General features: G+C 70.0%; 47 protein-coding genes (2 of these 47 cut by a window edge). 27 read left to right on the forward strand and 20 right to left on the reverse strand.

The window, feature by feature from the left end; translation table 11 throughout:
• Positions 1–701, reverse strand: the 5' portion of a protein-coding gene (locus ACFY5A_RS07160; RefSeq protein WP_387232697.1) for a phosphoribosylaminoimidazolesuccinocarboxamide synthase. It extends 163 nt beyond the left edge of the window; the window shows 701 of its 864 coding nt (coding positions 1–701); the start codon lies at positions 699–701; its stop codon lies beyond the left edge, outside the window.
• Between the two features lie 44 nt (positions 702–745).
• On the opposite strand from ACFY5A_RS07160, the gene ACFY5A_RS07165 reads away from it, so the two are divergent.
• From ACFY5A_RS07165 to ACFY5A_RS07190, 6 genes are all read left to right on the forward strand, one after another.
• Entirely contained in the window at positions 746–1,306 is a 561-nt protein-coding gene (locus ACFY5A_RS07165) for a GNAT family N-acetyltransferase (protein WP_387232700.1), read from the forward strand.
• Positions 1,307–1,372: 66 nt separating this feature from the next.
• Positions 1,373–1,996: a PadR family transcriptional regulator gene (locus ACFY5A_RS07170; protein WP_341940520.1), complete on the forward strand. Its 624-nt coding sequence runs from the start codon at positions 1,373–1,375 to the stop codon at positions 1,994–1,996.
• A complete protein-coding gene (locus ACFY5A_RS07175) occupies positions 1,993–3,552 on the forward strand; it encodes a DHA2 family efflux MFS transporter permease subunit (RefSeq protein ID WP_387232704.1) in 1,560 nt (519 codons plus the stop codon). The genes ACFY5A_RS07170 and ACFY5A_RS07175 overlap by 4 nt, the downstream gene beginning before the upstream one ends.
• Positions 3,553–3,726: 174 nt before the next feature.
• On the forward strand, positions 3,727–4,257 hold the full coding sequence (locus tag ACFY5A_RS07180) for a GNAT family N-acetyltransferase (RefSeq protein ID WP_105673223.1): 531 nt from the start codon (positions 3,727–3,729) through the stop codon (positions 4,255–4,257).
• A 109-nt stretch (positions 4,258–4,366) separates the two neighbouring features.
• Positions 4,367–5,839 carry an amino acid ABC transporter substrate-binding protein/permease gene (locus tag ACFY5A_RS07185; RefSeq protein WP_341940518.1) on the forward strand — a complete coding sequence of 491 codons (1,473 nt, stop codon included), beginning with the start codon at positions 4,367–4,369 and terminating at the stop codon, positions 5,837–5,839.
• On the forward strand, positions 5,836–6,564 hold the full coding sequence (locus ACFY5A_RS07190; protein ID WP_105673225.1) for an amino acid ABC transporter ATP-binding protein: 729 nt from the start codon (positions 5,836–5,838) through the stop codon (positions 6,562–6,564). Before ACFY5A_RS07185 ends, ACFY5A_RS07190 begins: the two co-directional genes overlap by 4 nt.
• A gap of 243 nt (positions 6,565–6,807) precedes the next feature.
• Here the strand turns inward: ACFY5A_RS07190 and ACFY5A_RS07195 are convergent, their stop codons facing one another.
• The 4 genes from ACFY5A_RS07195 to ACFY5A_RS07210 all read right to left on the reverse strand — a co-directional run bounded on the left by ACFY5A_RS07195 (position 6,808) and on the right by ACFY5A_RS07210 (position 10,831).
• The gene (locus ACFY5A_RS07195) at positions 6,808–8,127 is read right to left on the reverse strand and encodes an MFS transporter (protein ID WP_387232708.1); all 1,320 of its coding nucleotides are present in this window, start codon (positions 8,125–8,127) and stop codon (positions 6,808–6,810) included.
• Positions 8,124–8,657, reverse strand: coding sequence for a winged helix-turn-helix transcriptional regulator (locus ACFY5A_RS07200; RefSeq protein WP_387232711.1), 534 nt, complete (start codon positions 8,655–8,657; stop codon positions 8,124–8,126). The genes ACFY5A_RS07195 and ACFY5A_RS07200 overlap by 4 nt, the downstream gene beginning before the upstream one ends.
• Before the next feature lie 149 nt (positions 8,658–8,806).
• Positions 8,807–10,084 (reverse strand): phosphoribosylamine--glycine ligase, encoded by a 1,278-nt coding sequence (purD, locus tag ACFY5A_RS07205; protein ID WP_387232714.1) that lies wholly within the window; start codon positions 10,082–10,084, stop codon positions 8,807–8,809.
• A gap of 69 nt (positions 10,085–10,153) precedes the next feature.
• On the reverse strand, positions 10,154–10,831 hold the full coding sequence (locus ACFY5A_RS07210) for an NUDIX hydrolase (protein ID WP_387232717.1): 678 nt from the start codon (positions 10,829–10,831) through the stop codon (positions 10,154–10,156).
• 104 nt (positions 10,832–10,935) lie between these two features.
• Between ACFY5A_RS07210 and ACFY5A_RS07215 the strand changes: the two genes are divergently transcribed.
• Positions 10,936–11,307: a sterol carrier family protein gene (locus tag ACFY5A_RS07215; protein ID WP_387232720.1), complete on the forward strand. Its 372-nt coding sequence runs from the start codon at positions 10,936–10,938 to the stop codon at positions 11,305–11,307.
• 20 nt (positions 11,308–11,327) lie between these two features.
• Here ACFY5A_RS07215 and ACFY5A_RS07220 read toward each other — a convergent pair whose 3' ends face one another.
• The 3 genes from ACFY5A_RS07220 to ACFY5A_RS07230 are packed head-to-tail and all read right to left on the reverse strand — an operon-like array spanning position 11,328 to position 14,268.
• The gene (locus ACFY5A_RS07220) at positions 11,328–12,098 is read right to left on the reverse strand and encodes a heme ABC transporter ATP-binding protein (protein WP_387232723.1); all 771 of its coding nucleotides are present in this window, start codon (positions 12,096–12,098) and stop codon (positions 11,328–11,330) included.
• On the reverse strand, positions 12,095–13,168 hold the full coding sequence (locus tag ACFY5A_RS07225) for an iron ABC transporter permease (protein WP_341940512.1): 1,074 nt from the start codon (positions 13,166–13,168) through the stop codon (positions 12,095–12,097). Before ACFY5A_RS07225 ends, ACFY5A_RS07220 begins: the two co-directional genes overlap by 4 nt.
• Entirely contained in the window at positions 13,165–14,268 is a 1,104-nt protein-coding gene (locus ACFY5A_RS07230) for a hemin ABC transporter substrate-binding protein (RefSeq protein WP_387232729.1), read from the reverse strand. The genes ACFY5A_RS07225 and ACFY5A_RS07230 overlap by 4 nt, the downstream gene beginning before the upstream one ends.
• A 162-nt stretch (positions 14,269–14,430) precedes the next feature.
• On the opposite strand from ACFY5A_RS07230, the gene ACFY5A_RS07235 reads away from it, so the two are divergent.
• On the forward strand, positions 14,431–17,415 hold the full coding sequence (locus tag ACFY5A_RS07235) for an HtaA domain-containing protein (RefSeq protein WP_387232732.1): 2,985 nt from the start codon (positions 14,431–14,433) through the stop codon (positions 17,413–17,415).
• A 146-nt stretch (positions 17,416–17,561) separates the two neighbouring features.
• Positions 17,562–17,876 carry a potassium transporter Trk gene (locus ACFY5A_RS07240; RefSeq protein ID WP_105676693.1) on the forward strand — a complete coding sequence of 105 codons (315 nt, stop codon included), beginning with the start codon at positions 17,562–17,564 and terminating at the stop codon, positions 17,874–17,876.
• A gap of 15 nt (positions 17,877–17,891) precedes the next feature.
• On the opposite strand, the gene ACFY5A_RS07245 is transcribed toward ACFY5A_RS07240, so the two are convergent.
• Entirely contained in the window at positions 17,892–18,515 is a 624-nt protein-coding gene (locus ACFY5A_RS07245) for a zinc-binding alcohol dehydrogenase (protein ID WP_341940509.1), read from the reverse strand.
• Between the two features lie 82 nt (positions 18,516–18,597).
• Here ACFY5A_RS07245 and purM point away from each other — a divergent pair, with 82 nt between their 5' ends.
• Genes purM through ACFY5A_RS07260 form a run of 3 tightly spaced genes read left to right on the forward strand, consistent with a single transcriptional unit; the run spans position 18,598 to position 22,526 of the window.
• Complete coding sequence (gene purM / locus ACFY5A_RS07250) at positions 18,598–19,707, forward strand: phosphoribosylformylglycinamidine cyclo-ligase (protein WP_105676696.1); 1,110 nt, start codon at positions 18,598–18,600, stop codon at positions 19,705–19,707.
• Between the two features lie 24 nt (positions 19,708–19,731).
• Positions 19,732–21,204 (forward strand): amidophosphoribosyltransferase, encoded by a 1,473-nt coding sequence (gene purF / locus ACFY5A_RS07255; RefSeq protein ID WP_105676697.1) that lies wholly within the window; start codon positions 19,732–19,734, stop codon positions 21,202–21,204.
• Positions 21,204–22,526, forward strand: a complete 1,323-nt coding sequence (locus ACFY5A_RS07260) for an MFS transporter (RefSeq protein ID WP_341940508.1) — start codon at positions 21,204–21,206, stop codon at positions 22,524–22,526. The genes purF and ACFY5A_RS07260 overlap by 1 nt, the downstream gene beginning before the upstream one ends.
• Positions 22,527–22,538: 12 nt before the next feature.
• Here ACFY5A_RS07260 and ACFY5A_RS07265 read toward each other — a convergent pair whose 3' ends face one another.
• On the reverse strand, positions 22,539–23,567 hold the full coding sequence (locus tag ACFY5A_RS07265) for a LacI family DNA-binding transcriptional regulator (RefSeq protein ID WP_341940507.1): 1,029 nt from the start codon (positions 23,565–23,567) through the stop codon (positions 22,539–22,541).
• Between the two features lie 93 nt (positions 23,568–23,660).
• Between ACFY5A_RS07265 and ACFY5A_RS07270 the strand changes: the two genes are divergently transcribed.
• On the forward strand, positions 23,661–25,475 hold the full coding sequence (locus tag ACFY5A_RS07270; protein ID WP_387232735.1) for a beta-galactosidase family protein: 1,815 nt from the start codon (positions 23,661–23,663) through the stop codon (positions 25,473–25,475).
• Here the strand turns inward: ACFY5A_RS07270 and ACFY5A_RS07275 are convergent.
• Positions 25,462–27,519 (reverse strand): MMPL family transporter, encoded by a 2,058-nt coding sequence (locus ACFY5A_RS07275; protein WP_387232737.1) that lies wholly within the window; start codon positions 27,517–27,519, stop codon positions 25,462–25,464. The genes ACFY5A_RS07270 and ACFY5A_RS07275 overlap by 14 nt on opposite strands.
• 269 nt (positions 27,520–27,788) lie before the next feature.
• On the opposite strand from ACFY5A_RS07275, the gene ACFY5A_RS07280 reads away from it, so the two are divergent.
• Positions 27,789–32,990 carry an endo-alpha-N-acetylgalactosaminidase family protein gene (locus tag ACFY5A_RS07280; protein ID WP_387232740.1) on the forward strand — a complete coding sequence of 1,734 codons (5,202 nt, stop codon included), beginning with the start codon at positions 27,789–27,791 and terminating at the stop codon, positions 32,988–32,990.
• 231 nt (positions 32,991–33,221) lie between these two features.
• On the opposite strand, the gene erm is transcribed toward ACFY5A_RS07280, so the two are convergent.
• The 5 genes from erm to ACFY5A_RS07305 form a co-directional block, all read right to left on the reverse strand.
• Positions 33,222–33,989 carry a 23S ribosomal RNA methyltransferase Erm gene (gene erm / locus ACFY5A_RS07285; RefSeq protein ID WP_387232743.1) on the reverse strand — a complete coding sequence of 256 codons (768 nt, stop codon included), beginning with the start codon at positions 33,987–33,989 and terminating at the stop codon, positions 33,222–33,224.
• A 448-nt stretch (positions 33,990–34,437) separates the two neighbouring features.
• Positions 34,438–35,358 (reverse strand): carbohydrate ABC transporter permease, encoded by a 921-nt coding sequence (locus ACFY5A_RS07290; protein ID WP_344013289.1) that lies wholly within the window; start codon positions 35,356–35,358, stop codon positions 34,438–34,440.
• Positions 35,358–36,329, reverse strand: coding sequence for a sugar ABC transporter permease (locus ACFY5A_RS07295; protein ID WP_341940502.1), 972 nt, complete (start codon positions 36,327–36,329; stop codon positions 35,358–35,360). Before ACFY5A_RS07295 ends, ACFY5A_RS07290 begins: the two co-directional genes overlap by 1 nt.
• A gap of 90 nt (positions 36,330–36,419) precedes the next feature.
• Positions 36,420–37,730: an ABC transporter substrate-binding protein gene (locus tag ACFY5A_RS07300; protein WP_387232746.1), complete on the reverse strand. Its 1,311-nt coding sequence runs from the start codon at positions 37,728–37,730 to the stop codon at positions 36,420–36,422.
• 550 nt (positions 37,731–38,280) lie between these two features.
• Positions 38,281–38,472 (reverse strand): DUF3073 domain-containing protein, encoded by a 192-nt coding sequence (locus tag ACFY5A_RS07305; protein ID WP_045256918.1) that lies wholly within the window; start codon positions 38,470–38,472, stop codon positions 38,281–38,283.
• A 149-nt stretch (positions 38,473–38,621) separates the two neighbouring features.
• Here ACFY5A_RS07305 and ACFY5A_RS07310 point away from each other — a divergent pair, with 149 nt between their 5' ends.
• Positions 38,622–39,164, forward strand: coding sequence for a universal stress protein (locus ACFY5A_RS07310; protein WP_341940500.1), 543 nt, complete (start codon positions 38,622–38,624; stop codon positions 39,162–39,164).
• A 113-nt stretch (positions 39,165–39,277) separates the two neighbouring features.
• Here ACFY5A_RS07310 and ACFY5A_RS07315 read toward each other — a convergent pair whose 3' ends face one another.
• The 3 genes from ACFY5A_RS07315 to ACFY5A_RS07325 all read right to left on the reverse strand — a co-directional run bounded on the left by ACFY5A_RS07315 (position 39,278) and on the right by ACFY5A_RS07325 (position 43,370).
• Positions 39,278–39,904, reverse strand: a complete 627-nt coding sequence (locus ACFY5A_RS07315; RefSeq protein WP_341940499.1) for a PadR family transcriptional regulator — start codon at positions 39,902–39,904, stop codon at positions 39,278–39,280.
• The gene (locus tag ACFY5A_RS07320) at positions 39,901–40,740 is read right to left on the reverse strand and encodes a DUF4097 family beta strand repeat-containing protein (protein ID WP_105676711.1); all 840 of its coding nucleotides are present in this window, start codon (positions 40,738–40,740) and stop codon (positions 39,901–39,903) included. The genes ACFY5A_RS07315 and ACFY5A_RS07320 overlap by 4 nt, the downstream gene beginning before the upstream one ends.
• 131 nt (positions 40,741–40,871) lie before the next feature.
• Positions 40,872–43,370, reverse strand: a complete 2,499-nt coding sequence (locus ACFY5A_RS07325) for a glycogen/starch/alpha-glucan phosphorylase (RefSeq protein WP_387232749.1) — start codon at positions 43,368–43,370, stop codon at positions 40,872–40,874.
• A 123-nt stretch (positions 43,371–43,493) separates the two neighbouring features.
• On the opposite strand from ACFY5A_RS07325, the gene ACFY5A_RS07330 reads away from it, so the two are divergent.
• From ACFY5A_RS07330 to ACFY5A_RS07375, 10 genes are all read left to right on the forward strand, one after another.
• Complete coding sequence (locus ACFY5A_RS07330; protein ID WP_105676714.1) at positions 43,494–44,273, forward strand: MerR family transcriptional regulator; 780 nt, start codon at positions 43,494–43,496, stop codon at positions 44,271–44,273.
• Positions 44,274–44,481: 208 nt separating this feature from the next.
• A complete protein-coding gene (locus ACFY5A_RS07335) occupies positions 44,482–44,850 on the forward strand; it encodes a CrcB family protein (RefSeq protein WP_387232753.1) in 369 nt (122 codons plus the stop codon).
• Complete coding sequence (locus ACFY5A_RS07340; protein WP_341940495.1) at positions 44,847–45,206, forward strand: CrcB family protein; 360 nt, start codon at positions 44,847–44,849, stop codon at positions 45,204–45,206. Before ACFY5A_RS07335 ends, ACFY5A_RS07340 begins: the two co-directional genes overlap by 4 nt.
• A 226-nt stretch (positions 45,207–45,432) precedes the next feature.
• Positions 45,433–46,707 carry a sugar ABC transporter substrate-binding protein gene (locus ACFY5A_RS07345; protein ID WP_341940494.1) on the forward strand — a complete coding sequence of 425 codons (1,275 nt, stop codon included), beginning with the start codon at positions 45,433–45,435 and terminating at the stop codon, positions 46,705–46,707.
• A gap of 6 nt (positions 46,708–46,713) precedes the next feature.
• On the forward strand, positions 46,714–47,673 hold the full coding sequence (locus tag ACFY5A_RS07350; RefSeq protein ID WP_341940493.1) for a sugar ABC transporter permease: 960 nt from the start codon (positions 46,714–46,716) through the stop codon (positions 47,671–47,673).
• A complete protein-coding gene (locus tag ACFY5A_RS07355; RefSeq protein WP_219844632.1) occupies positions 47,666–48,559 on the forward strand; it encodes a carbohydrate ABC transporter permease in 894 nt (297 codons plus the stop codon). The genes ACFY5A_RS07350 and ACFY5A_RS07355 overlap by 8 nt, the downstream gene beginning before the upstream one ends.
• A gap of 3 nt (positions 48,560–48,562) precedes the next feature.
• Positions 48,563–49,609 carry a LacI family DNA-binding transcriptional regulator gene (locus ACFY5A_RS07360; protein WP_341940492.1) on the forward strand — a complete coding sequence of 349 codons (1,047 nt, stop codon included), beginning with the start codon at positions 48,563–48,565 and terminating at the stop codon, positions 49,607–49,609.
• Between the two features lie 42 nt (positions 49,610–49,651).
• Positions 49,652–50,821, forward strand: coding sequence for a Gfo/Idh/MocA family protein (locus ACFY5A_RS07365; RefSeq protein WP_387232757.1), 1,170 nt, complete (start codon positions 49,652–49,654; stop codon positions 50,819–50,821).
• A 241-nt stretch (positions 50,822–51,062) separates the two neighbouring features.
• Positions 51,063–51,629, forward strand: a complete 567-nt coding sequence (locus ACFY5A_RS07370; protein WP_386948641.1) for a TetR/AcrR family transcriptional regulator — start codon at positions 51,063–51,065, stop codon at positions 51,627–51,629.
• 14 nt (positions 51,630–51,643) lie between these two features.
• A complete protein-coding gene (locus tag ACFY5A_RS07375) occupies positions 51,644–54,883 on the forward strand; it encodes an efflux RND transporter permease subunit (protein ID WP_387232760.1) in 3,240 nt (1,079 codons plus the stop codon).
• Between the two features lie 126 nt (positions 54,884–55,009).
• Here ACFY5A_RS07375 and ACFY5A_RS07380 read toward each other — a convergent pair whose 3' ends face one another.
• Complete coding sequence (locus tag ACFY5A_RS07380; RefSeq protein WP_341940488.1) at positions 55,010–55,909, reverse strand: aldose 1-epimerase family protein; 900 nt, start codon at positions 55,907–55,909, stop codon at positions 55,010–55,012.
• A gap of 69 nt (positions 55,910–55,978) precedes the next feature.
• On the opposite strand from ACFY5A_RS07380, the gene ACFY5A_RS07385 reads away from it, so the two are divergent.
• The gene (locus ACFY5A_RS07385; RefSeq protein WP_387232763.1) at positions 55,979–56,518 is read left to right on the forward strand and encodes an MOSC domain-containing protein; all 540 of its coding nucleotides are present in this window, start codon (positions 55,979–55,981) and stop codon (positions 56,516–56,518) included.
• Between the two features lie 257 nt (positions 56,519–56,775).
• Positions 56,776–57,671: the 5' end (the start) of a DEAD/DEAH box helicase gene (locus ACFY5A_RS07390; RefSeq protein ID WP_387232766.1), read on the forward strand. 1,426 nt of this gene lie beyond the right edge of the window; only the first 896 of its 2,322 coding nucleotides appear in the window; its start codon is at positions 56,776–56,778; its stop codon lies off the right edge, out of view.

Raw genomic sequence — 57,671 nt, forward strand, 5'->3', positions numbered from 1 at the left:
CCGACGGCCCAGGCCTCGGCGTCCCAGTACCGGGAGGAGTCGCTCGTGAGCACCTCGTCGGCGAGGCGCAGGACGCCGTCGGCATCCGTCCCGAACTCGAACTTGGTGTCGGCGAGGATCAGGCCCTTCTCCTCGGCGATCGCGGCGGCCCGGGCGTAGACGGCCAGCGAGACGTCTCGCAGCTCGGCGGCGCGCTCGGCGCCGACCAGCTCGACGACCCGCTCGAAGGTGATGTTCTCGTCGTGCTCGCCCATCGGCGCCTTGTAGGCGGGGGTGAACAGCGGCTCGGGCAGGCGGTCGCCGTTCTGCAGACCGGCGGGCAGCGGGATGCCGCACACGGTGCCGCTCTCCTGATACTCGGCCCAGCCGGTGCCGGTGATGTAGCCGCGCACGACGCACTCGATCGGCAGCATCTCGAGGGACTGCGCGAGCATGGCGCGATCGGCGACGGACGCCGGGATCTCGCCCTCCGCGAGATGGTTCGGCACATCGGAGAGAGCGGAGAACCACCAGCGGCTGAGGCGGGTGAGCAGGGCTCCCTTCTCAGGGATGCCGGGGGACAGCACGTAGTCGAACGCGCTCACCCTGTCGGACGCCACGACGAGGATGCGCGTGTCCGCCGCATCCTCCGAGGCGTACAGGTCGCGGACCTTGCCGGAGTAGACGTGCCGCCAGCCGGGGATGCTCTGTGCTTCGCTCACCCAGCCATTATCCCGGTGTCGGAGGGTGGTCGTAGCGTGAGGGCATGCCTGAGGAGTTCTTCACCGAGCGTCTGGTGCTCACGCGACCGACACCCAGCGACCTCGATGAGGTCTTCGCGATCCACAACGACCCCCGCGTGTGGACCCACTTCCCGTCCCTGCGGCATCTCGACATGGAGCCGACGCTGGCGATGATGCGGAGGTGGGAGGAGGGGTGGGCGGATGCCGGACTCGGGTCCTTCGTGGCGCGGCTGCGCGAGACCGGGGAGATGGTCGGCAACGGCGGAAGCTCGGTGCGGGGGTTCGGCACCGAGGGCGCGGTGTGGAACGTCGGGTACCGGATCGCGCCCGACCACCACGGGCGCGGGTATGCGACCGAGCTCGCGCGGGCGGGGGCCGAGCTCGCGCGCGAACGCGTTCCGGAGTGGCCGCTCATCGCCTATCTCGTCGAGCACAACGCGGCGTCGGCGCATGTCGCGGAGAAGCTGGGGCTCGAGCTGGTGCACCGCGGTCCGGATGCCGGAAACCCCGACCCCGCGGTGATGCGTCTGGTCTACGCGGACCGTCCGCTCACCGCGGCGCAGCTCGAGGTGGCGCTGCGCTGATCCGAGCTTGCCGTCGGGGCCGTTTCGGGCGTATAGTCCACGTGGACTAATTGGAATGGACTAACAATGCCGGATGCCGTCGACAAGCTCACCCCGATGGGGGTGATGGTGCTCGCGCTGCTGCGCGAGGGCGACATGCACCCCTATGAGATGGTGCGACTGATGCGCGCGCGCCGCGACGACCGTCTGCTCACGATCACGAACGGCACGCTCTATCACACGGTCGCGCGCCTCCAGAAGGCAGGGCTGCTCGACGAGGTCGGCGTGGACCGCGACGGCAACAGGCCGGAGCGCACCACGTACACGCTGACCGCCGAGGGCCGTGAGGCGGTCATCGGCTGGGTGCGGCGCGAGCTGTCGCGCATCGACCGTCCGTCCGACTTCCGCATCGCGCTCGCCGAGGCGCACAACCTCGAACGACCAGACGCGATCGACAGCCTCCGCATCCGCCGGGCGGCTCTCGCCGATGCCCACACGCAGCACAGCGACGGGCTGCGCGGGGCCCGCGCCAACGGGGTCCCCGAACAGGTCCTCGTCGAGTTCGAACGCCAGGAGATGCTGCTCGACGCAGAGCTCCGCTGGCTCGACTCCCTCCTCACCCGTCTCGAGGCCGCCGCGTTCCCCTGGGGACCGCACGCCTTCGAAGACACCGAACGCTATCTCGCCCAGCGAAAGGCCGCACAGCAATGACTGAATCTCAATCCACCGGGGCCGCGGCATCCGCCCCCTCGTCTTCTGGGCCGTCCACCGGCACCTACTCCGTCGGCCACCGGCCGAAGAGCCCCTGGCCCGCTCTGTGGGCGCTGGTCATCGGCTTCTTCATGATCCTCGTCGACACGACCATCGTCTCGGTGGCGAACCCGGCCATCAAGGCCGCGCTCGACCCGACGACGAACAACCTCGACAACGTCGTGTGGGTCACCAGCGCCTACCTCCTCGCCTACGCCGTTCCGCTGCTCATCACCGGGCGCCTCGGCGACCGCTTCGGGCCGAAGAACATCTACCTCATCGGCCTCGCGGTCTTCACGCTCGCCTCCCTGTGGTGCGGCCTGTCGACGACGCTCGAAGGGCTGATCGTGGCCCGCGCCGTGCAGGGGCTCGGCGCCGCATTCATGACGCCGCAGACGATGGCGGTCATCACGCGCACGTTCCCCGCCGAGCGCCGGGGAGCGGCGATGGGGCTGTGGGGCGCGACCGCCGGTGTGGCGACGCTCGTCGGCCCGCTCGTCGGCGGCCTGCTCGTCGACGGCCTCGGCTGGGAGTGGATCTTCTTCGTGAACCTGCCCGTCGGCGTGATCGGCTTCGTGCTGGCGTGGATCTACGTGCCCAAGCTGGCCACGCACCCGCATCGCTTCGACGTGCTCGGCGTCGTGCTCAGCGCCGTCGCCCTGTTCCTCCTCGTCTTCGGACTGCAGGAGGGCGAGAAGTTCAAGTGGGGCGTCATCTGGGGCCCGATCTCCGTGTGGAGCCTCATCATCGCGGGCCTCGTCGTGCTGGCCCTGTTCATCGTGCAGCAGGCGCGCACGCGCAGCGAGCCGCTGGTGCCCCTCGACCTTTTCCGCGACCGCAACTTCTCGGGAGCCAACGTCGCGATCGCCGCGGTCGGCTTCACCGTGACGAGCATGTCGCTGCCGATGATGTTCTTCCTGCAGATCGCACGCGGCCTCACCCCGACCGAGGCGGCGCTGCTGATGATCCCGATGGCGGTGCTGTCCGGCGTGCTCGCGCCGCTCGCGGGCAAGCTGCTCGATCGCGTCGATCCGCGCATCATCCTGGTGCCCGGTCTGCTCTGCGTCGGCGTCGCCCTCGTGTGGTACTCGGCGCTGATCAACATGGACACCCCGATCTGGATGTTCCTGCTCCCGTCCGCCCTGATGGGCATCGGCAACGCCGGCATGTGGGGTCCCCTCGCGACGACGGCGACCCGCAAGCTCCCGCCGCGCCAGGCCGGCGCCGGTGCGGGCATCTACAACACCACCCGCACGATCGGATCGGTGATCGGCTCGGCATCCATCGCGGCGTTCATGCAGTCGCGGCTGGAGGCCAACCTCCCCGGACTGTCCGACGCGGCCGGAGGCATCGGCACCGGAGGCGCGCTGCCCCCGCAGGTCGCCGACGGGTTCTCCGCGGGAATGGCGCAGGCTATCCTGCTGCCGGCCTGCGTCATGGTCGTCGCCCTCGTCGCGTCGCTGTTCCTCGGGCGTTACGAGTCCGAGCCCGTGGCCGCGCCGGGAGGGAAGGGCTGACGCCCTGACGCGGCACCGGATTCCCGGCATCCGCGTCTCGACGTCCCCCTCCGAGTTCCGACGCCCCACCTGACGCACGACAGACAGGTGGGGCGTCGGTGTCGGGTGGGGCGTCGGCGGCCGGCAGGGGCGGACGGGTTTGGCAGGAGCGAGCGCGTGTGATGTCATCGGGTGATGACGATCGCGCTCATCCGACCAACGACCGACCTCTACGACAGCTGGGCCGCCGCCGTGGCGGAGTTCGGCGGAGGTCACATCGACGGTTCGGGTCTGCAGGCCCCTGTCATCCCGGGGCGGGTCACCCTCGACGAGCTGATCGCGGATGCCGCACGGCTCGCCGACACCTCGATCGCGCCTCCCGAGGACCGCGTGCACAACGACCTCTACTGGATCGTCGACGACGCCGAGGTGATCGGATTCCTCTCGTTCCGCCACGACCTCAACGAGTGGCTCCGCGAGGCCGGCGGGCACATCGGCTATGCGGTGCGGGAGTCGCGTCGCCGCCAGGGCTACGCGTCGAAGGCGCTGGCCCTCGCGCTCGACCGTGCACGCGAGATCGGGCTCGACCGCGTGCTGGTCACCTGCGATGACGATAACGTCGCCTCCGCCCGCACGATCGAGGGCGCCGGCGGTGTGCTGCAGGACGTGAGCGACCAGACCGAGCGCGGGCACGCGCTGCTGCGCCGCTACTGGATCACGCTGTAGTCAGCCCACCGGCCCTTGTGCCGGTTCTGCGTGCGAGAACGCGACCGGAGGCTAGGGTTGTTGGTCGGCGGCCAACCGGTCGTCGTCGTCGATCCCGGGAGCATCCGTCGTGATCCGCAATCCTTCCTCCGCCTCCGCGCGCCTGCGCAGGTTCGGGCGCACCGCGGGAGCAGCCGTCCTCACGGCGTTCCTCGCCGTCGGCGCCCTCCTCGTCGCGCCGACCGCGGCGACCGCCGCCGATGAGAAGTACGTCATCGGCACCGACACCACCTTCGCGCCCTTCGAGTTCACGAACTCCGACGGCCAGCTCGTCGGCATCGACATGGACCTGCTCCGCGCGATCGCGAAGGACCAGGGCTTCGAGGTGGAGATCCGTCAGCTCGGATTCGACGCCGCCGTCCAGGCGCTCCAGGCGAACCAGGTCGACGCCGTCATGGCCGGCATGTCGATCACCGACGAGCGCAAGAAGACCTTCGACTTCAGCGACCCCTACTTCACCAGCGGCATCCAGCTCGGAGTGATGAAGGACAGCGACGTCCAGTCGCTCGAGGACCTCGACGGCAAGACCGTGGCCGTGAAGACCGGCACCCAGGGGCAGACCTTCGCCGAGGAGAACAAGAAGAAGTACGGCTTCACCATCACGCCGTACCAGGACACGACCGACATGGTCGACGCCGTCAAGGCGGGCCAGGCCGTCGGCTACTTCGAGGACTTCCCGGTGCTCGCCTACGGCATCCAGCAGGGGTCGGGCTTCCGTCTGGTCGGCGACCCGGAGCTCGGCGGCGAGTACGGCTTCGCGGTGAACAAGGGGCAGAACCCCGAACTGGTCGAGATGTTCGACAAGGGCCTCGCGAACCTCAAGAAGTCGGGCGAGTACGAGACGATCGTCGACCGGTACCTCTCCGGCGGCGAGGAGTCGGCGCAGCCGACCGACATCATCTCGGTGGCCGTGAAGTACTGGCCGGCGCTCATGAGCGGTCTGTGGCTCACGATCCTCGCGACCCTCGTGGCGCTGGTCGCCGCGTTCGTGCTCGGCATCGTCTTCGGCTTCGGCCGCATCTCCGGGTTCTTCCTGTTCCGCTGGCTCGCCACGGCGTACGTCTTCGTGTTCCGCGGAACCCCGATCCTGGTGCAGGCGTTCTTCGTGTTCTTCGCCATCCCGCAGCTGTTCCCCGGGCTGACTTTCAACCCGTTCGTCGCCGGAGCGATCACCCTGTCGCTCAACACCGGCGCGTACATGACCGAGATCATCCGCGGTGGCATCCAGGCCGTCGACCCGGGCCAGAACGAGGCCTCGCGCTCGCTCGGCCTCGGCCACTGGAAGACCATGCAGAAGGTCGTGCTGCCGCAGGCGTTCCGCATCATGATCCCGTCGTTCGTGAACCAGGGCATCATCACCCTCAAGGACACGTCGCTGATCAGCGTGATCGGCCTGGCCGAGCTGACGTTCCAGTCGCGGCAGATCATCGCCTCGACCTACCTGTCTGCACAGGTGCTGACGATCGTCGCCCTCATCTACTTCGTCGTGATCACGCTGCTCACGCTGCTCGCCAACCGTCTGGAGAGGAAGTTCACCGCATGAGCAAGATCGAAGTCCGGGACCTGCACAAGTCCTTCGGAGACAACCACGTGCTCAAGGGCATCGACCTCCGGGTGGAGGACGGCGAGGTCATCGCCGTGATCGGTCCCTCCGGCTCGGGCAAGTCCACGCTGCTGCGCTGCCTCAACAAGCTCGAGGAGCCCACCTCGGGTCACGTCATCATCGACGGCGTCGACCTGACCGACAAGAGCGTCAAGCTCGACGAGGTGCGCCAGCGCATCGGCATGGTGTTCCAGCACTTCAACCTGTTCCCGCACATGACCGTGCTGGAGAACATCACACTCGCGCCGATCGAGCTCGGTCGGCTGTCGAAGGCGGATGCCCGGGCACGGGCGCTGTCCCTGCTCGACCGGGTCGGGCTCAAGGAGAAGGCGGATGCGAAGCCGGCATCCCTCTCCGGCGGTCAGAAGCAGCGTGTGGCCATCGCCCGCGCGCTGGCGATGGATCCCGAGATCATGCTCTTCGACGAGGCGACCAGCGCCCTGGATCCCGAGATGGTGGGCGAGGTGCTGCAGGTCATCCGCGATCTCGCGTCCGGTGGCATGACGATGGTGCTCGTCACCCACGAGATGGGCTTCGCCCGCGAGGTCTCCGGTCGCACCGTGTTCATGGACGGCGGCGTGGTCGTGGAGGAGGCTCCTCCCTCCGAGCTGTTCGGATCCCCGAAGAACGAGCGCCTGAAGGACTTCCTCTCGAAGGTGCTCTGAGCCGCGTCCGCGGCATCCCTGGCGTGCTCCGCCAGCCTGCGGGCACGGCTTCGGAGGTGGTGGGCTCGGTCGTCGGGCACGGCTTCGGAGATCCGGGCCGGCACGCCGGGCATGAGGTCGGTCCGGGCGGCGTGTCGGGTGTGGGGTCCGAAGTTGTGCCCGGGGTGGTGTGGGTGTGGGGTCCGAAGCTGTGCACGGGAGCGGCGGGGTCCGAAGTTGTGCTCGGGTGCGCAGCGGAGCGGGTCAGGGGGTCGTGTCGACCGTCACGGGGTCCGGGGCGGGGGTGGGATGCCGGCGGATCGTGCCGCTCACGAGGGCCGCGACGGCGCACAGGCCGGCGGCGGCGAACCAGGCGATCGTGTACTGGCCGGTGTGGTCGCGGACCATGCCCGCGAGCACCGACGCGATGCCGGCACCCACCTGGTGCGCGGCGAACACCCAGCCGAAGACCAGCGGACCCCGCTCGCCGAAGACCTCGCGGCACAGGGCGATCGTCGGCGGCACGGTCGCGACCCAGTCCAGACCGTAGATCACGATGAACACCACGATGCTGGGCTGCACCGACGCCGACAGCAGGCTCGGCAGGAACAGCAGGCTCACCCCGCGCAGCGCGTAGTACGCCGCGAGCAGGATGCGGGGATTCACCCGGTCGGTCAGCCACCCCGAGAGCACGGTGCCCGCGATGTCGAAGACGCCGACGACGGCGAGGAGACCGGCCGCCGTGGTCGTCGGCATCCCGTGGTCGTGGGCACTGGGGATGAAGTGCGTGCCGATGAGGCCGTTGGTGGTGGCGCCGCAGATCGCGAAGCCGATCGCCAGCGCCCAGAACGTCTTGGTGCGGGCGGCGTCGCGCAGCGTCGTGAGGGCGAGTCGAGCCGCGCCCCAGGCGCTGCCGCGGGGAGCAGGGGCGGATGCCGCGACCGGCGCCGTCTCGCCGTACCGGCCGACGCCGAGGTCGGCCGGTCGATTGCGCAGGAAGATCCACACGAGCGGGACCACGGCGAGAGCGCCTCCTGCGATGATGAGCGACGCCGCACGCCAGCCCACGCCCTCGGCGGTCGCCGCGATGACGGGCAGGAAGATGAGCTGGCCGGTCGCGCTGCCCGCGGTGAGCACGCCGGAGACGAGTCCGCGACGGGTGGCGAACCACGTGTCGGTGATGGTGGCGGCGAAGACGAGGGCCATCGACCCGGTGCCGAGGCCGATCAGCACACCCCACGTCAGGATCAGCTGCGCCGGGGTGGCGACGAAGACGCTGAGCGCGGACCCCGCGCCGATGACCAGCAGCGCGGTGACGGTCACGGCGCGGATGCCGAAGCGCTGCATGAGCGCGGCGGCGAACGGAGCGGTGAGGCCGAACAGCAGGAGGTTGACGGTGACGGCGAGGGAGAGCTCCGCCGTGGTCCACCCGAACTCCTCCTGGAGCGGGAGCATCAGCACGCCGGGGGCGGCGCGGAACCCCGCGGCGCCGATCAGCGCGATCAGGGCGACGAGAGCGACGATCCAGGCGGGGTGGATGCGGCGGCGGGTGCCGGTCGGCTCCTCGACGGACTCGGCGGTCATGCGGCGCTCGATCCGGTGGCCTCGGAGGGGGAGCTCGCCCCGGTGGAGCCGGGCGCCGCGCTCGATCCGGTGAGGGCGAAGGGCTCTCCGCCCATGCTGCGGCGTGACCATCGGGTGCTGTCCGCGTCGAGGGGAGCGGCGCAGACCGCGCACCAGTCGACGGATGCCGCGGTCGCCCCGCACCGGCCGCACGTGACCGTGAGGCCCCACGGCCCATCGGGGTCGGTGACCTGGGTGAAGCGGGCGTAGGCGTGCAGGATCGGAAGCGTGGAGCGTCCGGCATCCGTCATCCGATAGCCGGCGCGCGCCGCCGCGGGGTCTTCGCGCTCGACGAGACCCGCGTCGGTCATGGCCGTGAGTCGCCGCGAGAGCACGGAGTCGGCGGCTCCGGTGGCCGCGCGCAGCTGGTCGAAGCGCGTGCGTCCGGAGAACATCTCGCGCAGGATCAGCAGCACCCACGGGTCGGCGAGCACGTCGGCGGAGTGGGCGATCGGGCAGGTCGCCGAGGACCAGTCGGAGCGGAGCGGCATCCGCTAACTTTCTTGAAGAAAGCCAGGGCTGTCAAGAGTGAGCGTGCGGGAGTTCGGAGAATGGCAGGAATCTCGGACGATCAGGCAGGAATCCTCCGAGAAACGCGCGATCATCCGAAGAACGGATGCCGCGGCACGGCGCCGCGCGCCTACTCCGCGACGCGGGCGGCGATGTCGGTGCGGTAGTGCGACCCGTCGAGGGAGATCTTCGCGATCGCCTCGTAGGCGCGGGTGCGCGCGGTGCGGAAGTCGGATGCCACGGCGACGACGTTCAGCACCCGGCCACCCGTCGCGACGAGCGAGCCCCCGGGGGCGTCGGGGCTGGCGGTCGCGGCGTGCACGAGGCGAACGCCCTCGACGGCCGAAGCATCCGCCAGACCCTCGATCGGACGCCCGGTCTGCGGCGCCTCGGGGTAGCCCTCGCTCGCGAGGACGACGGTGATCGCGACGTCGTCGCTGAAGACGGGCTCCGGCTGGTCCTCCAGGGTGCCGGATGCCGCGGCGAACAGCAGCTCCGACAGCGGGGTGACCAGGCGCGGCAGCACGATCTGCGTCTCGGGGTCGCCGAACCGCGCGTTGAACTCGATCACGCGCACGCCGGCGGGCGTGAGGATGAGGCCCGCGTAGAGCAGTCCGATGAACGGCGTGCCCTCGGCATCCAGCCGGCGGATGACGGGAAGGGCCACGTCGCGCGTGACCTCCTCGACGAAGGCGCGCTCGCTGCCGAACTGCTCATCGAGCCAGGGCAGCGGCGAGTACGCGCCCATGCCGCCCGTGTTGGGGCCCTCGTCGCCGTCGAGAGCACGCTTGAAGTCCTGCGCGGGGCTGAGCGCGCGCACGGTGTCGCCGTCGCTGAGGAAGAACAGCGAGACCTCGGGGCCCGACAGGAACTCCTCCACGAGCACGGGGCCGGAGGGCAGGTAGTGCTCCGCGTGCGCGAGCGCCTCGGCGCGGTCGGAGGTCACGATGACGCCCTTGCCGGCGGCGAGACCGTCGGCCTTGACGACGTGCGGGGCGCCGAGCTCGTCGAATGCGGCCTGGACCTCGGCGACGGTGGCGGCGCGCACGGCGCGGCCGGTGGGGACGCCCGCGGCATCCATGATCCGCTTCGCGAACGACTTCGACCCCTCGAGCTGGGCCGCCGCCCTGCCCGGTCCGAACACGGGGATGCCGTGCGCGCGGAGCACGTCGGCGACGCCGGCGACCAGCGGGGCCTCAGGCCCCACGACGACGAGGTCGACCGCGTGCTCGTTGGCGAACGCGGTCACCGCGGCGCCGTCGAGCGGGTCCACCATGACAGGGGTCGCGTCCTGCGCGATGCCGGCGTTGCCTGGGGCGACGAAGATCTCGTGCTCCGTCGGCTCGGCCCGCAGGGCGAGGATGATCGCGTGCTCACGGGCACCGGAACCGAGGACGAGAATCTTCACCCGTCCAGACTACCGAGGCCGCGCGTCCGGATTTCGGCCCGGTGCGGCTCAAGCCCCCGAGCGGGTGGCTCAGACCGTGACGGGCCGCTCGACCGTGGGGTCCCAGGGGATGGTCCAGCCGGTGGCGTCGAACAGCGCGTCCAGGACCATAGCGGTGAAGCCCCACACGATCGTGCCGTCCACGTCGAACGCCGGGCCCTTCCACGTGCGGCCCATGCGGCTGATCGTCGACGTGAAGCGGATGTCAGGGTCGAGCAGGTGCGCGACGGGCACGCGGAACACCTCGACGGTCTCGGCGTGATCGACCGCGACGACCCGCGACGGCGACCTCCACCAGCCGAGCACGGGGGTCACGAGGTGGTTGCTCGCGGCGAGGGGCAGCTCCGTCAGTGTCGCGAGCACCTCGACGCCTGCCGGGTCGAGCCCGGTCTCCTCCTCGGCTTCGCGCAGCGCAGTGGCGACGGCATCCGCGTCCTGCTCCTCCCTGCGCCCGCCGGGGAACGACACCTGGCCGGGGTGCGACGAAAGGGTCGCCGCACGTCGCTGCAGCAGCACGTCGAGGTCGGCCGCCACCGTCAGCTCGTCGGTGCGGGCGGGGATGCTGTCGAGCATGCCGAACAGCACCAGGACGGATGCCGCGTGCGCGCCGTCGTCGGTCGGAGGGAACGGCGCCGCCCAGCGCGCGCTGCGCTGCGCTGCCGCGATCAGCTCGGCGCGCGCCCCGTGCAGGGTCTCGTTCGGAGTCATCGCTTCGAGCCTAAGCCTGCGGGCAGGGACGGGGCGCGGATCTTGTGCGCTCCCGACAAGCGCCGGCCCCGCCGAGCGGGGCCCCCGCCGCGTACCCTGATCCCATGCCCCCGAAGAGGATCGACATCATCGACGGACGTGCGGCGCTCGCCGCCGTCGGCGCCGCGGATGCCGCGGGTGAGAAGCCGCCGCGCACCGCCCTGGCGACGGCCGTGCGCTATCTGCTGCAGCTGCTCGACGAGAAGGCGCCGGGAGGCACCGTGGAGGTGCGCGTCCCGCCCTTCGGCGCCGTGCAGGTCATCCAGGGGCCGCGGCACACGCGCGGGACCCCGCCGAACGTGGTCGAGATGGACGCCGCCACCTGGATCGCCGTCGCGACCGGGACGGAGCGATGGGCGGATGCCGCGGCATCCGGTCGTGTCCAGGCATCCGGCACCCGCGCCGACCTGGCCGAGGTGCTGCCCCTGCGTCCCTGACCCGGTCGCACCCGCCCGGTTCAGCGCCGCGCCACCACCAGGGGAATCCCCGTCGAGGGGTGGGGGAAGACGTCGACCGGCTGCCCGTAGACCTGCTCGATCCTGGCGGCGGTGAGCACTTCGGACGGTATGCCGGATGCCGCCACCCGTCCGTTCGAGAGGAGGGTGACGCGGTCGGCGTGGGCGAGGGCCGCGTTCAGATCGTGCAGCACGATCGCCACCGCCGCGCCATCGGCGGCCTGCTCGCGGATCAGGCGCATCACGTCTTCATGGTGCTTGAGGTCGAGGGCGGCGGTCGGCTCGTCGAGGAGCAGGATGCCGGTGCGCTGAGCGAGCACGCGTGAGAGGGCCACCCGAGCGCGCTCGCCGCCGGAGAGCGACGTCACGGCGCGGAGGGCCAGGGGCAGGACCTCGGTCGCCGTCATCGCGGCGATCACGATGTCGTCGTCCTCGGCGGACGAGGGCGTGCGCGCCCACGGCGCCCGCCCCATCCGCACCACCTGCTCGACGGTGAAGGGGAAGGTCACCGCGTTCTCCTGCAGCAGCACGGCGCGCTGTCTGGCCAGCTCCTGCGCACGGATGCCGCCGAGCGGGCGTCCGTCGAGCGCCACCGCTCCCGCGGCGGAGACGTCACCGGCGAGCACGCCGAACAGCGTCGACTTGCCCGCCCCGTTGGGCCCGACCAGCGCGTGCACCTCGCCAGCCCTGACGTCGATCGCGGCGTCGTCGAGGATGGTCCGCCCCTCGCCCACGCGCACCGTGATGCCGGTGCCGCTGAGACGCACGGTCATGCCCAACCTCCCGAGCGCCGTCGGGTGCGCACCAGCAACCAGAGGAAGAACGGGCCGCCGACGAGCGCCGTGATCATGCCGATCGGAAGGTCGGCGAGAGGTACGGCGGTGCGCGCGACGAGGTCGGCCAGCGAGATCAGCAGCGCCCCGCCGAACGCCGATGCGATCACGAGGGGCAGGTGCGCGGGGCCGATGATCATGCGCATGAGGTGCGGCACGACGAGTCCGGCGAACCCGATGATCCCCGCGAAGGCCACGGCCGCGCACACGAGAACGGCGACGGTCACGATCACCACGATCCGCAGCAGCTCGACGTTGAGGCCGAGGTGCCTGGCCGTGCGCTCGCCGAGTGCGAAGAGGTCGAGGCCCGGTGCGACGACGAGCGCGACGATCACGCCGACGGCGACCAGCGGGGCGACGAGCGCCGAGTGCGACCACAGCGCGCCGTTGAGCGACCCGAGCTGCCAGAAGACGATCTGCTCGCGCGTCGACGTCGTGCCGAGGAACGTCAGGAAGGCCATCCCGGCGCCGGCGATCGCGTTGATCGCGATGCCGGTCAGGAGCAGCGTGACGACCTCGGTGCGCCCGCCGGATCGGCTGATGAGGTAGACCGCCATCACGGCGACGAGCCCGCCGAGGAATGCGAACGCCGGTGTCGTCCACATCCCGAACGACGCGAGCCCGAGGGTGATGCTCGCCGCGGCGCCCAGGGCCGCGCCGGAGGAGACGCCGACGACTCCGGCATCCGCCAGCGGGTTGCCGAAGATCGCCTGCATGAGCACCCCGGAGACGGCGAGGGCGGCGCCGACGAGCAGGCCGAGCACGAGGCGGGGGAGTCGGATGCTGTAGATGACGCCGTAGTCCGTGGCGCTGTCGGGAGCCCACGCGGTGTCGATGCCGATGCCGTGCAGGAGCACCCCGACGAGGCCCGACGGCGACAGCTGGTACTGACCGCTCGTGATCGACGCGACGCACGTGAGGACGAGGGCCGCGATCAGCCCGATCAGCACGAGCGCGAACCGCAGGCCCCGGTGCGTCGTCGGCGTCGGGGTGACGACCTCTCCGGTCACTTCGTCGTCTCGGGGGCGTAGAGGGCGCGGGCGATCGCGAGGACGACGTCGGCGGAGCGCGGGCCGAAGCTGAGCACCTCGGTGTCGGCCATGTCGATCACTCGGCGGTGGGCGCCGGCCGGGGTCTGGGCGACGGCGGGGATGCGTTCGATGAGGCCATCGACGCCGCCGACCGACTCCAGTCCGTCGGTCATCATGACGATCACATCGGGCTGCGCCTCGACGAGCGCCTCCGCCGTCATCGGCTTCATGCCCTGCCAGCCGATCTCGCCCGCGACGTCGATCCCGCCGACCGCGTCGATGAGCGAATCGGCGCCCGAGTCCTCACCGAAGATGTAGTAGACGTTCGCGCTGCCGCGCACGTAGAGGAACAGCATCCGCGCCCGGTCGGATTCCGCAGCGGGGGTCACCTCGGCGATCTCGGTGATCGCGTCGTCGAGTCCGGCGTCGAGGCGCTCGATCAGGGCGTTCCCGCGGCTGGGGACGCCGAGCGCCGCGGCGATCTCCGTGACGAGCTCGTCGGTGGTGTCGAGCCTGCGGTCGCTGGAGATCACGACGACCGCGATGCCGGCGTCGCGCAGCTGCTGCCTGACCTCCTTCGGGCCGATCGTGGTGTCGGTGAGGACCACGGTGGGCGCCAGCTCGAGGATGGCCTCGGCGTTGAGGGTGTGGCCCGACTTCGTGACGACGGGCAGTTCCTCCGTGCCGGGGAAGTCGGTGGACGAGTCGCGTCCGACGACGCGGTCGCCGAGGCCGAGGGCGAACACGGTCGATGAGATCGTGCCGGAGATGTCGATGGGCAGGATGCGGTCCGCATCCGTCACGGTGACTTCGCGCCCCTCGCTGTCGGTCACCGTCACGGGGAGCTTCGGGGCGGTCTCGTCGGAGACCGGTTCGATGGCGTGGCTGGGAAGGCAGGCGGTCGACTGCCCCTTCGCGGTGCGCACGTCCTTCACGAGGTCGAGCGAGGCCAGGGGTACGGATGCCGCGGGGCAGTCGTCCTGTGAGACCGCGGGGGAGGCCGGTGCTCCGGCGCCGTCGCAGGCGGAGAGGCCGAAGGCGAGCGTGGAGACCAGGAGGACGACGAGAGTACGACGCATTAGGCAAGGCTAACCTAAAAGTTGACGCGCCCTGCGACGTCCGTCTACTGTCGGAGATGATGCGACTTAGCTAAGCCTAACCAACATCTACCCTTCCCGCCCGACTGCACAGCGGCACCGCCGGCGCGTGTGCCCGCGCGCCCCGGAGTCCGGAGAGAATCCGTGAACGACACAGCCCCAGCCCCCACGGCGAGCACGCGCCTCCGCGCAGGCCTCGCCGCCCTGATATCGCTCTTCCTCATCGTCGCCGGACTCGCGGCCGCGCAGCCTGCGCTCGCCGCCGACGGGATCGTCTCCGTCAGCGTCGGCTCGGCGGACTCCAGCGGCGTCTCCGTGCAGGTGCAGGCCTCGGGCCTCCCCGCCGATGCCACGGGAGCGTATGCGGCGCTGATCGTGACGGGAACCGAAGGAGGGCTGACAGGAGGCGGCGGGTACGCGGCGTTCACGATGCCGGTCGTCACGACCGGCGCCAGCGCGTTCACGCTGACCGCATCCGCCGACACGCTCGACCGCACCCAGACCTACGAGGTGCTCGTCTGGGCGAAGCACTCCAACCCCGACGCGACGACGATCTACGGCCGCGGCGCCGTCAGCATCAGCGGCGCGCAGTGGGATGCCGTCTTCGGCCCCGTTCCTGGAACCGATCCGGGCACTGACCCCGGGACCGATCCCGGTACCGATCCGGGCACTGACCCCGGCACCGAGCCGGGCACCGACCCGGGTACGACGGCTCCGGCATCTCCGTCTCTCTCGGTGTTCCTCGCCGACGGTGTCACCCCGGCGACCGGTGTCGCGCTCAAGGCAGGTGACAGGGTCGTCGTGAAGGGCACAGGGTATGACCCGACGGCGAACGTGGGTGGTCGTGGGGCGCCGATTCCGTCGACGCTGCCGCAGGGCACGTATGTGGTGTTCGGGAACTTCGCCGCGACCTGGCAGCCGTCGAAGGGTGCGGCATCCGCGACCCGTTCGGTGGGGACGCAGGCGTGGGCGCTCGCCGAGAGCGTGCTGAATCAGGTGCCCGCTCAGTACCAGCCGACGATCCGGGCGCAGTGGGCCGACATCTCCGCCGACGGGTCGTTCCAGGCGACGCTGACGCTGAAGGACACGCCCGCGACCCCGGGCTCGTACGGTGTCTACACGTACGGCGCGGGCGGTGTCGTCAACGCCGACCAGGAGCGCAGCGTCGCCCTCGACTACGGCCTCGCCTCCTCGCTCTCGACGAGCGTGAAGAGCGCGACGGCGGCTGACGGTCTGACCGTCACGGCATCCGGATCCCGACTCGGCGACGTCACCGGCGCCTACGCCGCGCTGATCGAGGCGGGCACCGAGGCCGAGGTCACGGCCGGCGGCGGATTCCTCGCGATGCAGTGGGTGCAGAAGATCACCGCCGGGGCCTTCTCCGTCGACCTCACGGCGAAGGCCGCCGAGCTCGACCCGGCGAAGACCTACGAGGTGATCGTGTGGCGGCAGCACTCGGTGCCGTCGGCAGCGACGATCTTCGCGCGCTCCACGGTCGCGATCAGTCCCGAGCAGTGGAAGGCTCTCACCCAGCCGGAGCCCGAGACCCCGACCACCCCGACCACGCCGCCGACCACCGTCCCCGGTGGCGCGCTGAAGTGGGCCGTCTCCTCCTCCTTCACGAGCTACATCACCGGTCCGATCGCCCAGGGTGCGATCGAGGTGTCGGGTGGAGCCACCCGCTCCGGCGGCCAGTTCCAGTTCGGTCAGGCGACGGGCAGCACCTACGACCAGGGCACCGGCCTCGGCACGGTCTCGTACGTCGGCGCCGTGCGGTTCACCGGGCACCACGGCGTGCTCGACGTGACGGTCTCGCAGCCGCAGATCCGGATCACCTCGGCCGATGCCGCGACGCTCTTCGTGACCAGCGGGGGCACGCAGGTCGCCTTCGCGACGCTCGACCTCTCACGGGCGGCGCGGATCTCCGCGAACGGCGCTGTCACGTACAGTGCGGCGCCCGCGGCGCTCACGTCCGCTGGGCGTGACCAGGTGCTCGCCGGCTACACGACCGCCCTCGACCCCGTGACGTTCACGATCGGATCGGCCGCGGCCGCACCGGCCGGGACCACCGGGACCGTCGCCGCCGCCGCGGTGGTCAAGGCCAAGCCGCTCCCGCAGACCCCGCCGGCGTCGACCGGGATCGACATCAGCGCCGACGACCTCGCCGCGCTCCAGGCCGGCGAGGAGGCAACGATCTCGGCATCCGGGTTCCGATCGGGCGAGACCGGCATCAAGGTGGTCGTGTACTCGACTCCGGTCGTGCTCGGCACCGTGACGGCGGATGCCGCGGGCATCGCCTCGTGGACCGGAACCCTCCCGGCCACCCTCGCCGACGGCGACCACACCCTCACGCTGCAGGGCTCGGTCGACCGCGGGCTGGCATTCACCCTGGCCAGGACGACGGCGGCGATCGGCGCGTGCACCGTCGAGGGCGCCACCCTGAACTGGGGCTACAAGGAGTCGTTCCGCACCTACATCGAGGGCATCGCCAGGGGCGGGTGGACACTCACCGACGTGGCGTACGAGTACCCGCAGTTCGTGTGGGCGAACGGCACGGGGACCTTCGACGGGGAGAGCGGCGCCGGCCTCATCGGCTACGGCGGCGGCATCGCCTTCACCGGTCACGACGGCGCGCTGAACACGACGCTGTCGAACGCCAGGGTCGAGCTCGCCGGATCCACCGGCTACCTCGTGTTCGACATCGCGGGCACCACGCAGTCCGGGGAGGTCGTCGATCAGCAGGGCGTTCGCCTCGCGGAGTTCGCGGTGCCGGATGCCGCGCTCGCCGACGGGGTGATCACGCTTGACGCCGTGCCCACCACCCTCACCGACGCCGGAGCCGCCGCGTTCGGCACCTACGCGGCCGGCGAGGAGCTCGACCCGGTGAGCGCCGTCATCCCCGTGGGCGCCGACTGCGGCTCCGCGCCCGTCGCCCCGGAGAAGAGCGAGTCGGAGGGCAGTGCGGCGGCGACCGCGGTCACGGCTGTCCCTGATGTGCAGGGGGCGCCGGTGTGGGCCTGGATCGTCGGCGGTCTGGTGCTCGTCGTACTGATCGCCGGAGGCGGCGTACTGATCGCCCGTCGCGGCAAGGGCGAGACCGCGGCCGTCGAGGCCTCCGCCGACGCCTGAGCGCCGCGAGTCGCCCTCCTCGCCCGCGCGGGGAGGGCGACTCGCGTCGGCATCCGGCTCCTCGGCCCGTGCGGCTCCGACGGAGGCGCCGCGACGGCACGGAGAAGGGGGCGAGCACCACGGCCCCGCGGTGGGACAATGGATGCATGGCCCCCAGCGAATCCGAGCAGACCGTCGAAGCGACCGTGCGCCGCGTGCCGCGCTACGGCGTGTTCATGGGCATCGGCGTCGTCGTCGGCGTGATCGTCGCGGGCATCCTCACGTTCGCGGGCAGCTTCCAGCCCTCGGAGGCCCTCGACGTCGTCTACCCTCCCGGCCAGGTCTTCGGATTCCTGCTGCTGTGGACCGCGCCGATCGGCCTCGCCCTCGGCGGCGTCGCCGGTCTCATCGCGGAGCGGGTCGCGCGCCGCAGAGACCGGGTGGTCCGCGTCGAGCGCGAGACCATCATCGAGAACGACTGACCCGAGACCCTCGCCTCAGGCGAGTTCGGCGATGATCGGCCGGATCGCCCCGTCGAAGGCGACCACGTCGCGCCGCAGACCGTCGGTCACGGCGACGGACAGCGCGCCGATCCACCAGATGCCCCGCTGCGAGAGCGGCAGCACCTGCACGTTCAGCTCGAACGAGTGCGCGCGGCGCCCCACCTCGCGCTCGAACTCGGCGATGGCGCTGGCGTACGCCCGGTAGGAGTCTCCGCCGGTGCCCGGCTTGCCCGCCGAGGGGCCGTGCAGCGACGAGACGTAGCGGTCGTGCGCCGATCTGGCGTAGTCGAGGGCGGATGCCGCGAACGGCGTGATCGCCGCGGTGAGCTCCTCGGCGCCGGTCGCGGGGAGCGCGACGAGCGTGTCGAACCCGTCGACGAGCTCGAGCGGGACGCCGGAGTGATGCGCGCGCGGCTCGACGGTCATGTCCCAGTAGTCCCGCCACTGCGATTCGACGAGCGGAGCGGCGTCGACCGCATCCGGGGCGCGCACCGGCAGATCCCGCAGGCTGGGCAGGTCGGAGGGCGTGCGGATGCCGAGGGACTGCCGCAGCGCGAGCGCGACGAGCACCGGCACGCTCGCGTCTTCGCGGATCAGCCACTGCGGCTTGTCGGACATGGCCCCATCGTATGGGGAGAGTGCGGCATCCGCTCTTCGTCTTCCGGAGTTCGGGGGTCGCGGCTGACGGTAGGATCGAGGGGTGGCTGCCTCCCCCACCAATCCCTATTCCGAAGCCGGCGTCGATACCGCTGCAGGCGATCTCGCCGTCGAGCTGATGAAGTCCTCCGTGCGCGCGACGCACGGACCCGAAGTGCTCGGCGGTGTCGGCGGATTCGCCGGCCTCTTCGACGCCAGCGCGCTGCTCGGCTATCGCCGGCCCCTGCTGGCCAGCAGCACAGACGGCGTCGGCACCAAGGTCGCGATCGCCCAGGCGATCGACAAGCACGACACGATCGGGCAGGACCTGGTCGGCATGGTCGTCGACGACATCGTCGTGGTGGGCGCCAAGCCGCTCTTCATGACCGACTACATCGCGTGCGGCAAGGTCGTGCCGCAGCGCATCGCCGACATCGTGCGCGGCATCGCCGAGGCCTGCTCCGCCACGGGCACCGCGCTCGTCGGCGGCGAGACGGCAGAGCACCCCGGTCTGCTCGGACCGCGCGACTACGACGTCGCGGGCGCTGCGACCGGTGTGGTCGAGGCCGACGCCATCCTCGGCGCCGAGCGCGTGCAGGACGGCGATGTCGTCCTCGCCGTGCAGTCCAGCGGCCTGCACTCCAACGGCTACTCCCTGGTGCGCCACATCGTCACCGGCGCCGGCATCAGCTACGCCGACACCGCGGCCGACTTCGGCACCACCTGGGGCGAAGCGCTCCTGGAGCCGACGCGCCTCTACACGCTCCCGCTGCTGCGCCTCATCGACGCGCTCGGCGGCGGCGTCCACGCGCTCAGCCATGTCACCGGCGGCGGCATCGCGGCGAACCTCGCGCGCGTGCTCCCGCAGGGCACCTGGGCGGAGGTCGACCGCGGCACGTGGTCGCCCAGCCCCGTCTTCCGCGTGCTCAGCGACATCGCCGGCTCCACGCTCGAGTCGGCGGAGGGCACCTGGAACCTCGGCATCGGCTTCCTCGCGGTGATCGCGCAGGACAAGAAGGATGCCGCCATCGCTGCGCTCGCCGCAGAGGGCATGCCCGCCTGGCAGGTCGCGACCGTGGGCTTCGGCGCGCGTCCGGCCGGCGAGTTCGAACAGGGCGCCAAGGGCGTCGACGGCGGAGCGGTGCGCCTCGTGGGCGCCTACTCCTCCCACTGAAGAAACGGATGAAATAACCACCCCATGTGCGGCATCGTCGGAATGGTCGGAACGGCCCCGGTCAACCAGGACATCTACGACGCTCTCCTCCTGCTGCAGCACCGCGGCCAGGACGCGACGGGCATCGCCACCGCAGAGTCGAACGGCGTCATGCACAACGCGAAGGCGCAGGGGATGGTGCGCGAGGCGTTCCGCACCCGCGACATGCGCGCGCTCCTCGGCAACGTCGGCCTCGGCCACGTGCGCTACGCGACGAAGGGCACGGCGTCGAACGAGGAGGAGATGCAGCCGTTCTACGTGAACGCGCCCTACGGCATCATCCTCATCCACAACGGCAACCTCACGAACACGCGCGAGCTGACGGCCGACATGGCCCAGCGCGACCGCCGCCACCTGAACTCCTCCAGCGACACCGAGCTGCTGCTCAACGTACTCGCCGGCGAACTGCAGAACACCACCTCGACGGTCGACCTCGACCCGGAGCGCGTGTTCGAGGCCGTCGAGCGCACCCACGAGCGCATCGAGGGCGCGTACGCCGTGATCGCCGTGATCGCCGGCTACGGTCTGCTCGCGTTCCGTGACCCCTTCGGCATCCGTCCGCTGATCCTCGGTCGCCGTCCGTCCACCGTGGAGGGCGCGGAGGGCCGCGACGAATGGGTCGTCGCCAGCGAGTCGCTCGTGCTCGAGAACGGCGACTACGAGGTCGTCCGCGAGGTCGAGCCCGGCGAGGCCGTGTTCATCACGAACGACGGCGAGCTGTTCTCCCGGCAGTGCGCGCAGAACCCGACCCTGGCGCCCTGTGCGTTCGAGTACGTCTACCTCGCGCGTCCGGACTCGGTCATGAACGGCATCTCGGTCTACGAGTCGCGCCTGCGCATGGGCGACCGCCTCGCCGACACGATCGCCAAGCACGTGCCGATGGACAAGATCGACGTCGTCATGCCGATCCCCGACTCGTCGCGCCCCGCCGCGATGGAGGTCGCCCGCAAGCTCGGCATCGAGTACCGCGAGGGCTTCTACAAGAACCGCTACGTCGGCCGCACCTTCATCATGCCCGGCCAGGCGGTGCGCAAGAAGAGCGTGCGGCAGAAGCTGAACGCCATGTCGACCGAGTTCCAGGGCAAGAACGTCCTGCTGATCGACGACTCGATCGTCCGGGGAACGACGTCGAAGGAGATCATCCAGATGGCCAGGGATGCCGGCGCGAGCTCGGTGACCTTTGCCTCCGCGGCGCCTCCGGTGCGGCATCCGCACGTCTACGGAATCAACATGCCGTCGCGTCAGGAGCTCATCGCGCACGGCCGCACGATCCCCGAGATCGCCGAGGTGCTCGGCTGCGACCACCTCGTGTACCAGGAGGTCGACGACCTCAAGGCCGCGATCACGGAGGGCTCGGCGGTGACCGAGCTCGACATGAGCTGCTTCGACGGACGCTACGTGACCGGCACCGTGTCGGACGAGTACCTCGCGTGGGTGGAGGGGTCGCAGACCTCTTGATGACCGGATCCCTGGGTACGCCTGCGAGCCGGCCGCTCTGGGAGGGTCGGGCACTGGCCCTGCTCGGGATCGTGCTCGTCGCGTTCTCGCTGCGATCCGCGGTCGCGTCGCTGTCTCCGGTGATCGACCACATCGCACGGGACTTCCCGATGTCGCCCGTCGTCGTCGGTCTGATCGGCGCCGCGCCTCCGGTGTGCTTCGCGATCTTCGGCATCGTGACCCCGCTGTTCGAGCGTCGCTTCGGGCTGGAGCGGGTCGCGGTGTTCGCGATCGGGCTGATGGCCGCCGGGCTCCTGCTGCGCGGTTTCGCGGTGGACTCGACGACGCTGCTCGCCGCGACCGCCGTGGTGTTCGCCGGCGTCGGCTCGGGCAACGTGCTGCTCCCGCCACTGGTGAAGAAGTACTTCCCCGACCGTCTCGGCGTCATGATGACGGTCTACTCGACCACGATGGCGGTCTCGACCTTCCTGCCGCCGCTGGTGGCCGTGCCGATCGCCGACACGCTCGGCTGGCGCGTGTCGCTCGGCATCTGGGGCGGTTTCGCCGCGGTCGCGCTCATCCCGTGGATCACGATGCTCGTCACGAACCGCACGACCCCGGATGTGGCGGAGGAGCCCGCTGGCGACCGGCCGGCGATCGTCCGCGAGGCGTCGGCGCAGGATGCCGTGGCCGTCGCGACCGGCCCCATCACCACGGCGTCGGCGAACCCGCGGATCTTCGGCAGGCTGTGGCGGCTGCCGCTGGCCTGGGCGCTCGCGGTCGTGTTCGCGGCATCCTCGTCGATGGCGTACGCGTCGTTCGCCTGGATGCCGACGATGCTCGTCGACATCGGCGGCGTCACTCCGGCGACGGCGGGCTTCCTGCTGTCGGCGTTCGCGCTCGTCGGCCTGCCCTGCTCGATGCTCGTGCCGATCCTCGTGGTGCGGTATCAGGCCACCAGGCCGCTGTTCTTCTTCGCGGTCGGCGCGGGGCTCGTCGGCCTCGCCGGCCTCCTGCTCTTCCCGACCGCGGCCCTCGCGCTGTGGGTCATGATCTTCGGACTGACCGCGATCATGTTCCCGCTGAGCCTGGTGCTGCTGAGCATCCGCGCCCGAACTCCCGAGAGCGCCGTGGCCCTCAGCGGCTTCGTGCAGAGCCTCGGCTACGGCGTGGCCGCGCTGTTCCCCCTGACGATCGGCCTGCTGCACGAGACGACAGGAGGGTGGCAGGTTCCGCTGCTGCTCCTCGCCGGCGCGCTCGTCGTCGCGTGCCCGTTCGGCTGGATCGCCGGACGTCGTCGCACGATCGAGGACGAGTGGGAGCGCCGGTACGGGCGCTGGTGACGGTGCGCCCGGTCAGGCGCGCGGCGGAGCGGTCGACGACCTGACGACGAGCTGCGGATCGGTGGACGGCATGTCCCCGATCGCGTCGTGCCCCTCGATCTGCGCGATCAGGCGCAGTGCGGCGGCGCGGCCCATGTCCTCGAACGGCTGACGCACGGTCGTGAGGGCGGGGGAGGCGTAGGCCGCGAGGGCGATGTCGTCGACGCTGACCACGGAGACGTCCTCCGGCACGCTGCGGCCCGCTTCGTGCAGGGCGCGGATGAGGCCGAAGGCCATCTCGTCGCTGGACACGAAGACCGCGGTGACCTCGGGGATCGCCGCGATCGTGCGGCCGGCGCGGTAGCCGGACTCTGGGGTCCAGTCGGCGGGGATCACGGGCGGAGGGACGATGCCGCGGTCGCGGAGCGTCTGCTCCCAGGCCTCGCTGCGCTGCTGCGTCTCGGTCCAGTAGTCGTCGCCGGACACGTGCCACACGGTCTCGTGGCCGAGGTCGAGCAGGTGCTCGACGGCGAGCCTGGCGATGGCGCGCTGGTCGACGGCGAGGGGAGCGTCCTCGTCGAGCGAGGTGCGCTCGCTGCGCGTGGCCGGAGTGCGCTCCATGCGCATCCGCATGGCGGGGGTCTCCAGCTCGACGGGCACGCCGAGGATGATGCCCTCGGCGCCCTGCCGCTCCAGCCGGTCGAACGCCTCGAGGAAGGCCTCGGTCGATGCGTGGTCGGCGACGGCGGCGGTCGACACGGTGTAGCCGTTGGCGGCGGCGGCCTGCTGGATGCCGACGCCGAGCGCCGCGGAGGAGTAGCGGTCGGTCGACACGACGATCACGCCGAGCACGCGGGTGCGCCCGGATGCGAGGGATGCCGCGGCGGCGTGCACACGGTAGCCGAGCTCGTCGACGGCGGCGAGAACCCGTCGGGCGGTGTCGGCCCGCACGTTGTCCTGGCCGGACATCACGCGGGACACGGTCTGCGTCGAGACGCCCGCGAGCTTGGCGACATCGACCTGACTCGGGGCCCTGTCTTCCTGGTGACGGCGAGGTGACATGTCTCAATGGTAGCGATCAATCGGCGGAATCTCAGTAACTCAGGCGGGTCATGATGCGATAATGTGAACGCAAACACTCGTCTTTGGAGCGCTATGTCCGACCTTCTCGCCGCCGCTGTCGACGGCCCGACCGCGACTCTCGCCGACCCGGCGCCCGCGGCACCCTCCTCCGGTCCCGCCCTGTCCTGGCGCGCCGGTGAGCTCATCCGCCGGGGTGCGCCTCACCGCATCCTGTCCGGCGCGATCCACTACTTCCGCGTCCACCCCGACCAGTGGGAGGACCGCCTCCGCCGACTCGCGGCGATGGGCGCGAACACCGTCGACACCTACGTCGCCTGGAACTTCCACGAGCGCACCGAGGGCGATGTGCGGTTCGACGGCTGGCGCGACATCGAGCGCTTCATCCGCCTCGCCGGCGAGGTCGGCCTCGACGTGTTCGTGCGGCCCAGCCCCTACATCTGCGCCGAGTGGTCGAACGGCGGCATCCCGTTCTGGCTCTCCGGTCGGGTGGACGCCCTGCGCACCAGCGACCCCGCGTACCTCGCGGCGGTGGACGCCTGGTACGACGAGCTCATCCCGCGACTGGCCCCTCTGCAGGCGGCGCACGGCGGGCCGATCGTCGCGGTGCAGATCGAGAACGAGTACGGCTCCTTCGGCAGCGACGCGGCCCACCTCGTGCACCTGCGCGACGGACTGCGCGCGCGCGGCATCGTCGAGATGCTCACGACGGCCGACGGCATCACGTCCGACATGATCGAGCACGGCAGCGTCCCTGGAGCCATGACGACCTTCACCTTCGGCACCGGTGTGGCGAAGGCGGTCGAGCTGCGCCGCGGCGACGAGGCGCTGATGTGCAGCGAGCTCTGGGGCGGCTGGTTCGACCACTGGGGCGAACGGCACCACGTCCGCTCCGCGGCCAGCATGGGCGGCACCGTGGGCGATCTGCTCGCCGAGGGCGGCTCGGTCAGCCTGTACATGGCCCACGGCGGCACGAACTTCGGGCTGTGGAACGGCGCGAACCACGACCGGGTGCTGCAGCCGACCGTCACCAGCTATGACTCCGACGCCCCGATCGGCGAGGACGGCACGCTGAACGACAAGTTCCATGCGCTGCGCGCGATGCTCGCCCCCTTCCACGACGGCGAGCTGCCGGAGATCCCCGCGGACCCGCGACGCCAGGCCGCGGCATCCGCCCCGCTCGTCCCCGTGCGCTCTCTTCTCGACGTCGTGCGCGCGCTTCCGGTGACCGGAGGCTCGACGCCGATGCCGCGCACGTTCGAACAGCTCGGCGCCGAAGACGGCCTGGTCGTCTACGAGGCTCCCGTGTCGTTCCCCGCGGATGCGACGCTCACGATCGACGGGCTGCACGACCGCGCCACGGTCTTCCTCGATGACGCGCGGCTCGGCACCCTCGACCGCGATGCGCAGACGTCGCTCGCGCTTCCGGCAGCCGGCGGTCGCGGCGTGCTCACGATCATCGTCGAGAGCCTCGGCCGCATCAACTACGGCCCCCGCACGGGCGAGGGCAAGGGCATCATGGGGTCCGTCATGGTCGGACGCCGCTTCGTGAACGGCTGGACCCACCGCATCGTGCCGCAGGGGGCTCCGGATGCCGCGTCCGGAACCCCCTCCGCCGACGGAGTGGCCGTGGCCCGCCTCGACGTCGCCGAACCTCTCGACGCGTGGCTCGCCTTCCCCGGCGGCTCGAAGGGCATGGTGTGGCTGAACGGCTTCCTGCTCGGCCGCTACTGGAAGATCGGTCCGCAGGAGACGCTGTACGCGCCGGCGCCGCTCTGGCGCGAGGGGGCCAACGAGGTCGTGGTGCTCGATCTCGACGGCCTGGGTGCGGCCGTCGAGATCCGCGAGCAGCCGTCGTTCGGCCCGCCGGAGGAGTTCATCGGCTCCTGACCGCAGGCCGCCCCGGCCACCAGATGCGGTCGCCCACGAGGGCGAAGATCGCCGGGACGATCACGGTCCGCACGACGAGCGTGTCGACCACCACACCGACGCCCACGATCAGCCCGAGCTGACCGAGGGTGACGAGCGGCAGCACGCCGAGGGCGGCGAACACGGCGGCGAGCACGATCCCGGCGCTCGTGATCACGCCTCCGGTGTGGGCGATCGCCTCGACCATGCCGTCGCGGGTGCCGTGGACGGACGCCTCGGCGCGCGCACGGTGCACGAGGAAGATCGTGTAGTCGATGCCGAGAGCGACGAGGAACAGGAACGCGAGGAGCGGCACCTGCAGATCGAGCGCGGGCTGCCCGAAGAGCACCCGGCTCAGCCAGGCTCCGGCGCCGATCGCGGCGAGGGCGCTCGCGACGTTCACGAGGAGCAGCAGCACGGGGGCGATGACGGAGCGGAGGAGGATCAGCAGCACCACCACGCTCACGGTGAGCACCAGCGGGGCGATCAGCAGGAGGTCGCGCTGTCCGCCCTCTCTGGCGTCCAGATCGGTGGCTACCGCACCGCCGACCACCGCGTCGGCGCCGTCCACGGCGTGCACCGCGTCGCGCAGTGCGGCGATCTGATCCAGGCTCTGCGTGGTGCTCGGGCCGTACTCGCTGATGACCCTGATCTTCGTCAGCGAGCCGTCATCCGTGGTCCCCGCGGGGTTCACGCGCACCACGCCGTCGACGCCCTCCGCCGCGGCGATGACGGCGTCGGCCTCGTCGCTGTGCGAGACGATGAGGATCGGCTGGGCCTCCCCCGGCGCGAAGTGCGCGGAGAGCACCTCGAGTCCCGTCGCCGACTCGGACTGCACGCGGAACCTGTCGAGCTGGTCGAGCCCGACCGCCGTGCCGAAGAGGCCGGCCGCCATGACCGCGAGCAGGGCGACTCCCGACAGGAGGCTCACCACGGGGCGCCGCACGACCTGTGTCGCCGCCCGTCGCCAGCCGCCGCCGTGGCGGACGGCCGCTCCTGGACGAGGGACGAAGGGCCAGAACACCCCGCGACCGCAGACGGCCAGCAGCGGCGGCAGGAGGAAAAGCACGGAGCCGAGGGCGATGAGCAGCCCGATCGCCGAGGTGATGCCGAGGCCGTGCGTGCCGGGGATCACCGCGAGCACCAGGGTCAGCAGCGCCAGCACGACGGTCGCGTTCGAGGCGACGATCGCCGGGGCGGACTTGCGCCAGGCGGTGCTCAGCGCCTGGCGGTGGTCGTCGGAGAGCAAGAGCTCCTCGCGGTAGCGCGAGATGAGCAGCAGCGCGTAGTTCGTGCCCGCGCCGAACACGAGCACGCTGATGATGCCGGCGTCGAACTGCAGGTCCCACAGGGATGCCGCCGCCGCGGTCATGCGTCCGGCCAGGCCGTCCGCGAGCGCGACGACGACCAGCGGGATCAGCCACAGCACCGGCGAGCGGTAGGTGACGATCAGCAGCACGGCGACGATGAGGATCGTCACGAGCAGGAGGGTGAAGTCGGCTCCCTCGAACGAGGAGGCGACGTCGGCCCCGAAGGCCGGGCCTCCCGTGACCTGCAGGCTCATCCCTTCGAGCGTCTCTCCGGCGATGGCGGTGCGCAGGGCGTCGATCGTCTCTGCCGTCTCCGCATTCGTGTCGCCGACGAGGATCGGTGTCGCGATCACGGCGGCCTTGCCGTCGTCGCTCACCATCGGGCCCGTCGGTTCGGCGTCGGCATGCGGCTCGAGCACCGGGAGGAGGTTCTCCAGATCGTCGATGTCGGTGTCGGTGAGCGCGCGTCCGTCGTCGCGTGACGCGACCACCAGCACCGACTGCCGGTCGGCGTCAGGGAACCGGTCGAGGAGCGCCGCCGCCTCGGACGACTCCGATGCGGCGGGCGCCTGGGCGTTGCCCCCTGGCGCCTTCGCCGAGCCGAACGCGCCGAAGAGCAGGGTCATGATGAGGAGGACGAGCCCCAGGGAGATCCAGGCCCCTCGTCGTGAGGTCAGACGGTCGGAGAGGCGCTGGCGCGCGGAGGAGTCGGTCATGTCCTCCACTCCACAGGGGCGGGAGAGCGGCGACATCGCGAGGACGGTTGACGACGTTCTCCGTCGAACGATGGATGCCGTGCGAGCCCCGACGTGCGGGGCGGCCGATGTCGATCGTGTAAATGTTTGCGCTCGCGTCCCCGGAAAGTATTGAAATATCAATACGTGCTCCCATAGAGTGATTGCGCAAACATCGTGCGAGCGATGACTCCACCCTGGCGCATCGGAGCGTCTTTCTCTCCGAGCACCTCCCGTTCGAGAGGTAAGACGTGTCGACTCATACCCGACCACCCCGCGCGACGCGCGCGGTCAGCTCACTGCTGACCAGCGTGCTCGTCTTCGGCGGAGTCGCCGTGCAGGCGATTCCCGCACAGGCAGCCGACCTGATCCCCGTGCCCAAGACCGAGTACCGCCTGGCGGCGGTGTCCAGCGAGTCGGACGCGTACCCTGCGCCCCCTGCTCTCGACGGCACCGCCCTCGGGGCATTCGACGGCGACTACGCCACGCAGTGGGTCTCGCGGTACACGGTCCCGGCCCCTGCTCCGCACTGGCTGGCGATCGACCTGCAGCGGTCGATCTCCGTGAAGGCGCTGGACTACTCGGGCAAGAAGGGCCAGCGCATCGACGCGAAGAACGTCGAGGTGTACGTCACAGACGACGCGTCCGTCGCGACGACCTCGCCGAAGGACGGCGGGTGGGGTGCGGCCGTGGGGACGGCGACCCTGCACGCCCCCACCGCCAACACCGAGAAGCAGCGCATCGAGCTCGCGACGGCGAAGACCGGGCGCTACGTCGCCCTCGTCGTGCTCGACGCGCAGGACCCCGCGGGCAACGGCGGCGGCGCCGGCGAGATCGAGGTCCTCTCCGACCAGGCCCTTCCGCCGATCGTCACCGACCCCGGCACCCCGCCGGCTGGAGCGACCGTGCAGATCGCGAACGGCGGCACCACGGCCACCGTGTCGAAGACCTTCCCGCAGATCCTGGGGTACGCGGTCGGCGGCTCGTCGATCGGCGGCCAGCGCACGTCGGGCGGCAAGTGGGCCGTCAACGGCACCTCCTACGCCTCGACGACCACGGCGACGTCGACGGCATCCGGCATCGACTACGTCTCGGTCTTGACCGGTGTCGACGTGACGGTGCGCAGCAGCATCCGCGTCGCCGCTGACGGCACCGTCTCCTTCGCGGTCACGGGCGTCGACGGCACCGCGCCGGTCACGACCCTCGGCCTGCCCGACAACGCGTTCCTGTCGACCAGCGCATCGGATGCCGGCTCGATGCTCGACCGTACCGTGATCAGCCCCGACAGCACGAAGAACGCCGATGAGCACATCGCTCTGAGCGGCACGACGGCGACGGGGCAGAAGGGCGCGTCCTTCGCGTTCCTCGGCAACGGCGAGGTCGTCGGCAGCGTCATCACCAACGCCACCACGCAGGCATCAGGCAGCACCCCCTCGTGGAACAGCCGCCTCCTCACCCGCGTGACGGAGGCCGACGGGCGCACGGCCGAGATCGGCTCGAACACGTGGCTGATCCACCCGACGACCGCGGTCGACGGCCGCGTCACCACATACGAGCTGCCGAAGGTCACCGTGCTGTTCGCGGGCGACCGCAACGGCGACGGAGCGGTCGACTGGCAGGACGCCGGCATCCGCTACCGCGAGGTCGACACCCCGCGCCTCGGGGCCGACAGGGTCGCGGAGCGCGTCGTCAGCCGCATCCCGTTCAACTTCGCCTCCAGTGCGACGAACTACTTCGACCTCACGCTCGACAACACCAAGCGCATCGCGAACCAGACCGACGGCCTGGGGCAGTGGGTGCTCAACAAGGGCTTCGGCAGCGAGGGCCACGACTCGGCCAACACCGACTACGGCGACAACTTCAACGAGCGCGCCGGCGGCGTGGGCGACCTCAACCACCTCGTCGACGAGGGCGCGAAGCTCAACGCCGACATGAGCGTGCACGTCAACGCGACCGAGATGTACCCGCAGGCGAACGCCTTCGACTCGGCCATCATCGACGGCGCCGCCCCCTACAAGCCGGGCTGGAACTGGCTCGACCAGTCGTACTACATCAATCAGCAGGCCGACCTCGGCTCGGGCCGCGTGCTCGACCGGTTCCAGCAGCTGCGCGACGAGGTCCCCGGCCTCAGCGGCGTCTACATCGACGTCTACTTCTCCAACGGCTGGGTCGCCGAGGAACTCGCCGACGAGCTGCACGGCATGGGCCTCGAGGTCGCGACCGAGTGGGGCGACAAGTTCGTCGACAACACGGTCTGGTCGCACTGGCCCAACGACCTCAGCTATGGCGGAGTGACCAACAAGGGCATCAACTCCACGATGGTGCGCTTCATCCAGAACGGGCAGGCCGACATCTGGAACAACGACGCCCTCCTCGGCCAGCAGCGCCTGGTCGACGCCGAGGGCTGGGTCGGCAACCAGAACTGGGACGGCTTCATCGACAACGTCTGGACCCAGAGCCTGCCGACGAAGTTCATCCAGCACTTCGATCTGCTCAGCTACACGGCCGGGCAGGCCGCGACGCTGACCGACGACGTGAAGATCTCGATGGACGGCAGCACGCGCGTCATCACGATGGACGGCGCCACGGTGCTCCGCGGCGACTCCTACCTGCTGCCGTGGCAGTCGCTGGCCTCCAACGCGGATGCCGGATCCCCGGTGGATGCCGACAAGATGTACTTCTACTCCGCATCGGGCGGGGAGAAGACGTTCGGCCTCACCGACGCCTTCAGCGGCAACACCGCCTTCGACGTCTTCACTCTGGGCGACCAGGGCCGCGTCAAGGTCGGCACGGTGAACGCGGTCGGCGGAAAGCTCACCATCAGCGGCGACAAGGGCGTGGCCTACGTCGTCGTGCCTCAGGGCGGAGCGCAGCGCGCCGCGGTGACGTACCACGACGCGGGCCTCGACGACCCCGGCTTCAACTCCGGTTCGCTCGACGTCTGGCACCCGAGCGGCGATGTGACCCTGGCCCGCACGAACGAGGGCACGGCCAAGAACAAGTCGCGCGGAGACAACATCGCGGTCTTCGGTGCGGCGGCCTCGTCGATCAGCCAGACCGTGACCGGGCTCACCCCCGGCCAGCGCTACTCGTTCTCCGCGCAGGTGCAGATCGACCCGACGGCGACGCGTGACGTCACCGTGGCGGTCGACACCGGTGCCGGAGCCGTGCAGCGCACCTGGAACCTCTCCCCGACGTTCAACTACACCGCTGCGGACTCGAAGGCAGGGCAGTACTACCAGCGCGGCACGGCATCGTTCCTCGCTCCGGCCTCCGGCCAGGTGACGGTCTCGGTGTCTGCGGCCGCGGGTGACGCGAAGGTGCGGATCGACAACGCGCGCATCATGACCGACACCACGGCTCCCGCAGCCGCGGGCACCGTCTACTCGAACGACTTCGAGGGCAACCAGGCCGGCTGGGGGCCGTTCGTGAAGGGGAGCTCCGGCGGCATCAACGACCCCCGCACGAGCATCTCCCGCCGTCACGACCCGTACACGAGCAGCGACTGGCGCAACACGGCATCCCCGTTCGCCCCCGGCGGTGCGCTCGCGGGTCTCGCGGTCGACTCGACCCTGACCGGTGAGCACTCGCTCATGTCGCACTCGGAGAACAACGGCATCGTCTACCGGACCGACCCCACGCTCGTGCCGCTGCAGGCCGGGCACACGTACCGCATCGGCTTCGACTACCAGGCGGGAGCGAGCGGCGCCTACCGCTGGCTCACCGGCACGGATGTCGTCGCGGGCGGCGAGGTCGCCTCGACCACGCTGAGCCGCACGCCGATCGCCCAGGCGCTGGAGACCACGGCGTTCAGCCAGGACGTGATCGTCGGATGCGGCGACTACACCTGGGTCGGACTCGAGCGCACGGGCGGACCCGACGTCGACTTCGTGCTCGACGACTTCACGGTCACCGACCTCGGACCGACCGCGGGCGGCACGCCGTGCGCGACGGTCTCCGGCGGCACCGCCGTGCTGAGCCCCGGAGCGCAGGCAACGTTCACCACGACCTTCACGAACAGCGAGGCGCTGACCGCCGAGAACATCGGCGTGCAGCTCGCGCTGCCCGAGGGGTACACGGTCGAGGTGGCCGACGGCTCGTCGAACCTGTTCGACGAGGTCGCCCCCGGCGCGAGCGTCGAGACGACCTGGCTGATCACGGCGCCCGCCGCGGCGGCCGGCTCCGCGGTCGACATCGGCATCTCGGCGACGTACCTCGTCGACTGCGACGTGCGCACCGTGTCGACCGTGCAGCAGACCTCGGTCGCGTCACGTGCTCGCATCCCGAACGCGCAGATCACGGCATCCGCGAACTCCGAGGAGACCGAGGGCGAGGACGGAAAGGCCGCGAACATGCTCGACGGCGAGGCCGGCACCTTCTGGCACAGCCGCTGGAGCGCGAACGCCACGTCGTACCCGCACGTGGTGACCTTCGACCTCGGCAGCGCCGAGCAGGTCGACGGCATCTCGTACCTGCGTCGCGGAGCCAACCAGAACGGCCCCATCAAGGGCTTCCAGGTGGCGGTCTCGACCGACGGCGCGACGTTCACAGACGTCGCCACGGGGGAGTGGAAGAACGTCGCCGACTGGCAGGACGTCGACTTCGCCTCCGTGTCGGCACGGTACGTCAGGGTCACCGCGACCTCGTCGATCTCGGGAACGCAGTTCGCCGCGATCGCCGAGATGGCGATCTACGGCACGCCCGCGCCGAAGGACGGCCACGCCCCGAAGGCGCGTCCGGCCGACGACCTGGGCGAGTGCACCCCCGCGACCGACCCGGCGCTCGCTCTCGACGCCGATTCGGTGCGGGCGGGAGAGACGGTCGGGGCCACTCTGACCGGCTTCGCCCCGTCTTCGACCGTGTCGTTCTGGCTCGACGGCGTGAAGATCGCGGATGCCGCGGTCGACGCCGACGGAGCGCTCACCACCCCGCTGCTGATCCCTGCGGATGCCGCAGTCGGGAAGCACCGCGTCATCGTGAAGGACGGCTCCGGAGCCGAGCTCGCGAGCGCGGAGCTGAAGGTCAAGAAGGCCAAGCCGGCCAAGGACCCGAAGGTCACCCCGTCGGTCGGGACGGTGCGCTCCGGCGGCACGCTGACCGTGCAGCTGGGCGGATTCGAGCCCGGTCAGCTCGTGCAGCTGTGGCTGCACTCCGAGCCGGTCAAGGTCGGCGAGGCGACGGTGTCCGATGACGGCGAGGCGGTGCTGTCGATCACGGTTCCCGCCTCGACCCCGGCGGGCGCCCACACGCTCGTCGCGACGGATGCCGAGGGCGTCGAACTCGCATCGGCCGGGCTGGCGGTCACGTCCGCGCCCGGTGCGGGCACGGGCTCCGGGGCGGGTCTCGCCACGACGGGAGCCGATGGTTCGCTGTGGTCGGCCGTGGCGGCATCCGCTCTGGGTCTGCTGGCCCTCGGTGCGGTGCTGTGGACGAGGCGGCGTCGGCTGAGCTGACCCGCAGATCCGCAGCACGACGCGGCCCGGAGGACGATTCCTCCGGGCCGCGTCGTGCGTTCCGTTCCGTCCCGTCTCGTCCCGCTCCCGCTCCCGTCCCGTCCTGTCCCGCGTCGCGCGAAGATGGATCAGAAATGCCGCTGGGGATGGCCCGGCGGATGCACTTTTGATCCACCGTGCCGCACCGCACCGCACCGCACCGTGCCGCGCCGCGCCGCGCCGGAGAGGCGGTCATCGTGCGCCGCGCACCGCCGCCCACAGCGAGGCCCAGTGGGCCGCGGCCAGGTCGCGGGGCAGTGCGCGCGGCGGCGCCCCCGCCGCGGCGAGGGCGTGCCGAACGGTCGCGGCACTCACCGGCGCGATCCGCCTGACGATGCTCTCGACGCCGGCGCCGCGCCCGGTGAACACGTCACGGACGAACCTCTCGTACGCACGTCTCTCGGCGTGCGGCACGAGGGGCGAGCCGCGACGGGTGATCGTGAGGATGCCGCCGTCGACGCCGGGGCGCGGCGCGAATCCCCAGCTGGGCACCCGCCCCCGCAGAGAGAACTCGAACCACGGCGCGCTCTGCGCCGTCATCATCGTCCCGCCTCCTACGCCGGCGCGCTTGCGGGCGACCTCCCACTGGGTGACGAGCACGGCGTGATCCCACCGGCGCTCCGAGAGCAGGCGCCGCAGGATCGGCGTCGTGAGGTGGAATGGCACGTTGCCGACGACGACGGGCGCGTCGAGCGGATGCCGCAGCGCATCGGCGTGCATGACGCGCACGTGCGGGAGGGCACGGGCGAGGCGCCGCACCCGGTGCTCGTCGAGGTCGATCGCCGTGAGCAGCCGGCGGGTCGACGCGAGGTGACGCGTGAGGGCGCCGTCACCAGCACCGAGCTCGAGGATGGGCCCGGTGGTCGCGTCGACGAGGGCGATGACGGTGTCGATGGACGGTCGGTGGACGAGGAAGTTCTGGCCGAGTTCATGGCGGCCGCCGTGAAGGGAACGAGGCATGGGAGCGCTCCAAGGGAAGGTTCTGGAGCACCGCGGAGAGGCCGGGTCGCGGGTATGCGGAAGCGCCCGTCCGAGGTGCGTGGTGACGTCTCGGAGGGACGGCGCGCTCAATCGAGCGGATGCGAGCGCGCCGTCAGGCGCGGCGGTCGCGGAAGGTGAAGAAGCGCCCCGTCACGGGCGCAGAGCATATTGTTCCCACAGCCCGACTCTAACAGGAGGCCGGATGCCGCGGCATCCGCCCTGTCGGGAGGGGAGCTCCTGCTCGGAATGAGAGGTCACCCTCGGGAGGAGAACTCCTGCTCGGAAGGAGAACTCCTGCTCGGGAGGAGTTCTCGCGTTCGGGAGGAGGATCCCGCGCGGAGGCTCCTCCCGAACGCGCGTTCTCCTCCCGAACCGGCGTGGCGGGGATGAGGGGAGGGTCTCCCCGCCACGCACGTGGGGAGGGGGCTCAGCCCTTCACGGCGCCGGCCGCGAGACCGGAGCGCCAGTACCGCTGCAGGGTGAAGAACAGGATGATCAGCGGGATGACGCCGAGCAGGGCGCCGAGCATGACCGCGCCCTTGTCGGGGGAGAAGTAGCTCATCATGCCGTAGAGGCCGAGGGTGACGGGCTTCAGGTCGGCGCTGGAGATCATCATGAGCGGCAGCAGGAAGTTGTTCCACGTGGCCACGAAGATGAACAGGAAGATCGTCACCATCGCGGGCCCGAGCAGGCGCAGGACGATCGTGAAGAAGATGCGCGCCTCTCCTGCGCCGTCGATGCGCGCGGCCTCGAGCAGCTCGGTCGGCACCGACGACTGCGCGTAGACCATGCCGAGGAACACGCCGAACGGCGAGACCGCCGAGGGGATGATGATCGCCCAGGCCGTGTTCGTGAGCCCCAGCGAGTGGAACTCGATGTACAGCGGCACGGTCAGCAGGGCGACAGGCAGCAGCAGCCCCGCCATGATGACGCCGACCGCGATCCTCTTGCCGGGGAACGCGAACTTCGCGATCGCGTAGCCCGCCATCACCGCGAACAGGGTGCCGATGACGCCGGCGCTCACCGAGTAGAACAGCGAGTTGCCCACCCAGCGCCAGAACAGCCCCTGGGTCCAGCCCATGAGGCTGTCGTAGTTCGTGCCGAGGTTCCAGTCGGCGAACCAGAAGCCGAAGGTCGACGTGAGGTCGGTGTTGTTCTTGGTCGAGGCGACGATGAGCCAGTACACCGGCACCAGGAAGTACAGCGTCGCGATGACCAGCGCGATGATGCCGAAGGTCCGCGCGAGGGGGCCGGGCGCGATCGACGGGGGTGGAGCATCCGCAGCCTGCGGCTTGCGCGCTCGGCGAGCGGATGCCGGGGCGACCGTGAGGAGTCGTGTGGTGGTCATCAGGCGTCACCCTTCCGGCGCTGCAGCAGTGCGTAGACGACCGCGAGCACGCCCGCGATCAGGGCCATGAGCAGGGAGTAGGCGGATGCCGGACCGCTGCCCGACGGCGAGATCTCGCCCATCATCGAGTTGTAGGTGAGCATCATCGGCGTGAAGTCCTTGCCCATCCACGAGTTCGCGGCCTCCATGATGACGGGCTCGTTGAACAGCTGGATCGTGCCGATGATCGACAGCAGCACGGCGAGCAGCGCGGCGCCGCGGACGAGGGGGACCTTGATGCGCATCGCGACCTGGAACCCGGATGCGCCGTCGAGACGGGCCGCCTCGTACAGGTCGCGCGGCACGGCCTGCAGCGCCGACAGGAAGATCAGCATGTTGTAGCCCATGTAGGTCCAGGTCGTCATGTTCGCCATCGAGAACAGGATCGTCTGGGGCGACATCAGGTCGGTGCCCTCGGGGAGGTAGGGCAGGAACGGCGAGACCTGGGGCGTGTAGAGGTACAGCCACATCATCGCGGCGATGATGCCAGGCACCGCGTAGGGGAGGAAGAAGGAGAGACGGAACAGTGCGGGGCGCCGCACGATGAAGGAGTCCAGCAGCAGCGCGAGAGCGAGGGCGCCGATGATCATGACGGGGATCTGGATCACCGCGAACAGCACGACCCTGCCCATGCCGGCCCAGAACGCACTGTTCGTCGCGGCCATGACCAGGTTGTCGAGTCCCACGAAGGTGTCGACGAGCTCGCCGCCGCCGTAGAGTCCGTCGCCCGCGGGGACCTGGGCGAAGAAGGCCGAGCGCACCGACACGATGATCGGGACCAGGAACACGACGACGAACAGGATCGCGAACGGCAGCATGAACAGCCAGCCGGTGAGTCCTTCGCGTCGGATGCCGGAGCGCCGCCGTCGTGCGGGTGCGGATGCCGGGGTCGGGGTCTTCGGGATGACCCTGCTGTCGGTCACGGTGACCATGCTTTCGCCTCTCGCTTCATGACGACGGCGGAGTGCACCGTGGTGGTGTGCACTCCGCCGTCGATCATCAGATGATGCCTTGTCCGAGGGTCATTCCGCGACCGGGAGGCCGAGGTCCTTCAGCGAGGCGACGGCCGTCTCCTGGGCGGTGGTGAAGATGTCGGCCACCTTCGCGGTGCCGGCGACGGCCGCGGCCGCGGTCTCGTTCATCGTCGACAGGGTCGAGAAGCCCGGAGCGTAGGGGAAGTCCGGGTTGAGGTTCTCGGTCGCGGTCGCGAGCTCGGCGAGGACGTCCTGTCCGCCGAACTGGCGCAGCATCTTCTCGGGGGTCTTCACGCTGCCCTTGGCGGCGACGACGAGCCCCTGCGAGGCCAGGTCGTCGACCTGGGTGTTGAGCCAGGCGTTGAACTCCATGGCCTCCTTGGGGTTCTTGCAGCCCTTCATGACCGAGACGCCGGAGCCGCCGTCGGGGCCGCTCAGCGCGCCTGCGCCGAAGTCGGGGAGCTGCGCGACGCGCCACTGCCCCTCGGCCGGGGTGCCGTCGAGCGAGTCGAGCAGGAAGCCGGCCTCCCAGGCCGCGCCGACGTGGCCGATCAGGCTGCCGTCGTTGAGGGCGGCGGTGAAGCCCTCGCCCCAGCGCTCGGTCGCGAGGGTCTGCTTGTTGTCGAGCAGGCCCTGCCAGAACGCGGCGACGCGCTGCGAGCCTTCGCCCTCGGCATCCACCTTCCACTTGTCGCCCGAGGTGGAGAACCAGGTGTCGCCTGCGGCGGCGGACTGGCCGGCGAGCCAGTTCAGCGCCTCGTCGGGGGTGAACGCGGTGACGTACTTGCCTGCGGCGGCGGCGGTGGCCGAGTCGGCGGTCAGGTCGTCCAGGGTCTTCGGGGCCTCCAGGCCGAGGGCCGCGAACGCGGTCTCGTTGTAGAAGTACACGAGGGGTCCGGTGTCCTGCGGGAGTCCGACGATCGCGTCGCCGACCTTCATGCCGCTGAACGCGCCGGCGGAGAACTTGTCCTCGTACTTCTTGGCTTCGGATGCGACGTCCTGCAGCAGGCCCTTGACGTACAGCTGGGGGACCTCGGAGTAGCCGGTCTGCGCGAGGCACGGGCCGTTGCCGGCCTTGATGTCGGTCTCGAGCTTGAGGATCATGTCGCTGGACTTGCCGTCGAACTTCGTGGCCTTGACCTGGATGTCGGGGTGGTCGTCGTTCCAGCGCTTCACGATGTCGGAGACCTTGGTCATGCCGTCGCCGTCGGGAAGGCGGTGCACGTACTCGATCGTGATCGGCTCGCCGGATGCGTCGCCGCCGGTGTCACCGGACGAGCACGCCGCGAGGCCGAAGGCCGAGACCGCACCGACCGCGACGATCGCCGCGGTGCGAGTGAAGCGGGGGGTGAGTGCCATGCTGTTCTCCTCTTTGAGGTCAGGTTCATGCGGATCGCCCCAGGGCGGGGGCCAGGCGCCGCGGGCGGCGTCGATCACATTGCACATCAAATCAGAAAATGTTTGCGTTCACAAGCTGTGAAATGCAATCGAAACATGCGGTCTCCCCGACACGGAAGGGAGCGCTGACATAGCGCCGGATGCCGTGCCTTCGGCAGGTCTCGTCGGTCGCGCTGCGGAGGTCTGCACGCGCGGCCGGTTTCGCGGGTTGCGCTGCGGGAGTCCGCACGCGCGGTCGGTTTGCGAGTTGCGCTGCGGAAGTCTGTAGGCGCGGCAGAAGTGTCGACAGCGTGTGCAGCGATGAGCAGCGCGAACGGGCCGGGCGGCAGAGCGGCGTGAACGGGCCGGGCGATGGGCAGCGCGAACGGGCCGGGCGGCGGGGCAGTGCGAACGGGCCGGGCGACGAGGGGGTTCGAACGGCGCCGGAAGGCGAGGGGATGCCGCAGATCACGGCATCCGGGCACGACGAAACCCCCGCGCAACGCACGGGGGAGACGACGAGCTGAGGCGGTCAGGCCTTCTCTAGCTCGTCCTCGTCTTCGTCGGCATACTCATCTGCCCACTTGTCGACGTACTCGGGTTCCGAGTCGTCGCTCGGGTGCCCGAGCTCGCGTTCCAGTGCCGAGTAATTCACTGACGGACTGAACGACTTGAGTTCGCGGGCGATTTTGGTGTGCTTCGCCTTTTGACGGCCACGGCCCATGCGCGAGACCCCCTCACGAGTTAGCTGCGGGCTACACGGGGCCCGACGCGTTTCAGGACACCGGCCTGAAGCCGGTAAGAGTAGCATTCAGAATAGCACGCGGGTAAGACCCTCTGGCCGAGGCCAGCCTGGTGAAGGGAGCGATCCTCATGACCGACAACACCTCTGCTCCACGAGAGGAAGCCGTGCAGAACGCGGCCCTGCAGAAGGCGGTGATCGTCGGGCTGCAGCCCGGACAGTCACAGCACGTCCTCGATGAGGCCGTCAAGTACGCGCGTCTGCTCGGCGCTCCGCTCGTGGTCGTGCACGTCGACGTGACCCGTTTCGTCACGTACGAGGACCCGGACGGCTATGTGCATTCGGCGCCGATCGACATCAACTTCGAAGCGGGAGCCGCCGAGTTCGAGGCCGTGCAGGCGACCGCCTCCGCCGCACTCGACGGCACGGGACTGACCTGGACCGCACGGCAGCTCGTCGGCGACCCGGCGCTCGCGATCAAGCAGCTCGCGAACAAGCTCGATGCCCAGCTCATCGTCGTCGGAACCCGCAAGCGCGGGATCGGCGAGTCGATCAGGGAGTTCTTCACCGGTTCCGTCGCCGCGCGGCTCGCGCACCGGCAGCACCGCTCGGTGCTCGTCGTCCCGCTGGAGGAGCCGGTGCCCGACGACCAGAAGGAGATCTGGGTCGAGTAGCCCGCCTCGGCTTCGGCCGTTGAGCGACCGAGACGAAACGCGGATCCAGTCGTACGACTGAATCCGCGTCTCGTGCCGTTGCGCTCGCTCGACGACCGGTGTGGGGCTGACGCTCAGCGCCCCAGGCCGGCGAGGGCGGCGGTCACGCCCTTCGCGGCGGCATCCAGGCCGTCTTCGAGATCGGAGACGACGGACGCCGGAAGGGTCCCGCCCTTCGCGATGTGCGTGCGGAGGTCGGTGCGCACCCGTGCGCGGAACGCGTTGATGACGGCATCCGCCCTGTGCATCTCCTCGCGGCTGAGGATGCGCTCGTCGTCGACAGGCGTGCGGGGGCGCGACTTGGACGCCTGGCGGTCGTCGTGCTCGGCGCTGGCGAGGTCGGCCCTGAGGCTCTTCATCGCCTCCTTCACGCTCTGCCGCACCTCGTTCGCGATCAGCCGCACGGAGTCGGTGAGACCCGCCTCGATGCCGGCGAGGTCGCCCTCGCGCGATGCGAGCTCGGCGCGTCCGGCATCCGTGATCGCGTAGATCGTGGTGCGGCCGTCGACGGTCTTGGTGACCAGGCCCTCCTCCTCGAGCTTCGCGAGTCGCGGGTAGATGGTGCCGGCGCTCGGGGTGTACGTGCCCCCGGTGCGATCCGTCAGCGCCTGGATGACCCCGTAGCCGTGCTGCGGGGACTCCGCGAGGAGCGACAGCAGGTACAGGCGCAGGTCGCCGTGGGAGAAGACCGCGGGGCTCACGAGTCCCACTCCTCGTCGTTCGCGATCGACGCGGTCGCGCGACGCAGCACGGTGACGCCGCCCGACACCGAGTTGGCGCGGAGGTCGACGAAGCGGCCGGCGAGCTCGCCCGTGGAGCCGGTGTAGTTGCTGGGGCCGGAGGATCCGCGCTCGACGCCGTCGATCAGGATCCGACCGCTCATCGAGCGGACCACGTAGTTCGCGGCGAGCGACTCGTCGAGGCGCACGGTGGTGCCGCCCGACACGGTGTTCACGTTGATCGAGTTCACGTCTCCCGCGGCGTCGATCAGGGTCGCGCCGGAGACGCTGTCGACGGTCGCCTTGCGGATCGTGCCCGTGGCGGCGACGTCGCCCGAGACGCTGTTGGCGTTGATCGAGCCGGTCAGGCCGCGCACCTGCACGTCTCCGGAGACCGAGTTCACGGTGAGGTCGCCGATCAGGGTGTCGACGATGATGTCGCCGGACACGGTGTTGAGGCGGGCGTCGTTGCGGATGCCGGAGACGAGCGCGCCCGCGCTGACGACGCCGAGGTTGAGGGCGATCGCACGGGGGACCGCCACGCTGACCTCGGCCTTGGGGCCGCCGGAGCCGAAGTTGCGGAACACCTCGAGGAAGTTGTCCCAGCCGAGCTGCGGGTGGTCGATCTCGACCTCGCCGTCGGAGGACTCGATGCGCAGGTCCTTGATGGTGACGCCGTGCACCTCGATGCGGATGCCGGGTTCGTCGTGGGCGATCACGTCGACCTGCCCGCCGACGAGCCCGATCTTCAGTCGGCTGATGTTCTCGATGTCGATGACGCGTTCCTCGCCAGGGGCGATGAGCCACTTCTCGGTCATGTGCTTCTCCTTGTTCGGAATCGCGTTATATCGCGTCTAAGAAGAGTAACACGATATAACGCGAGTCTGTCAAGTGGGACGTTTCGTCTCGGTCGCTGCGCTGCCTCGCTCAACGACCGAGAAGACGGCGGTCAGATCACGGGAGGCGTATGCCAGATGCGGTCGATGTAGTCGCGGATCGAGCGGTCAGACGAGAAGAACCCGGTGCGGGCGACGTTGAGCACGGCGGAGCGGTTCCATCCGTCGGCGTCGCGGTACGCGGCATCCACCCGCTCCTGCGCCGTCATGTAGGAGGCGTAGTCGGCCAGCACCATGAAGCGGTCCTCGTAGAGGAGGTTGGAGACGACGGGCTCGAACACCGAGCGGTCTCCGCGCGAGAACGCTCCGGAGGCGATCAGGTCGATCGCCCTGCGCAGCCCCTCGTCGGCCTGATAGAACTCGCTCGGCCGGTAGCCGCGGTCGGACAGCGCCGACACCTCGGGCTCGCTCATGCCGAACAGGAAGAAGTCGTCATCGCCCACCAGCTCTCGGATCTCGACGTTCGCACCGTCGTCGGTGCCGATCGTGAGCGCGCCGTTGAGCGCGAACTTCATGTTGCCGGTGCCGGAGGCCTCCTTGCCGGCGAGGGAGATCTGCTCCGACAGGTCGGCTGCGGGGATCACCCGCTCGGCGAGGGTGACGTTGTAGTTCGGCGGGAAGATCACCTTCAGGCGGCCGTCGAGGCGCGGGTCGGCGTTCACGACGGAGCCCACGGCGTTGATCAGATGGATGATGCGCTTCGCCATCGCGTACCCCGGCGCCGCCTTCGCCCCGAAGATCACGGTGCGCGGCTGCAGGTCGGATGCCGAGAGCCGCCCCGAGACCACCCCTTCGTACTGCGACACGATGTGCAGCACCTTGAGCATCTGCCGCTTGTACTCGTGCAGGCGCTTCACCATCACGTCGAGCATGTGCCCGTCGCTCACGTCGACGCCGTCGCGCTCACGCAGCACCTCGCCCAGGCGCCTCTTGTTCGCCGCCTTGACCTCGGCGAACCGTGCGAGGAACGACGCGTCGTCGGCGAAGGGCTCCAGCTCCCGCAGGCGCTCCAGATCGGTCACCCAGCCTTCGCCGATCGTCTCGGTGATGAGCGAGGAGAGCGAGGGGTTCGCGAGCCGGAGGAACCGCCGCGGCGTGACGCCGTTGGTGACGTTCGTGAACTTCTCGGGGTAGAAGTCGCTGAAGTCGGAGAGGACCTTGTCGCGCAGCAGCTGCGAGTGCAGTTCGGCGACGCCGTTCACGCGTGCTCCGGCGACCGTGGCGAGGTACGCCATCCGCACCGACCTGACCGGGTGCTCGGCGATGATCGACATGTTGCGGATGCGGAGCTCGTCGTCGCCGTAGCGCTCGCGCACGGCATCCAGGAACTCCTCGTTGATGCGGTAGATGATCTCCAGGTGCCGCGGAAGGAGCCTGCCGAGCAGCTCGACCGGCCAGACCTCGAGCGCCTCCGGCAGCAGCGTGTGGCACGTGTACGCGAAGCACTGCCGCGTGATCGCCCACGCGGCATCCCACTCCAGCTTCTTCTCGTCGATCAGCACGCGCATGAACTCGGGCACCGCGATCACCGGGTGGGTGTCGTTGAGCTGGAAGATCACGCGCTCGGGCAGCCGGTTCAGGTCGTACCCCTCGGCGAGCATGTTGTCGAGGAAGTCGTGGATGGATGCCGCCACGAAGAAGTACTGCTGCTGCAGGCGCAGCTCCTTGCCCTGCGGGGTGGAGTCCTCGGGGTAGAGCACCTTCGAGATGTTCGCGGCGTAGGTCTGCGCGCGCACAGCCTCCTCGTAGTCTCCGGAGTTGAAGATGCGCAGGTCGAAGGCGTTCGTCGCGACGGCGCTCCACAGGCGGAGGGTGTTCACGCGGCCGTTCTCGAAGCCGGGGACCATGTAGTTGTACGGCACGGCCTGCACGTTCCATGCGGGGATCCAGCGGGAGCGGGTCACGCCGTCGTCGTCGTACTTCTCGGTGCGTCCGCCGAACGAGACGGTCTGCGCGTCCTCGGGGCGGGCGAACTCCCACGGCGAGCCCAGTGCGAGCCAGGCATCGGGCTGCTCCACCTGCTGACCTTCGACGAATGTCTGCCGGAAGATGCCGTACTCATAGCGGATGCCGTAGCCGATGTTGGGTACGCCGAGCGTCGCCAGCGAGTCGATGAAGCAGGCCGCGAGGCGGCCGAGCCCGCCGTTGCCGAGACCGGGCTCGACCTCGTGGCCGCGCAGCTCGTCGAGGCTGAGGCCGAGTCCCTCGAGGGCCTGCGCGGCGATGTCGGTGAGCCCGCCGGCGAGGAGGTTGTTGTCGAGCTGACGGCCGAGCAGGTACTCGGCCGAGAGGTAGCAGACGCCCTTGGCCTGGGTCTGCTTCTGACGGGTGAGATCGTCGAGCCATCGGGCCATCAGATAGTCGCGCACGGTGTGGGCGAGGGCGAGATAGCGGTCGTTCGCGCTCGACTCGGCGAGGGTCACGCCCCGGTCGAAGTTCAGGTTCAGCAGGAACTCGTGGGCGAAGGCGTCCGGAGTGTGCGCGGGGGCGAGGTCGAGCGGGTGCGTGGTGGTCACTCCTCGACCGTAGCGACCCCGTCGGGTCGAGGACATGTCGAAGACGTTACGTTTTTCGGTTGTCTGCGTGACATCCCGGCATCCCGGTTCTGACGTGCGGTTGACATTGACGTTGCGTCAACTTCTATCGTGGAGGCATCGACACGGAAGGAGGGCGAAATGACCGCTCGTGACTGGTCCATCCAGGAGATCGCGAGTCTCGCCGGCACCACCAGCAGGACGCTGCGTCACTACGACGACATCGGGCTGCTGCCGCCGTCGCGCATCGCGTCCAACGGGTACCGGCACTACGACGAGCAGGCGCTCGTGCGGCTGCAGCGCATCCTGCTGCTGCGCGAGCTCGGCCTCGGCCTGCCGCAGATCGCGCAGGTGCTCGCCCAGGAGCGGGCGGAGGCGTCCGCGCTCGAGACCCACCTCGCGCTGCTGCGCGAGGAGCAGGCAAGGCTGGCGCGGCAGATCGCGTCGGTCGAATCGACCATCGACGCACTGAGAGGAGGTGAAGAACTGATGGCAGAGAACATGTTCGACGGCTTCGACCACACGCAGTACAAGGACGAGGTCGAGGAGCGCTGGGGCAAGAAGGCCTACGCCGACAGCGACCGCTGGTGGCGGGGGATGACGGACGCCGAGCGCTCCGACTGGCAGCGTCGCGTGTCCGATCTCGGACGCGACTGGATCGCCGCCGCGGAGAGCGGCATCGACCCGGCATCCGCCGAGGCTCAAGACGTCGCGCGCCGCCACGTCGAGTGGCTGACCGGCATCCCCGGCACCCCCGCGGCTGTTCCCGGCGGTGACGTGAAGGCGTACGTGATCGGGCTCGGTGAGATGTACGTCGCCGACCCGCGCTTCGGCGCCAACTACGCCACCTCGGCCGGTGGCACCCAGGGCGCGGAGTTCGTCCGCGACGCGCTGCGCGTCTACGCGGAGGCGAACCTGTAGTCCGCGCTGCTCCGCCGGTCGTTGAGCGAGGAGCGCAGCGACGAGACGAAACATTTCATGGTGCGTACGACTCGGGCCCGCGCCCGGGTGCGTTTCGTCTCGCTGCGCTCGCTCGACGACCGGTGGGGTGTTCATCCTCCGGTCGTTGAGCGAGGAGCGCAGCGACGAGACGAAACGCGCCCTGGTCCGCGCGACTACAGTTGCACGGGTGAACCTCCGCCGTGTGTTCTTCGTCGCCCTCGGCGGCACCGTGGGCACGGCGGCACGGCTCGCGCTCGGACTCCTGCTGACGGATGCCGGCGTCCTCCCGGTGCTCCTCGCGAACGTCGTCGGGGCGTTCCTGATCGGCATCCTCACCGCGCGGCTGCCGCGCGCCACCGATCTGCGGCTGCTCCTCGGCACCGGCGTGCTCGGCGGCTTCACGACCTACAGTGCGTTCATGACGGGCACGGTCCAGCTCTGGACGGATGCTCCGCTCGCCGCCGTCGCGTACGCGGCCGGATCCCTCGTGCTCGGCGTCGCGGCGGTCGCCCTCGGGCTCAGGCTGGGCCGACCCCGGGCAGGAGTCGCCGCATGAACCCGCTGATGTTCGCCGCCGCGGCGCTCGCCGGAGGGGTCGGAGCGGTGCTGCGCTACCTCGTCGACCTCGGCGTCGCCCGGTTCGCCGGACGCCGGTTCCCGTGGGGCATCCTCGTCGTGAACCTCAGCGGCTCCTTCGCCCTCGGGCTCGTGACCTCGGCTCTTCCCGACCAGGCGTTCCTGCTCGGGGCGGGTCTGCTCGGCGGCTACACGACGTTCAGCACGGCGATGCTCGACACGGTCGCGCTGTGGCGCGACGGCGAGCGCCCGGCATCCGCTCTGAACGCGATCGGCATGCTGCTGCTCGGCCTCCTGGCCGCCGCTCTCGGCCTCGCCCTCGGCGCCGCCCTCTAGCGCCGCCGTCCCTCCTCTTCCTGCTCGATGCCCCGCCTGCCGGGTGAGGCGTCGGCGGCAGGAGGAGATGCCGCGGGCGGGGCCCCTGCAACTGATGGTTGCGCTCGTGACGCGTGACCGGGTACATTCTTGCTAATCGTTTAACTGCTAATCGATTAACAGACCTCTTCGCCCGGGTCCAGAAACCCGAACCCCCGCGCACCCACGCACCGTCAAAGGAGACACCATGGCTCGCCTTCCCCGCCGCACCGTCGGCGCCCTCGCCGCATCCGCGGTCGCCGTCCTCGCGCTCAGCGCGTGCTCGCCCTCGACCGGGGGCGACTCCGGATCCTCGGGCGGCGACATCACCCTCAGCTACGGCATCTGGGACGAGAACCAGAAGCCCGCGATGGAGGAGATCGCCACGGCGTTCACCAAGGAGCACCCGAACGTCACGATCGACATCCAGGTCACGCCGTACAAGGAGTACTTCACCAAGCTCCAGACCGCGGCGACCGGCGGATCCGCGGCCGACGTGTTCTGGATGAACGGCCCGAACTTCCAGCTGTACGCATCCAACGGGCAGCTCGCCCCCCTCGACGACTCGGGCATCGACGCCTCCGACTACCCGCAGGGCCTCATCGACCTCTACACCTACGACGGCAAGCTCTACGGCGCCCCGAAGGACTTCGACACCGTCGCCCTCTGGTACAACAAGGAGCTCTTCGACGCCGCCGGGGTCGCGTACCCGAGCGCGGGCTGGACCTGGGACGACTTCACGGCCGCCGCCGCGAAGCTCACCGACCCGTCCAAGGGCCAGTACGGCGTCGCCGCCAGCCAGTACGGCCAGGAGAACTACTACAACTCGATCGCCCAGGCGGGCGGGGAGGTCATCTCGGCCGACGGCACGAAGAGCGGCTACGGCTCGGCCGAGGCGCTCAAGGGCATCGAGCTCTGGACCAACCTCATCGAGGCCGGGTCGTCTCCCACGGCGCAGCAGATGACCGACACGAACCCCGAGGACTTCTTCCTCTCCGGCAAGGTCGCGATGTTCCAGAACGGCTCCTGGGCGGCGATCGCCTACGCCGACAACAAGGACATCGGCGCGAAGGTGAACGTCGCACCGCTCCCCGCGGGCCCCGAGGGCAACCAGAGCGTGATCCACGGCGTCGGCAACGTCGCCAACGCGAAGAGCGCGCACCTCGCAGAGGCCCAGGAGTTCGCCGCCTTCGCCTCCGGTGAGAAGGCCGCCAAGATCCAGGCCGAGACCGGCACCGTGATCCCCGCATTCAACGGCACCCAGCAGGCCTGGGTCGACGCCCTGCCGCAGTACGACCTGCAGGTCTACATCGACGCCCTCGACACCGCGGTGCCCTACCCGGTCTCGAAGAACACGTCGGCGTGGACGAGCATCGAGAGCGAGATCCTGTCGCAGGTCTGGTCGGGCGCCGTGACGCCCGCGGCCGGCCTCAAGGACCTCGCCGCGAAGATGCAGGCCGCGCTGGACGCAGAGCAGAAGTAGCCGCGCATGAGCGTCGTCGCGCCCCACGCGCGCACGTCGGAAGAGCGGATGCCGGCGGTCCCCAGCCCCGGCATCCGCCGCCGACGGCGCAACCCCGGGGCCTCCCCCTGGTGGGCGCTGGTCTTCATCGGACCGACCGCCCTCGGCATCGCGGTCTTCTACCTGTGGCCGACCGTGCGCACCCTCATCATCTCGTTCACGAAGTCGGGACCCTTCGGGGGCTCGGAGTGGGTGGGCATCGAGAACTACGCCCGTCTCTTCCAGGACCCCGAGCTCATCGGGGCCCTCCGCAACACCGCGATCTACACGGTCATCGCCCTCATCGGCATCCCCCTGGCCGTCGCGATCGCGGCCCTGCTGAACACCACCGGGCTCAAGGGGCGCAGCGCCTACCGGACGCTGTACTTCATCCCCGTCGTCACGATGCCCGCCGCGATCGCGCTGGTGTGGCGCATGATCTACAACGGCGACTACGGAGTGCTTAACGCGGCGCTCGGAGCGATCGGCATCGACGGCCGCAGCTGGCTCACCGACCCGAACACCGCTCTCGTCGCGATCGCCGTCGTCGGCATCTGGGCGGGCCTCGGCACGAACATCGTCATCTTCCTCGCCGGTCTCCAGGGCATCCCCGACACGATCATGGAGGCCGCCGACCTCGACGGGGCCGGCCCCGTGCGCAAGTTCTTCTCCATCACGATCCCGCTGCTGTCGCCGTCGATCTTCTTCGTCAGCGTGATCAGCGTGATCGGCGCGCTGCAGGTGTTCGACCTCATCTACATGATGCTCGGCCGCAGCAACCCGGCGATGCCGAACACCCGCACCGTGGTCTACCTGTTCTACGAAGCGGGCTTCCTCGACAACGACCGCGGGTACGCCGCGGCCATCGCCTTCCTGCTCCTCGTGATCATCCTGCTGCTCACGGTCGTCCAGTTCCGTCTGCAGAAGAGGTGGGTGCACTATGAGTGACGTCTCGCTCGACACCCGCGCCGTCATCGGCGCACCGGCCGGCCGTGCGAGCGGCCGCGTCGGGAAGCCGAAGAACCCCGGCCTCTGGGCCGTGCACATCGTGCTGCTCGTCGGCGCCGTGCTGATGGTGTTCCCGTTCATCTGGCAGCTGCTGACCTCGTTCAAGACGCTGTCCGACTCGGTGCAGGTTCCGCCGTCGTTCCTGCCGAGGGAGTGGGTCTTCACGAACTTCGCCGAGGTCTTCGACTCGATGCCGTTCGCGCAGATGTTCCTGAACTCGGTGCTCCTCACGGTCGGCCGCACGGTCGGACAGGTCGTGCTGTGCACCATGGCGGGGTACGCGTTCGCCCGCATCCCCTTCCCCGGTCGCAACGCGCTGTTCGTCGTGTTCCTGTCGGTGCTGATGGTCCCCTCGCAGCTCTACCTGCTGCCGCAGTACGAGATCGTCCAGTCGCTCGGCTGGCTCAACACCCTGCAGGCGCTGATCGTGCCCGGCATCTTCAGCGCCTTCGGCACCTTCCTGATGCGCCAGTTCTTCATGTCGATGCCCGCCGAACTCGAAGAGGCGGCGCGCATCGACGGGGCGAATCCGTGGCAGACCTTCTGGCGGATCATGGTTCCGCTCGCGAAGCCTGGCATCATCGCTCTCGTGGTGTTCACTGTGCTGTGGTCCTGGAACGATCTGCTCTGGCCGTTGATCGTGACGACCGACCCGGCCAAGATGCCGCTGTCGGTGGGGCTCTCGCAGCTCGTCGGCATCCACGGCACCGACTACCCGGTGCTGATGGCCGGCTCGCTGCTGGCGACCCTGCCCATGCTCGTGACCTTCATGATCCTGCAGCGGCAGTTCATCCAGGGCATCGCGTTCAGCGGATCGAAGGGCTGACACATGCCGCGCACGAAGAACGACTCCCGCCGCCCCACGCTGCGGATGGTGGCGGAGCGCGCTGGGGTCTCCACGGCCACGGTCTCGTACGTGCTGTCCGGACGTGCGGGCGCCTCGGGGGCAGGCGCCGCCGAGGCGACCGCCGCCAGGGTGCTCGCCGCCGCCGAAGAGCTCAACTACCGTCCCAACAGCGCCGCGCGGGCCATTCGCACCGGTCGCAGCGGCATGGTGCAGCTGTCTCTGCACATGCTGAGCGACCCGTGGTCGCTGGCGGTGGCGGATGCCGTGAACGTCGAGGCGAACAGGCACGGCCTCACGACGCTGATCCTCGCGGACGGCGACTGGCATGCGGCTCTCGACCGCGTCGAGAGCGACGTCGCCTACCTGGACGGCGTCGGCCTCGACGAGGCCGCGACGCAGAAGCTGCGCGATCTGGTGAGCCGCGGTCAGCGGCTGGTCGTCTTCTCGGAGCACCTCGAGCCGCAGGGGTTCGACGTCGTGCGCTCCGACGCGATACCCGGATGCGAGATCGCCATGGACCACCTCCTCGAGCGGCGCACGGCGATCGGGTGCCTCGCGGCGGAGGGCGCCGTGCGCCTCGCGTCGACGCAGGTCACGCGGTACACGCCGTACGTCGAGAAGATGGCTGCGGCGGGCATCGAAGTCGACCCGCGCTGGGTCGAGACCTACGCCGAGACGCAGGCCAGTGCCTTCGCGGCGGCCGTGCGGCTCCTCTCCGGCGAGAACCGGCCGGACGCGATCTACGCCACCACCGACTTCGCGGCGATCGCGGCGATCAACGCGGCCCACATGCTGGGCCTGCGCGTGCCCCACGACGTCGCGGTGATCGGCGTCGGCAACACCCCGGACGCGCGTCTGATCGCCCCCACGCTCACCACCGTCGGCCCGACCGACTTCTACGAGCGGCAGGCCCGCATCATCATCGACCGTGCTCTCGGCGTGGACGACCGGCCCGGCCGGCTCCACGAGTTCGAATGGTCGCTCTTCCCCGGCGGGTCGACCGACCTCGACGCCCCGGCAACCCGCTGACGGCGTCGCGCCTCAGCCCGCATCACTCTCAGAAGGACCACTGTGGATCTCAAGATCGGCATCATCGGCTTCGGCGCGCGCGCCACACTCCGCGAGGAGGTGCAGCGGCCCGACGAGGGGTCGCGCATCACCGCGATCTGCGACCCGTCGGAGCGCGCCCGCGACGACGCCCGCCGCCTCGTCCCCGACGCTCTCGTGACCGACTCCCTCGACGAGCTCCTCGCCTCGGGCGTGGACGCCGTGATGGTGCTGACCCCCGACGACACGCATGCGGCGCTCAGCATCCGCGCGCTCGAAGCCGGCGTCGCGGTGTTCTGCGAGAAGCCGCTCGCGATCGACCTCGCCGACGCCGACGCCATGCTGCAGACCGCCCGCCGCACCGGCAGCCGCCTCTACATCGGCCACAACATGCGGCACATGCCCGTGATCACGCTCATGCGCGGCCTCATCCAGGACGGGCGGATCGGCGACGTCAAGGCCGTATGGGTGCGCCACTTCGTCGGGCACGGCGGCGACTACTACTTCAAGGACTGGCACGCCGACCGTCGGCGCACCACGGGCCTTCTCCTGCAGAAGGGCGCGCACGACATCGACATCATCCACTGGCTCGCCGGCGCCTACACCGAGCGGGTCGCGGCGATGGGCGAGCTCAGCGTGTACGGCGACATCGCCGACCGCCGGGAGCGCACGGGGGAGCGGATGCCGGACTGGTTCAGCCTCGACAACTGGCCCCCCGCCTCGCTCACCGGGCTGCACCCCGTGGTCGACGTCGAGGACATCTCGATGGTCAACATGCGGCTCACCGGCGGCATCATGGCCTCGTACCAGCAGTGCCACTTCACGCCCGACTACTGGCGCAACTACACGGTGATCGGCACCGAGGGGCGCATCGAGAACTTCGGCGACACCGCGGGCAGCGAGGTCAGGCTGTGGAACCGACGCCACCGCGGCGCCGCGGACGCCGACGAGACGTTCATCGTCCCCGAGGTGCCGGATGCCGGACACGACGGCGCCGACGCGCTGCTCGTGGCCGAGTTCCTGCGGTTCGTGCGCGACGGCGGGCTCACCGAGACGTCACCGGTCGCGGCCCGTGAGGCCGTGGCCGCCGGCATCCTCGCCACGCAGTCCCTCCGCGGTGACGGCTCGGCCATCGAGGTCCCCGCGCTCGATCCCGACCTCGTCGCCTACTTCGAACGAGGCCAGGTGGCGTAGCACTCCCGGGCGTTTCGTCTCGGTCGCTGCGCTCGCTCGCTCAACGACCGGGAGTGCTGCCCTTCTCCGGTCGTCGAGCGAGCGCAGCGAGACGAAACGGAGTGTCGTGCGGGTGCGGGCGCTTCGTCTCGGTCGCTGCGCTCCCTCCCTCAACGACCGGGTGCTCTCGAACCGGATCTCCCAGGGTCCTCACAATCCGAAACTGTACAAACGTACATGTACGCACGTACAGGGGGTTCGGATGACCGAGGGAACGCGCCGCAGACGCGACCCTGAGGCGCGCCGTCGCGAGATCGTGACCGCCGCCGCCGAGCTCATCGTCGAGATCGGGGTCGACGCGGTCACGCACCGCAAGGTCGCCGCGCGGGCCGGAGTGCCCCTCGGCGCCACGACCCAGTACTTCGCCACGCTCGACGACCTGCGCGATGCGGCCCTCGGCGCGCTCGTCGCCGAGGTCGAGGAGCGCATCGAGATCACGCGCGAGGCCGTCGTCGCCGACGGCGTCACCCCCGCCGGTCTCGCGCACCTGATCCACCAGGGGCTCGAAGACGCGCGCGCCGTGCAGGCCGACCGCGCGGTGGTCACCGCGGCCGTCCACGATCCCCGCGTGCGCGAACTCGCACGACACTGGTCCGACGAGGTGGTCGGATTCATCGCACCCGTTCACGGTCCGGACCGAGCCAGGGCAGCTGCCGTCTTCATCGACGGCGTACTCTGGCACGCCCAGATCCACGACGAACCGCTCGGCGAGGGCCTCATCCGCGACGCCCTCGCCGGAATCCTGACACCAGCCGCAGCATCCGCCTAACCGAGAGAACCGCCTTGTCGAAACTCGCCGTCCTGAGCCTGAAGAACCGCGCGCTCATCGCGCTGATCACGATCGTCGCCGCGGTGTTCGGCGGCCTCGCGCTGACGAACCTCAAACAGGAGCTCATCCCCTCTCTCGAGCTCCCCAACCTCATGGTCATGACGACCTACCCCGGTGCATCGCCCGAGGTGGTCGAGAACGACGTGTCCACTCCGATCGAGTCGGCCATCCAGGGAGTCCCGGGGCTCGAAGGCACGACCGCGACCAGCACGACGAACGCCTCGATCGTGCAGGCGACGTTCACCTACGGCACGAACCTGGCGACCGCGGAGCAGAAGATCCAGCAGGCGATCAACCGCATCTCCTCCACGCTGCCCGACGACGTCACCCCGCAGGTGCTGTCGGTGTCGATCGACGACTTCCCGGTGATCCAGGTCGCCGTGACCGGATTCGCGGATGCCGACAACGCCCAGGCCGAGCTGCAGAGCGTCGCGATCCCGAAGCTCGAAGACGTCAAGGGCGTCAACGCCGCGCAGATCGTCGGCGGTGTCGGACAGCGGATCACGATCACCCCCGACCTCCTCAAGCTCGCCGCCGCGGGCGAGAGCACCCAGGCGATCAGCTCCGCCCTGCAGCAGAACGGCACGCTCTTCCTCGGTGGCGACATCACCGAGAACGGCCAGACCCTCACCGTGCAGACCGGTGCGAAGATCACGTCCGTCGACGAGATCGCCGCACTCCCGCTCGTGGGCACCGACACGACCATCGGCGAGGTCGCCACCGTCGTGCAGGAGAACGACCCCGTCTCCTCGATCTCGCGCGTGGACGGCAAGGACGCACTCTCCATCTCGATCACCAAACTGCCCGCCGCCAACACCGTCGAGGTCTCGCACGGTGTGATCGCCGCCCTCGACGACATCAAGGAGGCGTTCCCCGACGCGAAGTTCACGATCGTGTTCGATCAGGCGCCGTTCATCGTGCAGTCGATCGACACCCTCGCGACCGAGGGACTCCTCGGCCTCGTCATGGCCGTGATCATCATCCTCGTGTTCCTGCTGTCGATCCGGTCGACGCTCGTCACCGCGATCTCGATCCCGACCAGCGTGCTGATCACGTTCATCGGGCTGCAGGCGTTCGGCTACTCGCTCAACATCCTCACCCTCGGCGCGCTCACCATCGCGATCGGGCGCGTGGTCGACGACTCGATCGTCGTCATCGAGAACATCAAGCGCCACTACGTCGGAGACGCCGACAAGGGCGACGCGATCCGTCTCGCCGTGCGCGAGGTCGCCGCGGCCGTCACGGCATCCACCATCACGACCGTCGCGGTGTTCCTGCCGATCGTCTTCGTGGGCGACATGGTCGGCGAGCTGTTCCGACCCTTCGCCATGACGGTGACGATCGCGATGGTCGCATCGCTGCTCGTCGCCCTCACGATCGTGCCCGTTCTGGCCTACTGGTTCCTCCGACCGGGCAAGCCGCTGCTCGACGAGCAGGGCGTGCAGATCGACCCCGAGCACCCGGACGCTCCTCCGACGCGACTGCAGCGCGCGTACCGGCCGATCCTCGGCTGGACGCTCAAGCACTCCGGCATCACCGTGATCATCGCGGTGGTCGTCCTCGGCGCCACGCTCGCCGCGGCCCCGCTGATGAAGGTCAACTTCCTCAGCGACTCCGGCCAGAACACGATGACGGTCACACAGGATCTCGGCCCGACCGCGAGCCTCGAGACGAAGTCGGACGCGGCGATGAAGGTCGAGAAGGCCCTCCTCGACATCGACGGCATCACCCACGTGCAGGCCTCGATCGGCTCCAGCGGATCGGCGCTGCGCGATGCGTTCTCCGGCGGCGCCGGAGTGACGTTCTCGGTGCTCACCGACAGCGACGCCGATCAGGAGAAGCTGCGCGCCGAGGTGCAGAAGTCGATCGACGGTCTGAAGGACGTCGGAGACGTCGCCGTCGCGGCATCCGCCGGTCTCGGGTCGAGTGACATCGAGGTCTCCGTCACCGCGTCGAACTCCGCCGACCTCGAGAAGGCGACCGCCGCGGTCGTCGACGAGATCAAGGGACGCGACGGCGTCGGACAGGTGACCGACAACCTCGCCGCCGCTCTGCCGTACCTCGCCGTGGTCGTCGACCGTCAGGCAGCGGCCGAACGCGGTCTCTCCGAGGTCGCCGTCGGCACCATCGTGTCGAACACCATGCGTCCGCAGCAGGCCGGATCCGTCGAGATCGACGACACCGCGCTGACCGTGTACATCGCGGCGCCCGAGCCGCCCACGACGGCGCAGGCCCTGAAGGAGCTCGCGATCCCGACCCCGGCCGGCATCGTGCAGCTGCAGGACATCGCGACCGTCGAGGAGCGCAACGGCCCCACCTCGATCACGACCGAGAAGGGCAAGCGCACCGCCACCGTGACGGTGCCCCCGGCATCCGACAACCTCGCCGTCGCGACCGCCTCGGTCTCCACCGCGCTCGCCGCGGTGGACCTGCCCGACGGCGCAGCGGCAGAGGTCGGCGGCGTCGCGACGCAGCAGGCCGACTCGTTCTCGCAGCTGGGCCTCGCGATGCTCGCGGCCATCCTCATCGTGTACGTGGTGATGGTGGCGACGTTCAAGTCGCTGCGTCAGCCGCTGCTGCTGCTCGTGTCGGTGCCGTTCGCGGCGACCGGTGCGATCCTGCTGCAGATCATCACCGGGGTGCCGCTCGGCGTGGCCTCCCTGATCGGCGTGCTGATGCTCATCGGCATCGTGGTGACGAACGCGATCGTGCTCATCGACCTGGTCAACCAGTATCGGGAGAAGGGGCTGTCGACCGCGGAGGCGGTGATGGCCGGTGGCGAGAAGCGTCTGCGCCCGATCCTCATGACGGCGCTGGCGACGATCTTCGCGCTGATCCCGATGGCGCTCGGCATCACCGGGCACGGCGGCTTCATCTCGCAGCCGCTCGCGATCGTCGTGATCGGCGGACTCGTCTCGTCGACCGTGCTGACGCTCATCGTGCTCCCGACGCTGTACAACCTCGTCGAGGGTGCGAAGGAGCGCCGCCGGGCGCGCAAGTCGGGCCCGGATGCCGGCGCGGCCGGCGGCGACCGGGAGCTGGTGACGGCCGGAGTCGGCGGGACGCCCGCGACGGCCGGCATCGGCGGGGAGTCCGACGCGGCATCCGCTGGAGCGACCGCGACCGCGACCTCCGACGGGCTGCCGCACGCACCGCAGCTGACGCGGCGGGAGCTGCGCGAACGCGGGGAGTGACCTCCGCGTCGCGTTCACAACTCCTCATGAAATGACGCGAGGGGCCCGGATCCTGAGGATCCGGGCCCCTCTCGCACGTTCTGTGAGGAGTTGTGAACGGGTGCTCCCGCGCACGCCGACGGAGACTCAGCCGAGCGTGATGCCCCACTCGAGCGTCCAGGTCTCGCCTGGCGCGAGTCGGCGGATGCCGAGACCGCTGTTGAGCGCATCGGCGGGTGCGGTCATCGGCTCGATCGCGACGGCGAGCGACTGACCGGGGTAGCCCGGCGTCGTGTAGACCTGCACGTAGTCGAAGCCCGCGCCCTGCCAGAGCGTGACGCGGCGTCCGTCCGGTGCGGTGAGCGAGTGGCGGACGAGCCCGTCTGCATCGCGCGCGAGGTCTGTGAAGCCGGTGTCGAGGGCGACATCGCCCAGGCGGACCCCGTCGCTCAGGGCCGGATCGGCGGGGCGGGTGCCGGTGGGCAGCATCCTGTCATCGGTGTCGAAGGCGGTGGACGCGGGGATCCTCAGCACCAGGTCGTGCGGGTCGACGTCGCCGATCGTGACGAACGGGTGGGTGCCGAGTGCGACGGGCGCCGCCTCGGACGAGCGGTTCGTCAGCGTGTGCGTGACCCGGATGCCGTCGGCCTGCAGCGCGTAGGCGACAGCGGTGTCGATGAGGTACGGGTACCCGGTCTGCGGCACGATCGTCGCGCGGAGGGTGGCGCTGGCGGCATCCGTCTGCTCGATCACGTAGGAGGTGAACCGGAGCAGCCCGTGACTCGCGTTGCCGAGCTTGGGCTCGGTGATCGCGAGCTGACGGGAGACGTCGCCGTCGTTCCAGAGGCCGTCGCGCACGCGGTTGGGCCAGGGGGTCAGCACCACTCCGGAGCAGGACGGCGTCGGCTGGTCGAGCGGATAGGGGGCGACCGCGTCGACCCCTCCGATGCGGAGAGAGCGGAGGGAGGCGCCGACCTGCGCGATCTGGGCGGTGACGTCGGCGAGCTGGAGCTGCACCTGCGTGCCGGTGGGGAGTGCGGAGTTCACTCCGCAATCGTACGGTCTCGGTGGCACCGGAACTCCGGAGAGGGGACCTCGAGGTGGAACAATGAGGGGATGCCGTCTCGTGTCGTCGCCGTCCACTCCAACGCCGCGCACGGATTCAGCAAGTCGACGCGAGAGTCGATCACTCTGCTCGAGGGCCTCGGAGTCGAAGGCGATGCGCACTGCGGTGCGACCGTGCAGCACCGGTCGCGTGTGGCCGCGGACCCGTCGCAGCCGAACGTCCGGCAGGTGCATCTGATCCACGGAGAGCTGCTGGACGCGCTGAGCGAGAACGGCCATACGGTCGCGCCGGGGGATCTGGGTGAGAACGTCACCACTCGAGACATCGATCTGCTGGGGCTCCCCGTCGGCGCCCGGCTGCGTTTCGGCGATGCGGTCGTGACGATCACGGGGCTGCGCAATCCGTGCCAGCAGATCAACGACTTCCAGTCCGGTCTGCTCAAGCAGGTGGTCCGTACGGACGAGGAGGGCCGTGTCATCCGTCTCGCCGGGGTGATGGGCATCGTCTCCCGGGGCGGGCGGGTGGCCGCCGGAGACGCGATCGACATCGAGCTCCCGCCCCCGCCACATTTTCCGCTGACGCGCGTGTGAGCCCTGCCGGGTTCTCCGGAGCACTCTCTCAGGCTGTACCGGTAGACTCGTTCGGTCGGCTTCGGACACCCGCGCATGGCGCGGACGTTTTTGTGCAAGAAGTGTGAGTCCAGGGGCCGATGGTGAGCGTCGATCGACGCAAATCAACCATCACATGAATGGCCCCGGCCGCTGACAGTCCGGACCCGCGCTCAGGCGCTGGTGCTCGCGCGTGTGCGCGGCGCTGTTCTCGTGCGAGAACTCAGAAGGACATACCCATGCCCAAGAACAAGAAGCCCCGAGGCGGACGTCCGTCCGCCAACTTCGAGCCGCGCTACGGCGCCAAGAAGACCTCCTTCCACGACCGCCACGCCGGAGCGCGTGACGGCGCCCGTGACGAGCGCGGCGGACGCGCGGATGCCGGCGACCGCCGCAGCGCACCCGCAGCCGGCGGATACGACCGTCGCCCGGGCAGCCGCAGCGCCGGCCACCGCGGCTACCGCCCTGCCGAGGCCGAGTCCGGCGCCCCGAAGCAGCGCTGGGGTGCGCAGGAGCGCGCCGGTCGCGACGAGGCCCGCAGCATCCGCAACCGCGCCGAGTCCGGACGCCGCGAGGCTCCCCACCACCGCGGTGAGGAGCGCCCTCGCTTCAACGACCGCGCAGGCCAGCGGCCCACCGGTCCCGGCACCTACCGCGACGAGCGTCCGAGCGGCGGCCGCCGATTCGACGACCGTCCGCGTCGTGACGACCGTGGCGGCGCTGAGCGTCCCCGTTTCAATGACCGTGGGGCTGAGCGTCCTCGGTTCGATCGTGACGAGCGTCCGAACCGTCCCGGTGGCCGTGACGAGCGTCCGCGTTTCAACGATCGTGGGGCTGACCGTCCTCGGTTCGATCGTGACGAGCGTCCGCGCCGTGACGACCGCTCGTCCGAGCGTCCGCGGTTCAACGACCGTGGGGCTGAGCGTCCTCGTTTCGATCGCGATGAGCGTCCGAACCGTGCCGGTGGCCGTGACGAGCGTCCCCGTTTCAACGACCGTGGCGCTGAGCGTCCTCGGTTCGATCGTGACGAGCGTCCGCGCCGTGACGACCGCGGCGGCGCCGAGCGTCCCCGTTTCAACGACGCCAGCTCCGCCGAGCGTCCGGCCCGCTCCTACGACGCGGACCGCGCTCGTCG

The sequence above is a fragment of the Microbacterium sp. NPDC012755 genome, assembly GCF_042901325.1.
GTDB classification, from domain to species: Bacteria; Actinomycetota; Actinomycetes; order Actinomycetales; family Microbacteriaceae; genus Microbacterium; species Microbacterium natoriense.

Excerpts from the sequence above, each read along its gene's own strand:
- ACFY5A_RS07165 (WP_387232700.1), top strand. The coding sequence starts at position 746 with ATGCCTGAGGAGTTCTTCACCGAGCGTCTGGTGCTCACGCGACCGACA.
- ACFY5A_RS07170 (WP_341940520.1), top strand. The coding sequence starts at position 1,373 with ATGCCGGATGCCGTCGACAAGCTCACCCCGATGGGGGTGATGGTGCTC.
- ACFY5A_RS07175 (WP_387232704.1), top strand. The coding sequence starts at position 1,993 with ATGACTGAATCTCAATCCACCGGGGCCGCGGCATCCGCCCCCTCGTCT.
- ACFY5A_RS07180 (WP_105673223.1), top strand. The coding sequence starts at position 3,727 with ATGACGATCGCGCTCATCCGACCAACGACCGACCTCTACGACAGCTGG.
- ACFY5A_RS07190 (WP_105673225.1), top strand. The coding sequence starts at position 5,836 with ATGAGCAAGATCGAAGTCCGGGACCTGCACAAGTCCTTCGGAGACAAC.
- ACFY5A_RS07195 (WP_387232708.1), bottom strand. The coding sequence starts at position 8,127 with ATGACCGCCGAGTCCGTCGAGGAGCCGACCGGCACCCGCCGCCGCATC.
- ACFY5A_RS07200 (WP_387232711.1), bottom strand. The coding sequence starts at position 8,657 with ATGCCGCTCCGCTCCGACTGGTCCTCGGCGACCTGCCCGATCGCCCAC.
- ACFY5A_RS07210 (WP_387232717.1), bottom strand. The coding sequence starts at position 10,831 with ATGACTCCGAACGAGACCCTGCACGGGGCGCGCGCCGAGCTGATCGCG.
- ACFY5A_RS07215 (WP_387232720.1), top strand. The coding sequence starts at position 10,936 with ATGCCCCCGAAGAGGATCGACATCATCGACGGACGTGCGGCGCTCGCC.
- ACFY5A_RS07220 (WP_387232723.1), bottom strand. The coding sequence starts at position 12,098 with ATGACCGTGCGTCTCAGCGGCACCGGCATCACGGTGCGCGTGGGCGAG.
- ACFY5A_RS07230 (WP_387232729.1), bottom strand. The coding sequence starts at position 14,268 with ATGCGTCGTACTCTCGTCGTCCTCCTGGTCTCCACGCTCGCCTTCGGC.
- ACFY5A_RS07240 (WP_105676693.1), top strand. The coding sequence starts at position 17,562 with ATGGCCCCCAGCGAATCCGAGCAGACCGTCGAAGCGACCGTGCGCCGC.
- ACFY5A_RS07245 (WP_341940509.1), bottom strand. The coding sequence starts at position 18,515 with ATGTCCGACAAGCCGCAGTGGCTGATCCGCGAAGACGCGAGCGTGCCG.
- purF (WP_105676697.1), top strand. The coding sequence starts at position 19,732 with ATGTGCGGCATCGTCGGAATGGTCGGAACGGCCCCGGTCAACCAGGAC.
- ACFY5A_RS07260 (WP_341940508.1), top strand. The coding sequence starts at position 21,204 with ATGACCGGATCCCTGGGTACGCCTGCGAGCCGGCCGCTCTGGGAGGGT.
- ACFY5A_RS07265 (WP_341940507.1), bottom strand. The coding sequence starts at position 23,567 with ATGTCACCTCGCCGTCACCAGGAAGACAGGGCCCCGAGTCAGGTCGAT.
- ACFY5A_RS07270 (WP_387232735.1), top strand. The coding sequence starts at position 23,661 with ATGTCCGACCTTCTCGCCGCCGCTGTCGACGGCCCGACCGCGACTCTC.
- ACFY5A_RS07275 (WP_387232737.1), bottom strand. The coding sequence starts at position 27,519 with ATGACCGACTCCTCCGCGCGCCAGCGCCTCTCCGACCGTCTGACCTCA.
- erm (WP_387232743.1), bottom strand. The coding sequence starts at position 33,989 with ATGCCTCGTTCCCTTCACGGCGGCCGCCATGAACTCGGCCAGAACTTC.
- ACFY5A_RS07290 (WP_344013289.1), bottom strand. The coding sequence starts at position 35,358 with ATGACCACCACACGACTCCTCACGGTCGCCCCGGCATCCGCTCGCCGA.
- ACFY5A_RS07295 (WP_341940502.1), bottom strand. The coding sequence starts at position 36,329 with ATGGTCACCGTGACCGACAGCAGGGTCATCCCGAAGACCCCGACCCCG.
- ACFY5A_RS07300 (WP_387232746.1), bottom strand. The coding sequence starts at position 37,730 with ATGGCACTCACCCCCCGCTTCACTCGCACCGCGGCGATCGTCGCGGTC.
- ACFY5A_RS07305 (WP_045256918.1), bottom strand. The coding sequence starts at position 38,472 with ATGGGCCGTGGCCGTCAAAAGGCGAAGCACACCAAAATCGCCCGCGAA.
- ACFY5A_RS07310 (WP_341940500.1), top strand. The coding sequence starts at position 38,622 with ATGACCGACAACACCTCTGCTCCACGAGAGGAAGCCGTGCAGAACGCG.
- ACFY5A_RS07320 (WP_105676711.1), bottom strand. The coding sequence starts at position 40,740 with ATGACCGAGAAGTGGCTCATCGCCCCTGGCGAGGAACGCGTCATCGAC.
- ACFY5A_RS07325 (WP_387232749.1), bottom strand. The coding sequence starts at position 43,370 with ATGTCCTCGACCCGACGGGGTCGCTACGGTCGAGGAGTGACCACCACG.
- ACFY5A_RS07330 (WP_105676714.1), top strand. The coding sequence starts at position 43,494 with ATGACCGCTCGTGACTGGTCCATCCAGGAGATCGCGAGTCTCGCCGGC.
- ACFY5A_RS07340 (WP_341940495.1), top strand. The coding sequence starts at position 44,847 with ATGAACCCGCTGATGTTCGCCGCCGCGGCGCTCGCCGGAGGGGTCGGA.
- ACFY5A_RS07345 (WP_341940494.1), top strand. The coding sequence starts at position 45,433 with ATGGCTCGCCTTCCCCGCCGCACCGTCGGCGCCCTCGCCGCATCCGCG.
- ACFY5A_RS07350 (WP_341940493.1), top strand. The coding sequence starts at position 46,714 with ATGAGCGTCGTCGCGCCCCACGCGCGCACGTCGGAAGAGCGGATGCCG.
- ACFY5A_RS07355 (WP_219844632.1), top strand. The coding sequence starts at position 47,666 with ATGAGTGACGTCTCGCTCGACACCCGCGCCGTCATCGGCGCACCGGCC.
- ACFY5A_RS07360 (WP_341940492.1), top strand. The coding sequence starts at position 48,563 with ATGCCGCGCACGAAGAACGACTCCCGCCGCCCCACGCTGCGGATGGTG.
- ACFY5A_RS07370 (WP_386948641.1), top strand. The coding sequence starts at position 51,063 with ATGACCGAGGGAACGCGCCGCAGACGCGACCCTGAGGCGCGCCGTCGC.
- ACFY5A_RS07385 (WP_387232763.1), top strand. The coding sequence starts at position 55,979 with ATGCCGTCTCGTGTCGTCGCCGTCCACTCCAACGCCGCGCACGGATTC.